Source organism: Longispora urticae (assembly GCF_053902585.1).
The window spans coordinates 1-41,553 of sequence record NZ_JAQZSH010000050.1 but is presented as its reverse complement, the minus strand read 5'-3'; the positions used below and the strand labels follow the sequence as shown (position 1 = coordinate 41,553).

The window sequence follows — 41,553 nt, the reverse complement described above, 5'->3', positions numbered from 1 at the left end:
CACCTGGGAACTGCGCGGCGACCCCGGCCGGGCGCGCGCCGCCCTCGAACGGGCCCTGGCCGCCGCACCCGACGCGGCCACGACCACGTTCGCGCTGTACCAGCTCGGGGAACTCGCGTTCGGCACCGGCGACCTCGACCAGGCCGGCCGGCGGTTCGACGAGGGCCTGGCCCGCGCCCCGCAGGACGTGACCCTGCGCATCGGTCGCGCCCGGGTCCTCGCCGCACGCGGCCAGACCGCCCGCGCCCTCGCCGACTACGCCGCCGTCGTCACCCGACTGCCGAACCCGACCTACCTCGCCGAGTACGGCGACCTGCTCGCCGCCAACGGCGACCCCGCGAAAGCCCGCGCCCAGTACGACCTCGTACGCGCCTCCCAGCGCCTGCTCGCCGCACAGGGCGTCAACACCGACCTGGAACTCGCTCTCTTCGACGCCGACCACGACGCGGCCCCCGCTGCCCTGGAAGCGGCCCGTGCGGCGTACGCCGCACGCAAGAGCGTGTTCGCCGCCGACGCGCTCGCCTGGGCCCTGCACGCCAACGGGAGATCCTCCGAGGCACTGCCGTACGCCCGCGAGGCCCAACGGCTCGGTACCCGCAGCGCTCTGCTCGCCTACCACCTCGGCGTGATCGAGGCCGCCACCGGCGACCGCGAACACGCCCGAACCCACCTGGAGACGGCCCTGACCATCAACCCGCACTTCTCCGTCGCACACGCACCCCGGGCCCGCGCGGCGCTCACGAACCTCGGCGGGGCCCGATGAGGACCGGGGCCGGACGACGAATCGGGGACCAGCGGCGGTCCGGGGGTCGGTCGCGGGCCGGGAGCCGGTGGCGGCCCGGGATCCGGTTCGGGATCCTCGGGGCGGTACTCGTCGGGTCGGTGCTACTGGGGGCGGCCCCGGCCGGCGCGCATCCGCTGGGGAACTTCACCACCAACCAGTACGCCGGGCTGACCGTCGACACCGCCGGCACGACCATCGACTACGTGGTCGACATGGCCGAGCTACCGGCCTACCAACTCCGCCAACAACTCTGGCGCGACGCGACCCCGTCCGCCGGCGAGTCCGACGCCTACGCGGCCGGCGAGTGCGCGCGGATCGGCGACGCGGTGCGACTGACCGTCGGGGGCCGACGGGTGCCCGTGGCCGTGACCGCGCGGACCATCACGTTTCCGGCCGGCACGGCGGGCCTTCCCACCCTGCGCCTGGAGTGCCGGCTACGTGCCGAGACACCCGTGGCCTCGACCACGGAACTCGGGTACTCCGGCGACGCCTACCCCGACCGGATCGGTTGGCGAGAGGTGACCGCCGTCGGCGACGCCGTCACGCTCACCGCCAGCGACGTGCCCGTGGCGAGCCCGAGCAACCGGCTGACCGCGTACCCGGAACAGCAGTTGACCTCGCCCCCCGACATCCGGGCCGCGCACCTGACCGCCGCCCCCGGAGGCGCCGCCGCCCCACCCGCCGCCAACGGGACCGCCGGCGCCCAGAACCGGGGCATCGACCGGTTGACGCTGGCGTTCACCGACTTCATCGGACGCCCGAAACTCACCCTCACCATCGGGGTACTCGCCGTCCTCATCGCCCTCGTCCTCGGCGCGGCCCACGCCCTGGCCCCCGGACACGGCAAGACCGTGATGGCCGCCTACCTCGTCGCCGAACGCGGATCCCTACGCCACGCGGGCGTCATCGCGGCCACCGTCACCCTCACCCACACCGGCGGGGTCATGATCCTCGGCCTTCTCCTGTCCACGACCCTGGCCTTCGCACCCCAACGGGTGTACGGCTGGCTCGGACTGGCCAGCGGAGTACTCCTCGCCGCCGTCGGCGCAGTACTGCTGTACCGGGCATGGCTCGGGCGGGGTTTCTCCCACGGTCACAGCCACGGACCCGGTGGGCACACCCACGGCCCGGGCGGGAACACCCATGCTTCGGACGGGCACACGCTCGGTCCGGGCGGGCACCTCCACAGTCACGGCGGGCACGATCACGGGCCGGGTGGGCACACCCACGGTCCGAAGGGCCACGGTCACGGTTCCGACGGTCACACGCACGAGACGGGCGGTCATCACCACGCGCCGCAGGACGACCACGGTCACCGGCCCGAACTGGTGGGGGCGCACGCGGCGGGTACTCCCACACTCGGCTCCACGAGTCATCACCACACGCACGACCACGTCCGCGTCCCACGCGACGAACCGGAGCACGTGGGCCACGCCGACACGGCCGCACACGACCACAGCCACAGCCACAGCCACGGAACGCCGACCGGGGCGGGAACGGGGCCACGATCCGCGCTGAGTCTGTTCACTGTCACCGCGATGGGCTTCGCCGGCGGCCTCGTGCCCAGCCCGTCCGCCGTCGTCGTCCTCCTCGGCGCGATCGCCCTGGGCCGTACCTGGTTCGGCGTCGTCCTCGTCCTCGGCTACGGCCTGGGCATGGCCGCCACCCTCGTCGGGATCGGGTTCCTCCTCGCCCGCTGGCGCCACCGCCTGGAACCCCGCCTCACCGGCCGTACCGGCACCCTCGTGCGCAGGATCGCCCCGCTGGCGACCTCCGGGCTGGTGGTGGTCGTCGGGCTGTGCGTCGCGGCCCAGGCCGCAGTGACCCTGTGAGCTCTGGCTACGTGCCCGCGCGCGGACATGGACACGGCAGCGTTCCGCGCCGCCGGGTCAGGTGAAGACCGGGTCGGCGGCCGCGAACACGACCAGGTTGTCGCGGTAGCTGTGCGCGGCCCGGTCGAATGGTCCGGCGCAGGTGATCAGACGCAGCTGGGGGTCGGTGGTGGGCCCGTACACGGCGGCGGTCGGGAATGCGTCCTTGTCGTACCGGCGCACCTGGGTCACCGTGAACCGCACGATCCCGCGCGGGCCGTGGACCTCGATCCGGTCGCCGGGCGCGAGGGTGCCCAGGCGCGCGAACACCGCCGGGCCGGTCCGCGAGTCGACGTGTCCGGCGATCACGGCCGGGCCGGTCTCCCCCGGTGCGGCGCCGCCGGCGTACCAGCCGGCGCGTTGGTAGTCCTTCGGCGGGGTCAGGGTCCGGTCGGGGGCCAGGTCCAGGGTCTCCAGCGGGCTGTCCACGGTGATCCGGGGGATCCTGATCGACGTGGGCGCGTCCGGGCGGGCCGCGACGATGTGCCGGCCGACGGAGACGCCGGCCGGTTCCGGTGCGGACCGGGGCAGCAGCGCGACGGCGGCCAGCAGCAGGCCGGCGGCGGCGAGCAGGGCGGCCACCGCCGGGATGGCGCGGCGCGGGGCCCGGTGCCGGCCGGGCCGGGCGCGGCGGGAGCCCCGGGCCGGGCGCTCAGTCACCGGCCGGACCGGTCATCGGGTCACGGCCACCGGACGCCGACGGGACCGCAGCCACACGAGCAGCCCGGCCGCGACGAGGACCGCGCCCCCGGCCAGCAGGGCGTACGTCGACCACGGGGTGCCGGCCGTCCCGCCGCCGCCGGCCTCGACCGCGCCGTTCGGGGTGGACTCGTCGCCGCGCGCGTCGAGCCGCAGCACGGTGGACAGCGCGTCGCCGGGTCCGTCGAGGACGACGAGGGAGTAGACGGAGCGGGCGTCGAGGTCGACGTCGACGGTGGTGGGGGCCGGGGTGCCGCCCTGCAGGCGCAGGGTCGCCCGGCCGGGCTTCGTCACCGCGTACGGGCTGGTGGACGCGAACGCCACCGCGTCGGCGACCCTCTGCCCGTCGGTGGTGGACACCGTCAGCTGCGGGGCGCGGACGGACGCGTGGATGACCCGGATCCGGGCGCCCGCGTCGGCGCGGCTGAGGTCGTCGGTGATGACCCGCAGTCCCAGGTCGGCGTACCGGCCGACGCCGGCGACCGTGTACGCGCCGCCGGAGCCCACCTCCACCGACGTGCTCAGGACGGGCGTGGACGAGGCCGGGGAGCCCGCGCCGCGCATCGCGACCGCGTACGTGCCGGCGGGCAGCGGCATGTACGTGGACAGCACCCCGTAGCCGACGGACGGGAACACCTTGGGGGCGGTGCCGCCGCCGACGGAGGACAGGTACACGTCGACCGCCGGGGTGTCCGGGGACAGGTGCGCGAGGCGGACGTAGCCGACCGACGCCGCCTGGGCGGGGGCCGCGCCGGTCAGGGCGGCCGCCGCGACCGCGAGGGTGGCGACGACCAGACGGGTGGCTCTCATGTTTCCTCCGGGAAGAGTGCGTAGCGCACCAGCAGCCCCTCGGCCGTGGTGGTGGTGCCCTGCGGTCGGTACGGTTCGCGTTGCAGGTCCAGCCACGCGCGCAGCAGGGCCGTGGACTCCGCCGTCGTCGCGGGGCGGCCGTCGACGGCGGTGACGAGGACCCGTCGGGCGGGAGTGCCCCGCTCCCCCGGTACCCCCGGAAAGTCCTGGATCTTCAGCGCGTGCTGGCCGGTGACCGTGCCGAGCAGCAGCACGAGCCGCAGTTCGACGTCCCCGGCGCGCAGCAGGTCGGCGGCGACGGGGGTCAGGGTGAGCCTGGGGTTGCCGGCCAGCGCCGCCCCCGCCCGAGCCCGGGTGCGCCGCTGCTCGCCGGTGGGCGCGGCACTGCCGTCCCGCCGGCTGACGGTCACGGGGCCGAAGGTGGCGACGACCCCGACGGTGCCGCCCCGGGAGAGCCGCCACACGCTGTTGGGGTCGATCCGCGCTGCGGGCAGTCCGGCCCGGACAAGGTCGGCCCGCAGCGCGTCCTCGACGGCGACGCGCTCCGTGGCAGGGAGTTCGGCGCCCACCCACGCGGCGGCGTCGCGCACGGGGTCCAGTGACGCGATCCCGGGGACGGCGAGCAGCTGGGTCACGCCGAGGCCCGCGAGGATTACGGCGGCCGTCGCCACCAGCGCGACGCGGACCGGCCACGCCGGGGTCCGGCGCGGGAGCGCCTGCTCGGCGGCCGACGCGGCGACGACCACCAGGGCGGGTACCGCCACCGCCCACAGGCCGGCGGGCGCGACGAACGCGGTGGCCGTCAGCACGAGGACGGCCACCGCCGGCGCGCGCGACCAGCGGCGGGTCAGCCCCAGCCCGGTCAGCGCCACCGCGACCGCGCCGAGCGCGAGCTCCCACCCGGCCACCGGCGGCGGGTGGGGCGCGGAGTCGGCCACCGCCCACAGGCCCGCCGCCGCGAGCGCTCCGACGAGGCCCGCGGCGGCGTACCGCCAGCGGGCCCCGAGCCGCGCGGACAGGTCGCCCTCGGCGAGCAGCACGGCGAGCCCGGCGAGGATCCCCGGCAGGGCGGCGGGCACCAGCAGTGCGCCGACGGCCACGCTCAGCAGCCCGAACAGCCCCGACCAGGTGCCCGGTCGCTGGGCGGCCAAGGGCAGGACCCCGAGGAGCAGCAACGCGGCGGCCAGCGGGCCGGGGGTGACGGTGCCCGCGAACACCACGGCGGGGCCGGGCATGGCGAGGGTCACCAGGACGGCGCCCCGGGCCGGCACGGACAGGCCCAGGTGCCGGGTCAGCAGCCATACCGCCGCGAGGGCCAGCAGCGTGGCGAGCAGGACGGCCTGCCGGACGGCCAGCACTGCGGGCAGGTCGCGCAGCAGGCCGCCCGTCGAGGACAACCAGCCGGCGAGGAGACCGTCGAGCAGGCGCGCCGACCAGCCGCCGCCGGTGACCGGGGCACCGGGGAGTCCCCACTCGACGAGGGCGGCGATGCGGGCCGCCTCGGCACCGGTGACCGGGGTGCTCCGGGTGGCCGCGTGGGCGGCGACGGCGGCCAGGGCGAAGGCGGGAATCTCGACGGCGAGGGCCGCCCAGCGTGGCAGAGATCGGGTGGGGACGGCCGGTTCGGGAGCTGGCGGGAGCGCGCTGATCGGTTCAGGCGCGGGTGGGGCCGTAGCCGGTTCGGGCGCGAACTGGTCGGCGCTGGCCGGTCCCGATGCGGGCGGCGCCGCCGTGGCCGGTTCGGCCGGGTGGGCCTCGAGGACGGCGGGAGCCGGAGGTCGCAGAAGCTGTCGGTCGACGGGGGCCGGTCCGGCTCCACTCTTGCCGAGCGGCGTGCGACGGCGTGACCCCGGCCCGGGCGGCTCCCGGTCGTGGCTCGCTTCCTCGTATCCGACGATCGGGCCCGGCGGGCTCATGCAAACTCCCCAGTGAACGGCCCCCAGGGCCGACTACGGGAAAGGCATAACAGAGATCGAGACGGGTACGCAAGGAGCTGTACCGTGCGCCGACAACGGCTCGACAATGCGTGGCGGATAACGCGGCTTTTCCAGTGGAACCATCCGCCGAAAATGGTATTCCGGCGCTAGGTCCGCTAACGTGCCCCATAGCGTGACTGGTATGCGATTGACGCGTCGCGCCGTATGCCGGAGACCTTTTCGAATTCTTTCGAGATCGTACCCATCCGCAGCCCGACCGGCAACGAATAATTGTGGGAAATCATATCCGCACCCATCCCCGGAAGGCGCCGGCTGTGCCCGTGACGCGAGGGCGCGACGTCGGGGTACCGCTCAACCCCCGGGCCGCGCCCACCTGACGAAGGTGCCGGACAGAGTAATTCCCACCTCTCATTTGGGACCTACCACCACGGGAACGGGAACCAGTTCCAGTGGAACCAGGGGCTCACGTTGATCCAGATCTGTATACCGTGATCCCACCACCACATTGCCATCACCTCCTCCGCCGTGGAACTAACTCCATGGTTCCCCTTCCATGGACCAGATGTGGGCGTTAGGGAATACCTCCCACGATGCGACCGGACAGCGGCACTGAAACTCGAATACCTCCGACGCACCGCTTCGCATCCCCTGAATGAGCAATTTCGCCGTCCACCGCGAACAATTGCCGGGCCGCCCATCCGATCACCGAACGTCAACGAATTCCCCACGGGAACCCTGTTCACCGCATCCCCCGCGCCGGCCGACCGGCGGGGCGGCATCACCGACGGCCGGGACGTGCGGGGCCGCGTGGTGAATCCCCGCTGTCAGCCAGGCTGATCGCTGACTGTGCTGGCGAAGTAGTCGGTCACGTCGCGGGCCGCCCGGTACAGGGTCGTGTTGGTGGTCGGCGCCGGGGACGGTCCGCTGGAGGCGGTGGCGAACAGGACCCAGTCGCCCACCTCCCTCGGTGCGAGGGTGACGGCGGTGCCGGTGGTGGACTCCGCCATGACCTGGTGTGGGACGGAGTCCGGCAACCGGCGGTGGTCGATGACCAGCCCCCGGACCCGCGGATCGAGGTCACGTAGCTGACCGGCGAGTGTTCGTGCTTCCGCCGGATCGGCGAGGCGCAGGGCCGCGAGCGTGACGACGATCGTGTCGCCGTCACGGACGAAGGCCGCGCGCAATGCCTGCCGGCAGTCGGTTCGGGTCAGCAGTGTCTCGACCCGGGCGGCGGCGCGGCTGTCAATGGCGACGCTCGCGCAGGTTGTGCCGTCGGCCTCCGCGACCCGGTGCAGGCGCTCACCACCGGTGGTGAGTGCCACCGGCAACAGTCGGGTGACACCGGGGCTGCGGGGCCACACCGACACGGCGGTGGCGAGTACCAGGTAGACCGCGACGCCGGTGAGAGCGGCGCGTGTTGCTGTCGGCACTGGGCCCCTTCGCTGGTGTTCGGCGGATCCGGCGCTACCGCACCGTGATGGTGGCGGTCATGTACTGGTGCAGTCCGCAGATGTAGGGGAACGTCCCGGCCTTCGTGAAGGTGAAGGTGTAGGTCGCGCCCGAGTTGAGATCCGCCGACGAGAAGGAGCCGTCGGCGGCTTTCACGTTGTGTTTGGCACCGTCTTCGAACTTCCAGGTGACCTTCGCGCCGACGGGTACTGACAGGTTCTGGGGTGTGAAGGTGAAGTTCTTGACCTCCACCGTGGTGTCCCCGTTGGCCATGACGGCCGCGCTCGACGAGGTGGGTGGCGTGGAGCCGGCCGGGTGGTCGGCCGCGGGGGGAGTATTCCCGCAGCCGGCCAGCGCGACGGCCACACACCCTCCGGCCGCGACGAGGCGCAGTCGGGCGAGTGTTGTGGACATCGGTCGTCTACTTCGTCAGGACGTCGGGTTTGACGGCCTTGTCGACCGGCACGAACGACAGCGGCACCGGGTACTCACCGAGCACGAAGTGCAGGATCGCCGCGTGCATCTGTTCGACCGGTTGGATGGTCGCGGCGGTCATGATGCCGCCCGGGTCGGTGACGTTGGCCGCTGCGAAGGTGTAGGTCTGGGCCGCTGACTCCTCCAGGCTCAGAGCCAGCTTCACCACCGAGGCCACCGAGTCGGTGGCTCCCAGTGCGTCGACGGCGCCCTGGGTGATCGTGAGCGGTGCGCCGTCGATGGCCGGGAGCTTGGCCTTGGTGAGGACCCCGTTCCAGGCGGCGGCGTGGTCGGCGTGCTGGGCGCGGGCGGTGGTGATGAAGGTGGCGATCGCCGGGGGGACGGTGCCGAGTTTGCCGTCGGTGGCGCGTTTGAGAGCTCCGTCGTAGGCGGTGACGGCCAGGTTCTCCAGCGCGGCGGCCAGGGCGACGACCCGCAGGTCCCCGGTGTACACCGACATGGTCGTCGATGCCTGGGGCTTGGCGGTGTCCTTCTTGTCGTCACTGCCGCAGGCGGCCAGCGCGCCGAGCGCGGCGACGCCGCCCACGCCCAGTAGGACACCGCGACGTGACGCGGCGGCCCGGGTGATGTTGTCGGTGAACTCCCCCAGGGTGCGGCGCACGTCCGGGAAGGTGGCCTGGTGCATGTCGTCGAGCTCGCGGGTCATCGAGGTCAGTTCGGCCTCGGTGATCGCCATGGGTTCCTTGCTGCGGCGGATCACTTCACTGCCCCTTCCTCGGGCGGGGACGCTTTGGCGGTGGGGAAGAACGCGTCGGGGAACCCGACACTGCCGGCCGCCGACGGCAGCTTCGCCCCGTCCGGCGGCAGCGCGATCAGGTCGGCGGCGTTGCCCGCCAGGAGTGCCTGCACGGCGAGCAGGACGGCCTTGTGCTGGGCCTCGACCCCGGCGACGCTGGCGAACAGTTGCCGCAGCTCCGGGGTGGTCACCATGCCGACGTTCTTCACGTAGGTCTGCGTGGCGACGTCCTCGAGGGTGATCGCCAGCCCGACGACGTCGCCGGGTCCCTTGATCGTGGGCACGGCGGCCTGGACGATCGGCGTGTACTTCGGATCGGTGGCGGTCTGCTCCTTGCCACCGAGTTTGACCACGGCCGCGTTGAACGCCTGACCGTGCTCGGTGTGCTGGGCCATCGTCTTCGTCGCGAACGCCTTCACCACCGCGTTGGCCGAATCCCCGCCGATGAACGGCAGAGTCAGCGCGGTCTTGTACGTGAAGACCGCCAGATTCTCCAACGACGCCGCCGTCTGCAGCATCATCATGTCCGTCTTCGCGTCCGCCCACGCGGGGCCACCCGTCGCCAGGGCGGCGATACCCACCGCGCCGGCAACGAGTGCGGCACCCGCCAGACCCCGGTTGCGGGGTGCGGATGCCCGGGCGTCGAGAGTCTGCTCGACGTAGTCGTCCAGTGCGCGCCGGCCATGTCGCATCGCGTCGGAGTGCAGGTCCTGAGACTGCACCGTCAGCTCGCGGAGCCGGCCGTCATCGATGGCTCGATTCACGGCTAATCCTCACAAACTAGATTGATTCAGGTCCGATCTGCTTCACATGGAACATTCGTCGCAGGTCGCGTTTCGGATGGGAGTACGCCGGAGATCGCTCTGTGCTCGCCTCAGACAGAGGCTGGGCGATGTGGTCGCCGCCGACGTCCCCGTACCAGCAGCGCTCCCGCCGCGACGGTCGCGGCGGCCTCCGCGAGCAGGCTGATGGTCTTCTGCGCGTACCAGACCGGCTCGTACATGTCCGGCAACGGACCGACCGCCCCGACATCGACGTAGCGGTAGACGACCACCGCCGCCACCGCGCTGCCCGCCACGCCCAGCGCGGCCAACAACGCGATCTGCCACCTCGTGAACAGCACCGCCGCCGCCACGGCCACGGCGACGGCGGCCTGGAACCGAAAGAGCGTGCCCTGGCTGATCGTCGCCCGGTTGGCGTCGAACCCGTCCGCCAGATTCAGGTGCACCACGGCGTCCACGGCCAAACCCGCCACCACCACGGCCCGCAGGACCCAGTCGACACCGTCACGGACCGGCGGCACCCGACGATCGGCTCCAGACATGAATCCCCCTCTATCGCCGCCATCACACCTGAGAGACCCTGGCTGGCCGCGTACCCGGCCGGGTACCGGGAGCTTCCCGCGGCACGATCCGCAAGACTCAGCCTGTCGCAACCTTGCCGCCGCCGACCGCGCCGCTCATCGGAAACCCCTACTTGCCGGACAACGGTAATTCGGAGACGACGAAGCAACGGATGGGCGCGGAGAGGGCAGGCGGGCCGTTCGAGTTCACTGGCTGCGGCGCTCGGCCTGTGGGACACCGGAGATCGGGTGGGGCGGGCGGTCCGCAGCTTTCCACGGACACGGGCCGCCCGCCCTTGCTCCGCTGGAGGTGGAGCTCCCCCATTCTGGCCCAGAACAAACCCCGGTGCGGGTCAGCCGACATGGTGGATCGGCGGAATCTCGGCCCCCGTCCCCGGCGTCGCGGTTGGCGGACGGTCGTGGGCGACCGTCAGGCCGGTGGCGGCCGGGTGCCCCATGCGGATCTGGTCACCGTGTGAGGTTGGCCGCGATGGCCAGGCCCAGGACGAGTACGGAGGAGGCGGCGGTGAAGGCCATCGCGTACTCCGCGAAGCCCCACCGGTTCTCGCGCATCCGCCCGCGCATCACCCGGGCGAACGCCTCCGGGTCGTCCTCGGCGCGCGCGAGTTCGTCCATGGCGACATGGTAACGTCCACAGTCATCAGGGTCGATCCTTGCCCGTGACGTGCGCCCGTGCCTCGCTGACCTGGGCCGGTTGGGGCCGACGGAGGCTCCAGCGTGGTCTGAGACGTTCGGCGCCCGGTGGAGACGGTCGCCGCATCCGCCGATGCACCGCGACAGCGATCACGGCCACCACCGCCAGCCCGTAGCCGAGGCGCTGTCCGGTGGCCGGGGTCAGGTGCAGGTCGGCGGCGTACAGCGCGAGATGTCCGGCGGCGGCGACGGCCAGCCACTCGGCCCGGCCGGACAGCGCGACGAGGAGGACGAGGAGCAGCGCGTACCAGGAGTAGCCGGGGGTGGCGACCAGCAGGGCCGTGCCGACCATCGTCACGGCCGCGTCCCAGGGCCGGTCGGGATCGGCCCGCACCGCGGTCCACCCGGCCGCCGCCACCAGGACCACCCCCGCATCCACGGGTGCCCAGGACGCCGGGAGCACCAGGGTGAGCAGGGCGAAGCGTTGGCCGGAGGCGTAGCCCTCCTCGGTGAGGTAGCCGGGGATGTAGCCCAAGACGTTGGCGCCGACGGCCCACACGTGCGGCAGGTAGCCGAGGGCGACCGTGCCGGCGGCGGCAAGGGCGACCAGGACCGGTCGGCGGCGCAGCAGTGCGGGGGCGAGCAGTCCCGGGGTGAGCTTGACCGCGACGGCCAGCCCCAGCAGCACGCCGCCCCAAACCGCCCGGCCCCTGCCGGCCCCGGCCGCCAGGGTGGCCCGACCGCTCCTTCCCGCGAGGGTGGTGAGCGCGGCGGCGGCGAGGAAGGTCGCCAGGACGTCGACGTGCGCGTTGTTGCCGGCCTCCAGGATGACCGTCGGGCACCACGCCCACAGCGCCGCCCACCGGGGATCCAGTCCGAACCGGGGCAGCGCGCGCACCAGGAGCAGGGCCGTCGCGGCGGCGATCAGCGCGGCGGCCACCTGGATCGGACGGGTGCGACTGCCGGCGGGCGACAGGACGTGCACCCCGAGGAAGTAGGCCTGCGCGACGGGCGGGTAGATGGTGGGCACGGTCGGCCGGTTGATCCGGGTGCACGTCCCGTCGGGCAGGCACCAGGGGGCGTCCGCCGGCCAGAGGAAGTCGTCGCGGAGCCCGCGCAGGGCGGGGTCGGCCGGCGGGTGGGCGTAGGGGTCGACGCCGGCGGCCTGTACCCGGCCGTCCCAGACGTAGCGGTACAGGTCGTCGCTGCTACGCGGGGGCGCGCACGCGGCGAGGACCGGCAGGACTAGGCCGCCGAGGAGGATCAGGGCGACGGCCGTCCGGCGCGGTGCCCATACGACCAGGCGGACCGCGACGGCGAACACCAGCCACGACGCGCCGACCAGGGGCACGGCCACCCGCTGGGGCAGCATTCCGGAGGTCACCAGCCAGGTGAGCAAGGCCAGGGCGGTGACGGCGACGGCCGCGCCGACCGCCCACCATCGGCTGGCGGGACGGTCAGTCATCGGCGTGGTCCGCCCCGGATCCGCCGGGCCCCGGTCCGCCGGCACCTCGGGGCGACGGGCGGTCGGTCCGTGGCGGTACCGGGAGGTCCGCCCCTCGCCGTGTCGAGCCGCCAGCGCCTCGCGGTGCCGGACGGTCGGACGTTCGCGGCACCGGACCGACGGCCGCCTGGGTCCGCGCCATCACGAGCCGACGCAGGACCAGCCCGCCCACCACCACCCACACGGCCGCCACGACGATGGCCAGTCCCCGGCAGTAGTCCAGCGGCAGGGCCGACGGGTTGTCCGGTGGGTGGCCGTTGCCGATCAGGAAGGGCAGGGCGATGGCGGTGAGCACGGCCGTCGCGAACAGCCCGGCCTGGACCGGCCCGCGCGCCCGGCCGGGCAGTAGTCGGCTGAGCAGCCAGCCGACGCCGATCGCGGCCGGCATGACGAGCAGGTCGTGGGCGCCGAGCACCGTGGCCAGGAACACGACCTGTCCCACGGGGCGGGCGGCCGGGTCGGTGAGGGCACCGAAGACCGTGTACCCCATGACGCCGACGCCGACGGCGAGCAGGACCCTGCGGATCACGGGGTCACCACCGTCATGGACGACACCCACTTGGTCTGCATGACGCCTGGCCTGTTGGGGGCGATGAGTCGGCACGGGTAGCCGTGGTCGGGGTGCAGCACCTCGCCGTTGAGCCGCAACGCCAACAGGGTCAGCGGGTCGCGGGCGTGGGGCGGGGCGAGGACGGAGGACCGGTAGGGGCTGTCCTGCTGCAACGACTCGACGAGTACCTCCTCGCCCGGCGCACCGACCAGGGCGAGCAGGTCGGCGACGCGCACGCCGGTCCAGTGCGCGTCGGCACTCCAACCCTCCACGCAGGTGATGGGCAGCGACACGGTGTGCTGGGGCAACGCGGCCAGGTCGGTCAGGCTCAGGGCGTGCCGGGCGCGCGGGCCGACGAGCAGGAACCGGAAGTCGGAGGGTACGACGATCCGCGCGGCGGCGGCCGAGGTGTTCACCGGCAGGCCCTGCGGCCCGATGTCGGGGCGGCGCGGGGCCAGCACGGACAGGTCCCGCACCGGGCGCACGGTCTGCCCGACGGTGGCCACGGTGACGGCCGCCGCTGTGGCAGCGACGGCGGTGAGCAGCCCGCGCCGGCTGAGCCCGTCGCCGGGCGTCGGCCGGGGCGTGGCCCCCAGCGCCCGGCGGACGATCGGCAGCTTCACGGCGATGTGCACCATCAGGGAGCCGATGGCCAGCCACGCGGTCCAGTAGTGCGCGGCGATGAACCCGAACGGCATCGGGTCGTACCAGCGGGCGATGTTGAGCACCCCGGTGACGAGCTGGAACAGGGCGGCCGAGGCGAGGACGAGCACCGACAGGCGTTCCAGGGCGTGGGCGGGGTCGCGGAACGGCGGCCAGGCGAACAGTTTCGGGAACACCGACCAGAGTTTGGCGGCCAGCAGCGGGACGGCGGCCAGTCCGGTGGCGACGTGCAGGCCCTGGGTGAGGCGGTACAGCCACACCGGACGTGACGGCCACCAGAACCAGGACGGCGGGTGCTGGATGAGGTGGCTGAGCAGCCCGGTCAGGAAGCACACCCCGAACGCGACGGCGAGCAGCAGGCCGAGTTGGCTGGTCAGGCGCGGTGACCGGAGTCGGGAGGTGAACGCCCCGCGCCGGAACGGGCCGACCCGCAGCCGTTCGGGCCACATGGCGCTCACCCGCGCAGCGGGGCGGAGGCGAACTCCCGCATCCCCGCCGTGACGTCCACCTGGGCGGTGAACCCGAGTTCCTCGGCCGCCCGGTGCGGGGAGGCGACCACGTGCCGGACGTCGCCGAGCCGGTACTGCCCGGTGATGACGGGGGCGGGGCCGCCGAACGCCGTCGCCAGCGCCGTCGCCGCGTCGCCGACCGTGCTGGGCACCCCGGAGCAGACGTTGTAGGCGCGCAGGCCCGGGTGCAGTCCGCGCAGCGCGGCCACGTTCGCCGCCGCCACGTCGGCGACGTGCACGAAGTCGCGGGTCTGGCCGCCGTCCTCGAACACCTTCGGCGCCTCCCCTCGCTCCAGCGCGGACCGGAAGATCGCCGCGACGCCGGAATAGGGGGTGTCGCGGGGCATGCCGGGGCCGTACACGTTGTGGTAGCGCAGGGCCGCCACCCGGCCGGCGCAGCCCCGGGCCCACGCGGAGGCGAGGTGCTCCTGGGCGAGCTTGGTGGCCGCGTACACGCTGCGCGGGTCGACCGGCGCGTCCTCGTCGACGAGCTCCCACGCCAGCACCGCCCCGCACCGGGGGCAGGTCGGCTCGAACCGGCCGGCGTCGAGGTCGGCCACCGCGCGCGGACCCGGACGGGCCGGGCCGTGCTCCGCGCAGGCGTACCGGCCCTCGCCATAGACCACCATGGAGCTCGCGAGGACCAGGTCGCGTACCCCGGCGGCGGCCATCCCCGCGAGCAGGACCGCCGTGCCCAGGTCGTTGCAGCCCACGTACTCGGGCAGGTCCGCCAGGTCCAGCCCGAGGCCCACCAGGGCCGCCTGGTGCACGACCGCGTCCACCCCGCGCAGCGCCGCCCGCACCGCGTCCGGGTCGCGCACGTCGCCGACGGTGACGCCGTCGGGGGCCGGGCCGGGTCCGTGCGCGGCCGGGTGCAGGCTGTCGAGGACGGACACGTCGCAGCCGTCGGAGCGGAGCGCGGACACGACCTGGGAGCCGATGAAACCGGCCCCGCCGGTCACGAGCACGTGCATGGTCACCACCTGTGGTCTACGGACGTCTCAGGTGACCGTAGGCCCCGGGACGGGCCGAGGGCGCGTGTGACGGGCGGGTGTCACGGCTTCGTAAGAAACGGTCGAACGGCACAAGTCACGCTGCGCGTCAAGTCCGGTAACCGCCTCGTAAGGTGGGCGTGGCGTTTCCGGTTCGTAAGGTCCCGGCGCAGCTCACGGCCGTACGGTCATGCCCATGGTGGATGTGATCCTGCCGTGTCTCGACGAGGTCGAGGCACTGCCCTGGGTGTTGACCCGGCTCCCGGCCGGCTACCGCGCGATCGTCGCGGACAACGGCTCGACCGACGGCTCCGCGCTGCTGGCCGCCGAGTACGGCGCCCGCGTCGTGCACGTGCCCCGACGCGGGTTCGGCGCCGCCGCGCACGCCGGACTGGAGGCGGCCACCTCGGACGTGGTGTGCTTCCTGGACGCCGACGCCACCCTCGACCCGCGCCAGTTGCCGCGCGTCGTGGACCCGGTGCTCGACGGGACGACGGACCTGGTGCTGGGCCGCCGCCGACCGGTCAGCGTCGCCGCGTGGCCGCCGCACGCCCGGTGGGGCAACGCCGTGCTGGCCCGCAGGCTGCGCCGCCGCACCGGTGTCCCCCTGCACGACCTGGGGCCGATGCGCGCCGCCCGCCGCGAACACCTCCTCGCCCTGGGCCTGGAGGACCGCCGGTTCGGGTACCCGCTGGAGATGGTCGTCAACGCGGCGGCGGCCGGCTGGCGGATCGACGAGGTCGACGTCGACTACCTGCCCCGCGCCGAGGGCAGCGTCTCCAAGGTGACCGGCACCTGGCTGGGCACCCTGCGGGCCGTGCGCGACATGAGCCGGGTGCTGGCCCGGTGAGGATCACGGTGGTGGCCAAGGAACCCGTGCCGGGCCGGGTCAAGACGCGGCTGTGTCCGCCGTGCACCCCCGAGCAGGCGGCGGAACTGGCCGGGGCCGCGCTGGCCGACACCCTCGACGCGGTGCGCGCCGTACCCGCCGCCCGGACGTTGCTGCTCGACGGCGCGTACCCCGCTGCGGATTTCGATCTTCTCGCCCAGCGCGGGGACGGTCTCGCCGAGCGCCTCGCGCACGGCTTCGCCGACCGGCCGGGGCCGACGCTGCTGATCGGCATGGACACCCCGCAGGCCGACCCGGAACTCCTCGGCGCGGCGCTGGCCTGGCTCGGGCAGGCCGACGCCGTGCTCGGTCTGGCCGAGGACGGCGGCTGGTGGGCGCTGGGCCTGCGCGACCCGGCACACGGCGAACTGCTGCGCGACGTGCCGATGTCCACCCCGGACACGGGTCGGCGCACGGCCCTCGCGCTGGCCGGGGCCGGGCTGCGGGTGCTGCCCCTGCCCGTGCTGCGCGACGTCGACACCCTCGCCGACGCCGCCGCCGTGGCCGCCGCGGCCCCGCACGGCCGGTTCGCCCGCGCCTACGCGACCCTGGGCCTGCCCGCGACCGGTCGTCCGGTGACGGCGTGACCACCGCCCTGGAGCTCTACGACACCGCCCTGACCGGTACGGGCCGCCTGGACTACGTGTGCTCCGGCGTCACCCGACCCGCCGGCCTGGCCCGGTGGGTCAGCGACCGGGCACCCGGCGACGGGGGCCTCCTCCACCGGTGCGCCGGGCCGACCCTGGACGTCGGCTGCGGCCCCGGCCGGCTCGTCGCGGCCCTCACGGCGCGCGGCACCCCGGCCCTGGGCGTGGACGTGTCCGCCGCCGCCGTGCGACTGACCCAGGCCCGGGGCGGGCGGGCGGTCCGCGCCGACGTGTTCGGCCGCCTGCCCCGCGAGGGGCACTGGGGCACCGTGCTGCTCGCCGACGGCAACATCGGCATCGGCGGCGACCCGGGCCGGCTCCTGTCCCGGTGCGCCGCCCTGCTGGCCCCCGGCGGCCGGCTGCTCGTCGAACTCGACCGCCCCCGGCACGCCACCGCAATCACCGAACTGCGGCTCCGGCTCGACACCCGGCTCAGCGCGCCGTTCCCGTGGGCGTTCGTGTCGTTCACCGACCTACCCGACACCGCCAGCCGGGCCGAGCTGGAGGTGGCGGAGACCTGGACACAGGCCGGGCGGTGGTTCGCCACCCTCACCTCCGCTCAGCCCCCCGACACCGCCAGATCATGACCGCGGCGAAACAACCTCGACGCTGGCGCAGCCCTCGACCGACCGCGGTCGCCGGGCCTACCCACCTCGCGGCGTAACCATCCAACGCCCAGACCGCGCTAGCGGCGCGACGGCCGTCGCGCCCTCGCACTGCCTTCGCTTGGTGTTCACCGCCAGCCTGGTCGCAGCCGTGGTCTTGCACCACGGGGTGGAAAGCCCCGCCTACCGGCTCCTGAAAGGCCGGCGGATCTGACCGGATCCGTTCAGTCCTGCGCCTCTCGCAAGCGCCGACGCTCGCGAGGGCGGTGGGCCGGAGCGATGGACGCGCAGCGGTCCAGGACGAATGCGGCTTCGATCGCGGTCGTCAAGTCGGGTGGACGACGAACACCGGCCCGATCCCGGTCACAGCTGGCAACCAGGTTGGCGGGAAGCGGACTCTCCGGATTCGGTGAGCGCCGACCCCGATCGCGCGGAAAATGCCTCGTCCAGCGCACGAACAATCGACCTCGTCGGTGACGGATGACCCCACAGCGCGGGGTTTTCGAATCACCGCAGGTGTTGCGCCGGCGACGTGGACTGCCGGCGTAGCCTGCCGGTTTCCTCCTTAGAATGGTGACCATGGCGGTGGGTGGATTCTCTTCGTCTCTGCGTCGGCGTTGGTCGGCCGGGCAGTTGGTGTGTGTAGGGCTCGACCCTGACCTGCAACGCCTGCCCAGCTGTCTGAGTGGGGACGACGCGGGCCGGGTGGTGGCGTTCTGCGTCGAGATCGCGGATGCGACCGCGGAGTTCGCGTGCGCGTTCAAACTCAACAGCGCCTTCTTCGAACGCCTTGGCGTCGCCGGGGCCGTGGCACTGGAGCGCGTGATCGCCCATCTCAAGATCCGCCACCCCGACCGCGTCGTCATCGTCGACGCCAAACGCGGCGATATCGACAACACCAACGCCTACTACGCCGCCGCCGTGTTCGACACCCTCGGCGCCGACGCCGTCACCGTGCACCCCTACCTGGGCCAGCAGTCGTTGGAGCCGTTCCTGGAACGCCCTGACCAGGGGGTCATCGTGATGGGAGCAAACTCCTGCCCAGGCGTGGGCGAGTTCCAGGACCTCAAGGTCGGACCCGACGGGATCGCCTTGTACGAGTACGTCTGCCGTCAGGTCGCCGACGAATGGAACACCCACGGCAACTGCGCGGTGACCGCAGGGGCGACCCAGCCGGAGAAACTGGCGCGGATCCGCCAGGCCGTCGGTGACATGCCGATCCTGCTGTTGGGCCTGGGCGCCCAGGGTGGCGACATCACAGAAAGCCTCCGCGTGGGCCGGGCAGCCGCATCGTTCGGGCTGATCGCCAATTCCTCCCGCGCGATTCTCTACGCCTCGACGGACACCGACTTCGCCGACGCCGCCCACCGCGCCGCAGGGAACTTCAACCGCCAGCTGGCCACCGCATAGGGCTCCGCCCGGCACCCGGCGAAGGACACGACCGGCCGAGCGGCATGAACAGCCTTCGCGGTGTACCGGGCCCGTCTCTCAGGGGTGGGGGGTGAACGCTGCGGCGGCGATGGCCGAGGACAGGTCGGGGTGGATGACGAACACCGGACCGATGCCGGTCACCTCGAACAGACGCACCAGGAGGGGACACAGGCCTGTCAGATGCACCAGCCCCCTGCCGTGCAGTGCCCGGGCCGCGCCGATGAGAACGCCGACACCCACCGAGTCGCAGAACGTCACCCCCGACAGATCCACGACCAGCCGCAGCCTGTCGTCGGCGTACAGCGCGGCGAGGCGTCGCTGCAGGATCGGGGCGGTGGCGACGTCGATCTCGCCGCTGACGGTTACCACCGACACCGGGCCGTGCTCGGTGACGTCGACGGGCAGCTGACCGACGGGCATCACGACCTCGCCGCGAAGTCGAGGGCGGGGAAGTGCCGGTGGTGCTGCACGGTGTGCTCCGTTTCACGGGTCGTCAAAGTCATCGCCGACCAGACTTCCCGGCACACCTACGCTGACCCTACAGGCCAAGCTCACCACACAGTGCCGGACGCCCATCTTGCGCGCCGCCAACGTGTCGCGGGTTTTCGGAGTCCAGCTGAGAGATCCGGGAACGGTACGTCGCGCCCCGCATGGCGGTTGGCTTTGTCGGTCACTGGTGTCATCGTCCGGAGATGAGGCTGGTGTAGTCGGCGGCGGTAAGCGGTCCCTGGGACAGGAAGGCGTCGCCGCGGGGGACGGCGATACGTTGCCGGTCGCGGGTGAACACGACGCCGTTGACATCCTCGCGGGCGGTCAGCGTGCACACGACCTGCCCGAAGGCGAGGATCTCGTCGTTGCGGCTGACGGCGTCGAGTGCGGCGGTGACTGTGACGACGGCTTGCCCGTCGGTCACCCGCACCCTGGTGATGACGCTGCCGCCCCACAGCGCGCGGGCCAGCCCGGCTTCGACTTCGGTGGTGGTAGGCCCGGCCACCAGATCGCGCAGCAGTGTCTCGGCGGTCGGCAGTTCCGGTGCCGGCCGCTGTACGGGGCGAGTTTGCCGGCACGGACCAGGTACAGCGTCTGGGTCCTGCTGTCGGTGGTGCTGGGATGGGGGCTGGGCGTGGACAGAGCCTGGTAGGGGCCCCGGGGCGGTTGGATGGGGCGGGCGGTGTCCTCGCCGCCGACGCCGCAGCCAGCCAGCGTGCCGACGATGAGCAGAACGATCGCGGGGATGATCGGGCGTTTCATGACAGGGCCTGGCCGAACTCGACGTGCAGCCGGGCGCCGCCGCCAGGGCGGTAGAGGACGCGGGCGCCTAGCGGCGGGTCCTCGGCGGCGTCGCGTGGGCGGGTGCCGGGCCGGCACCGCCGGAAGTCGCGACCCGGCGGTTCGTCAGCGGGTCGCAACTTTCGGCTCTCCCTCGGGGCGGACGGTGCCGGTACAGTGATCCGGGTGGATCCCCGCCGCTGGTCGCCGGCGACCCGCTCGTTCGTGTTTGATTCCGCGCTCGGTGTGTTCGCGGCGCTGGTCGCGGTGTACGAGCCCGTGTACGACACCGCCAGGGGTCTGGTGCCGTGGCAGCCATGGGGCCAGCTGCTCGGCTGCGTCGCCGGGCTCGCGCTGATCCCGCGCCGCCGGTTCCCGGCTGGCTCGGCGGTGGTGGTCTTCGCGCTGTCGGTGGGCTTCCCGTCCGTCGCGGTGTACTTCGCCGGCTACGCGGTCGTCGCCCACCTCACCGACCGGCGGCTGGCCTGGCCGCTGCTGGCGGCGCTGGCTCTGACCATCTCCAGCCCTTGGAACGGCCCCGGTCCGCTGGACGTGCTCGGCGGGGCGCTGTTCGTGCTGTTCTGGGGGGCGATCGGCCAGTACCAGCGCTCCCGGCGCGGCCTGATCCGGACGCACGCCGAACGGGCCGAGCGCGCCGAACGTGAGCAGCACCTGCACGCCGAGCGGGCCCGGCTGCTGGAACGGGCCCGGCTGGCCGGAGAGATGCATGACATGATCACCCACCGGGTGAGCCTGATGGTACTCCAGGCCGGCTCGCTGCGGACCCGGGCCCCCGACGAGGACGTCCGGGCTGCGGCCGAGGAGCTGCGCCGGGTCGGCTGTACCGCGCTGGCCGAGCTGCGTGACCTGGTCGAAGTACTGCGGTCGGAGCCCGGTGCCGAGCCGGCGATCAGCACCCGGCCGGTGGTCCTGGACCTGTCCGGGCTGGTCGCCGCGTCCCAGGCCGCAGGCGTCGCCGTCGTGCTGACCGTCGAGGGGCGGCCCTCTCCGACCGTGCCGGCGGTGAACCGCACCGGGTGCCGGGTCGTCCAGGAGGCCCTGACCAACGTGCACAAACACGCGCCCGGCGCGCGGGTCGACATCCGGGTGCATTACGGCGCCGGACAGGTCCGGCTCGTCGTGGCCAACACGGCGGACCCGGACGGTTCCGGGATCGCGCTCGGCCCCGGGGGAAGCGGCCTGCTCGGGCTACGGCAGCGGGTGCAGCTGGTGCGGGGGACGTTCGACGCCGGTCCGACCGCAGGGGGTGGCTTCCAGGTCGAGGCCGTTCTGCCCACCGTGGACGACGGCGGTCACGCCGACGGAGCCGGGGGCGTGCACCGGGCCGAGGTGGCCCCGTCCAACCCGGAGGTGGCGGCATGATCCGGGTCCTGGTGGTCGACGACGAGCCGCTGGTCTGCGCCCACCTGCGTCGGATCCTGGAGACCGCCGAGGACCTGGCCGTGGTCGGCGAGGCGTACGACGGCGCGGAGGCCGCCGAGGCGATCATCCGGCACCGGCCCGACGTCGTGCTGCTCGACCTGCGGATGCCCACCGTGGACGGCCTGGCCACCGTCGAGTGGACCCGCAGGCTGCGCGAGCCGCCGAGAGTCGTCGCGCTGACCACGTTCGGGCTGGACGAGTACGTGCTGCGGGTGCTGCGGGCCGGGGCGGCCGGGTTCCTGCTCAAGGACACCCCGCCTGAGGACCTGATCAGCCTGGTCCGGGTCGCCGCCGACGGGCATGTGGTGCTCTCCCCCGCAGTGACCCGGGCCCTGGTCAGCGGACAGACGGACAGGCAGTCGGCCCGGACCCGGGCGCTGGCTCTGGTCGCCGAGCTGACCGGGCGGGAGGTCGAGGTGCTGTCCTGCGTCGGTGAGGGGTTGTCCAACGCGCAGATCGCCAGCAGGTTGTACCTGAGCGAGGCGACGGTCAAGAGCTACGTGTCCCGGATCCTGACCCGACTCGGCTGCGCCAACCGGACCCAGGCAGGCCTGCTCGCCTACGACGCGGACCTGGTGCGCCGGTAGGTGTCGCCCGGCCGGACCGGGAGCCGGGACGGCAAGCCACCCGGCTGGCAGGCGCTGGACGGTGTGGCAGACGGCCGTCCGGGGCTGGGCCGGTGCCCACCGCCCCGGACGGCCGCGCTTCACGTCAGACAGATCTGCCGGGTGTAGTCGGCCACCCCGGTGTCCCAGGAGGCATCCAGGCCGCCCTCCTTCACCCACACCGTCTGGTTGGTGCGCAGCACCCCGATCCGGGTACCGGTCAGGGCCAGCTCGGACACGTCGGTGGCGATCCCGTAGTTCCACAGCGCGCTGACGGAACCCTCCTTGACCCACACCCTCCCGTCGGTGCGCACCACGCCGATCCGGTACCCGGACATCGCGAGCTGCCTCACCCCGGTGGCGACCCCGTAGTCCCACGACGCGCTGACGGAACCCTCCTTGACCCACACCCTTCCATCGGTGCGCACCACGCCGATCCGGTAGCCCGAGAGCACGACCTGAGCGACCTGGTCAGCCACCCCGGTGTCCCAGGATGCGTCCAGGCCGCCCTGCTTGACCCAGACGGTGCGGTCGCGGCGGAGCACCGCGATCCGGTCACCGGACAAGACCAGGTCGCTGACGTAGTCGGCCACGACGACCCAGGACGCGCCCAGACCGCCCTCCTTCACCAGGGCCAGGCCGTCGGGCGTGACGACCCCGATCCGGCCACGACCGGCATCGAGGCGCAGCTTCACCGCTCCCCGATACTCCTCGACCCAGGACGCGTCCGGCTGTCCTTCCTTGACGAGCGCCCGACCGTCGGTCAGAAGTACCCCGATCCGGTTTCCGGCGAGGCTCAGCGCCGACACCGCGTCGTGCTGGATCCCACCCCACGGCGCGCTCACCGCGCCCTCCTTGACGATCGCGGTGCCGTCGAGGCGCAGGGCGCCGATCCGGGGGCCGGCGTACAGGCCCAGGTCACGGGTCACGGTCAGGGCCGGCGCGACCGGACGGGCGGAGCTCGGCGGGGCAGCCGCCGCGGGGCCGGTGGCGACCGCCGTGAGGGACAGGAGCGCCGCGATCAGCACGGCACCCAGGGATGTTGCTCTCCGTCGCATAGGTGATCTCCTCGCACAGGGGGTACCGCACCGCGCTGGCGGTACCCGGAAGGTTTGATGTGATGGGAGTATCTCCATGCCGCGACGGCGCAAACAATCCTCAAAGGACAGTAGCGCTGACATGGACCGCGATGCTATGGCACTGGCTGGCGGCGGCCGGCGCCCCACGTCCCGACTCCGGTGACGAGATGTACTGGGACCTCGCCGACACCACGAGCCAGGCCATCCGGCACTCCCCCGCGATCGCCGGCCGGCCATCGCCCTGGTGGCCCGTAGGGACCCTGCTCAGCACCCTGGCCCTGCTCACCCACGGCCGCACCCTCGCGGAACGTGTCGCCGCCGCAAACGAACATGACGCAGCCGAACGCCGCCTCACCGAGCTGTACATCAAGTCCGTCGAGCAACTCGGCTCCGCCAAGGCTCCGGTCAGGCTCGTTGGCATGCATTCCTTGGAACGCGTCGCCCAAGACAACCCCGCCCATCGCCAGACCGTCACCGACGTGATCTGCGCCTACTTGCGAATGCCCTACGCCCCGCCAATCGAACCCGCAGGCCGGGATTTGGCCTCCAACAGCGAGAGCGCGCCACACCTCGACGTCCCCAAGGACTTGGGAACCACAGAGGGCACAGACAGCTCAGCACACGAAAAACTGCAGGTTCGCCGAGCCGCCCAACGCATCCTCACGAACCATCTGCTCATCAGCGATCCCGATCACCGCAAGGCCGCTGAACCGCCCGATGCCGGCCTCTACCCCAAGTACTGGAATGTCACACTCGACCTCACCGGCGCACACCTGGTCGATTTCGAGTTGAACGACTGCCGCCTCAACACCACCCTGTTCAGCAGAGCAACGTTCGCCGGAGACGCCTCATTCATGGGTACGTCCTTTACCGGCGGCGTTTGGTTCACAGGTGGATCCTTCACGGGCGAAGCCTGGTTCAGCAATACCTGCTTCAGCAGCGAGGCCCTCTTCGTCAAGGTGGCCTTCGCGGGCAGCGTCACGTTCATGGACGCGTCCTTCGCAGAGGACCCGAAGTTCACAAAGGCCCGGACCTCAGACAATGAAGGACAGTGGAACTGGCCTACCGGGTGGAACACCGGCGTACTGAAGGACGGATGGCGTCCGATCGAGCGGGCGCCCTCCCCTTAAGAGCCGACGCGTTGGCCTCCAGGCGGGATTCGCCAACAGGATCTGGGACAGCTACAAGTGGACGGCACTGATCCCCCGGTGCCAAGCAGGCGAGCAAGCCGGGTCGGGGGTCAGCGGGCCAGGTTCGGCGCGAGCGCGTCGGCGAAGTCCTCGGCGAACACGCACGGGTCGTTTCCCGGGGCAGGCTGGTTCGGTCCGGCGGCGGTCACCAGGATCCGGCCGAACGTGGTGTTCCAGCGCACGTGACAGCCGCCCTGACTGTTGGCGTTCTTGGTCGCGCCGGACACGCCCCGGACCGAGGCCGGGGTCGAGGACTGGTCGCCACCCCCGGTGCTGGTGAGGTAGGTGACACTGACACTGGTCAGCTCGCCGTTCCAGCCGGGAGGGTAGACGATCCACCTGCAGACCACTGTGGTCGAATCGTCGAACTGCCGGCCCGCCTGCATGCGGAACCGGGCGACCGTCGCCGCATCGGGGGCCCGGCACGGGTGTGCGAGGCTGGTCAACGGCACCGCGGACGGCTTCGGCGGGTCAGACCGTTTCGACGGCTCGGCCGCCGGGTTGGCTTGCTCGGGGGCCGCGACGGGCGCGTCCACGCGCCGGGTCGCCGGGGCCGTGGGCTGGCTGGCCGTCAGGCTGCGGTGCTGGTCCCGGTAAGCGAAGAACGCGATGACCACGGCGGCGACGGCGGCCACCGATCCGACCGCCGTCCAGTTGATCTCCGATTCCCGCTCCGCCACCACGCCCCCCGCCCGAAAACATCGCGACAGGTAAATATACCGGGCGGACGTCGCGGAGACGCCCCTGGAGCACACCGAGGACGTCCTGGGGCGTTCACCCTTCGAGCGCGCCACCTGCGTTCGGCTTGCCGAGTCGCCGTCCGGGACGTCCTAGGTCACGTCGTCCTCACGTCCCAGGCCTCCTGGCTGACCTCCGGATGGGAGGACTGGCGCAGGGCATCGAGGAGTTCGCGCACTGTGGGTACCCATGACGTGTGGTTGCCGACGATGCTGGTGAGGGCCACGGCGAACAACCCCGAGGCCAGGTCCTGGCGGTGCGCGAGCTGGCGGGCGGCCGGAAGGAGGACGTCGTCGAAGTACCGCATGTCGTCCACCCGGGTGCCGAACTGGTGGTAGACCTCGCTCGCGGCGTGCACGGCGAGGACCGGGCGGCCGGGGAGCAGGTCAGCGACGGAGGCCAGTTGGTCGGCCAACACCTCGGAGGTGACCTCGGTGTCCGGACCGGGCAGGGTGGCGATGGCGAGCCGGACCGCGGACGACAAGCCTGAAGGGCTGGCTGCCAGCAGGGTGACCGCGTCCCGGGCGAGGCACGTGCGCCAGAATCCGGTCGTGCTGTGTTGTCCCCGGCGGTGCGGGCGGCCCAGCGCGTTGACGATCTGCTCCCGTCGGTCCCGGGCGGCGGCCGTCCCGCTGGCGGTCAGTCGGCGGAGGAGGTCGAGCACGTCGTCACGGATCGCACCGGTCCGGATCAGAGCGACGACAGCGGGCAGCGCGTTGTCGCCGGAGGAATCGGTGTCGTCGGCCACCACGGCCAGCAGCTCGTCGAAGCCGCCCTGGTACCAGGGCGCCCAGGTGGCGAAGGCTCCAGATCCTCGGAACCGCACACCGGGGCCGACGGACGCGGCGAGTACCCGGTGGACCAGCTCCGCGTAACCGGGTCTCGACTCCGGCGCGACGTCCTGCGGTTGGGTTTCGAACACTGTGCGCTGCAGCCGTTCGCTGGCGTGTTCGCCGGCCATCGAGGCGAGTGCCGCAAGAGTGCGGGGATCGGCGAATTGCGTCCGGAGCGCCCGTACGAGCGCGATCCGCACGTCGGCGTGCAGATCCGGCAGGGACCAGGCGCGCAACAGTACGTCGACGGCGCCGGGGACCCGCTGACGGACCAGCTGACCGATGACAGCCTTACGCAGGGTGATCTTGGAGCCGTCGGCGAAGAGGCTCTCCTCCAGGAGGGCGCCCAACCGGGACGGGGGCACGAGCTGACAGCATCGGGCCAGGGCTGCGACCGCGACGGCGGATCGCGGCCCGCTCCCGTGCCGCAGAAGCGCGGGGAGCCCCGCCCCGTCGTCGCCGAGGGCGTCGAGCGCCGCCTCGGCGATGACCGGCTCTTCGTGGGCTGACAGGTCGGGAGACAACTGGACCAGGCCTCTGGAGCGCACGGCTGCGAGCCGCACATCGAGAGACAGCGCCCGGTCGGAGATCCGGGTGTCCAGTACTCCGAGGATCCGTTGGGTCTGGGCAGGCGTCCACCGGCCGCTGTCGCGGCCCTGGACGCGGGGAACCCGCAAGGCGTCCGCCAGCACGAGGTCGAGGAGTTCGGTGCGGCGGGTCAGCGTGATTCGTTCGATGACGGACAGGCGTGCTGCGGGCGGATGCTGGTGGATCATGTCCGCGGCACGTTGTTCCCGGGTCGCGGGATCGTGGAGCCACAGGGTCGCGGCTCTGTCCGCCACCGTGTCGGGCGCGTGCCGCACCGCCGTGTGCAGGTCGGCCTGGAGCTCGGCCAGCCGCCAGGCGCGGCGGCCGAGGGCCCGGGCGAGGGCCACCGCGAGCCGGTGGTCGTCGCGGGACCTGGCTGCCTCCAGGTGCGGGCGGAGCACCGCTACCAGGTCATGTTCCTGACCACGACGGAGGACTAGGTCCAGGCGGTGGGTGGTCGGCGCCGGCTCACTGTTCTGCCCGTACCTGGGCCGTCTGCGTGTGCTCGCCGCCGGGATCAGCGGTTCGTCGGGCACGCCCAGACCTTCGGCACCGAATCTGCCCACCAGCTGCTCGAACACCTCCAGCGCCCACCGCGTGACCGCGTGGTCGGGGTGATGGCGCAGCACCCGGCCCGCCAACCGCCGGAGGCTGTCGCGGGTATGGGACGAACAGTCGCGGGCCGCGACGGCATGGGTGGCGAGCTGGCGCAACGCCGGGAGGCAGCGGGCGGCGAGCAGTCGCACCGGAACGGCGGCCAGCGCGCCGAGGAGTTGAACCCGGACGGGGTCCTGTTCGTTGCCCGTCCGTCGGGCCAGCTCGTCCAGGAGTGCGGCGACCAGGTCTGGGTCCCCGCTTCGCGCGGTGCACTCGACGAGCAGTGCCCGGGCCACGCCCCGCAGGCGCGGCTCGCCGGACGTGGCGGCGTGGGTGAGCGGATCGACCGCTTCCTGGAAGGGGAGATGCGCCGTCAGCCGGAGGGGGATTTCGGGATCGTCGGCCCGGCTGCGGGAGGGGTGCCAGGTGGAGGCCTGCCAGTCCAGCATCCGGCGGGCCTCGACCTCCGCCATGTCCGCCGGCAGCCAGGCGAGCAGCGGGAGTGCCCACAGGTCGTCGTGGTCACCGCGGGCGGCGGCGCACGCCGCGAAGACCGTGGCGCGCCGTCCGGGCGGTAGCGCTTTCAGTACGGCGAGCAGCCGTGTCGGGTTGCCACGGACGATCGAGACGATCTCGGTGTCGGTCCAGGTGGCCAGCCTGCGGGTCACCAAGGACGGGAGCAGGGAGGTGTTCCACCCGAAGTGGTACCCCTTGGCGGCGAGGCGCGTGGCGCGGACCGGGTCGGCGTCGAGCAACCTGGCGAACGCGTGGCCCGACGGACGTGCGACGCGCGCTTCCCGCGCATGGCGTTCCCACAGGTCCAGCACGCGCACCGGATCTGCGGCGGCGGTGGCCAGCACCACGGGGCCGAGACGCCGCCACCCGCTCACGCCGAGGCCGGCGAGGGCGGCCAGTTCCCGCTCGACGGTGTCCAGCACCGTCGAGGGGTGCTGTTTGACCAGGGCGTTCCAGGACGTGACCGCGTGCACCAGGCCGGGAAGCCTGGCCGCGACGGTGGCCGTCGTGCAGGCCGGCAGCAGCGCCGCGGCCTCCTGATCTCCGTATCGGGTCGACACCCCCGGCAGGAGGAGGTCCGCGACGTTCCTGCGGCCGGAGTGTCGCAGTGCCCGGTACAGGGCCAGCCGCAGGTCAGTCGGCGCGTCCTGGAGCGCGCGGGTACAGGCCTCGTCGGAGACGGGGAGGGTCCGGACGGCACGCAGGGCGGTCCGCCGCAGGTCGAGGTCGGGCCCGGCGAGCATGTCCTCCACAAAGGACAGGTCCCTGGCGGCCATCGCCAGATGAAGAGCTGTCCGACGCAGGTACCGATCGCCTCGGGCGAGGTCGGCGAGCAGATCGGTGAACGCCGGGGTACCGGCCGCGTGCCGGGCGTACAACGCCAGATGCCGCATCCGCTGCGGGTACGGCAGGTGATGGACGGCGTCCAGGAGGGTTTCGGGAGAGAGCGCACCGCGCTCGTCACGCGCGCTCAACGGCGGGCGGAGGACTCGATTCTGTCGATCATGCGCGCAACCCTGCCATGACCAGAACCAGGTCCGCAAGTCCAATCCGGTTCGTCAGGACTGGGCCCGTCAACGGATTTGCGGGAGGTAAAAGACGGCACTCTCGACAAATCGAGGCCGCCGAACACTACGCCACCATATACGCCGGCACGTTACAGCAAACGACCTGGAGTGACTTCACTATATCCCGGCCCGCCCGAGGAAATAGTCTGAAGAATCGAACGTGGAGCCCCATCCTGGCTGAGTCCCGCCCTCAGTTCACAATAGCGAATCGGGAATATCACATTGACTGCCCACTCGCGTATATACTCACGACCATCAGATTCGCCGATGACACGGCGAGCCCCCAACCAGGACTCCAAGGCAACGATATGCCCAGGTCAAGACCCTGAGATGGTCATCACCACCGATGTGCAGTAGGCCCTCAAATCGTTCCCCGACAGTCGGGAATTGGCTGCGACCATCACGCGGCAAGTTATACTTCCCCCGGGAGATTGAGGCACCAGAGTGGGTGCTACTGTAATTCACATGAGCACTGTATCGTTGCATTTATGCGTCGAACATGTGTTCGAATTCCCCCTCGGACACAGATTTACCGCATCCCTGCGTCTTCTGACGTATGAGTGCTTAAGCGCACTTGAACACTCAGCGATGAGTGGATCAAGTCCGCAGGATGGCCCCGGGCCGGGGTGGTCGCGATGACCGCCTTCACGGTCCGGGCTCTTATCCCTCCCAGGGCAGCGCCTACTGAAACTGCTCAGCCGGTCGAAGCTGAGCAGCAGCCGCGCAATCCCAGACACCACGTTTCGGTGCCGGTACTCCCCCCGCTTCGCGAGAGCGAAGACGTCTACGTCTTGGTCGCCGTGGACTCCTCCGGCAGGATCGTTGCCTCCGAAGCCGCCCAGGCACTCGGGTGGGACGTCGGCACGAGACTGGACCTCCACCGGCAAGGCTGGCTCGCGGTGTTCACCCATGATCCAGATGGGGCACATCGCGTGTCGCGTAACGGTCACTTCAGGCTGCCCGCAACGGTCCGCCACTGGTGCCGACTATCCGCGGGAAGTCGCGCCCTGATCGTGGCCGAGGTTCAGCACCGACGCCTCGTTGTGGTTCCACCTGCCGCGCTGGAGTCGATGGTGATGGAGTCGCTTCGGCGTGCGTTCGGCGGTGACGTTGATGGCTGAGGACACTACTGGCCGGCTTGAGGTCGATGCCGCGCTGCTTCTCCTGGCAAAGCTCGGGTTGACTCCGGCGGATCTCATTGCAGGGGCCGCTGAAATGCGGCCGACTGTTCCCACGTTCGCCGAGTTTGTTCCACAGGTCGTTGGCGCGGTCACCAAGGGCTCTCTGAAGGCGTACGGGTCCTATTGGAACCGGGTGGTCGAGTACTGGGGCGATCGGCGCCTCGATGAGCCCACGCCGCTGGAGATCGAAGCGTTGGGCGAGAGGATCCGGTCCAACCGTGTCCAGCGGCGCAACGGCCGGGATGGCAGCAGCGCGGTGGAGCACTTCATCGGTGCGATGCGGTGCCTGTACAAGCGGGCGGTAGCCAACGGGTTGATCTCTGAGTCTGACAATCCAGCGAGCAAGGTCGCGAAGCCACGGAGGCTGCAAACGACACGAAGGGCCTTGCCCGATGACCGGCTCACGGAGATCAACCGGGTCGCGTCGACAACTGGAACCGACCCCCAGCTGGATGCTTTGATCTTGCGCCTGCACACGGAGACGGCATGCAGGCGAGGTGGAGCACTAGCTCTGCGGCCCATGGATCTGGATTCCGAGCAATGCCTGATCCGGTTGCGGGAGAAGGGCGGCACCGAGCGCTGGCAGCCGGTTTCGCCGACGCTGATGAGGCACCTGGTGGCGCATGCGTCCGAACGGAAAGCCCCGGCGGCAGGTCAACTGCTCCGCTACATGGACGGTCGCCCAATCACTCATCGGCGCTATGACCATCTGTGGCTGCGGATCGGCGAGCACCTCCCATGGGTGACGGTCCAGGGAATCAGTACCCACTGGATCCGTCACACGATCCTCACCTGGGTCGAGCGGACGTTCGGATACGCCGTGGCCAAGGCGTTCGCAGGCCACGGCGATACCAGCGGCGACATGGGCAGCACCATGACCTATGTCAAAGCGGGCCTTGAGGAGATCGCCGCCGCGTTGGCCGCCTTGACCGGCGAGCCGCACCCCTTGGCACCGTGGGCGTCGTGCGGGCCACCTACCACCCCGCAACTGCCGTAGGTAGCGTTCTGGCGCTTGGGGTTCGCCAAGCGCCAGAACGAACGGCCCGAGTGGTTGGGCATTGATCGGCTACTCAGACCAGTGCCGCACCACGACGGTAGAGCCGGTTGGCCATAACCGAACTTCGATGCCGAATGCGCCCAGCGGGTCCAGCCAGGCCTCGGACCACTGTTACGGCTGTGCCTGCACGTCGGTGAACAGCGCCAATGCTCGCAGAAGCTCAGGCCCGTCAATCACGCGGAGCCCGGTTACAGATGCCGCCAGTGCCTCTGCCCCTCGAGTCAGCGTCGTGTTGGTGATGAGCACGGCCGCGTCGGCGTTGGAAACATGCATCGCGCCTACGAGCTGTTGAAGGGCAGCTGGAGGTAGCGGGAAGCTGCCCTTCTTGACCTCGAAGATGATGCGGCGAGCACCCGCAGGGTCCTTCTCGGCGCCCAGAAAGTCATAGCCCCTGTCATCTGGCATCAGGTCAGGGACATCAACTTCGTAGCCCATCCGATCTGCAAGGTGGTAGCCGAGATGTTCGAATTCTCGGTGGGACAACTCCATGAGGCTGATCGGTGCGGAAGGGTCACACCAGCTGGCAGGCAATGGGCCCGCCGGGCCCTGCCGCACAGCGCGGGCAGTCTCGACGGCAACCTCAGACACTGTTACCTGCAGGAAGTGCCGGGCATCGTCTAGGAATTCATCCAGGGTGCGCAGCAGAAGTTTTGCACGGGCCTGTTCATGCGCCTCCTGAATGAGCTCGTGCCTAGCCCCGCGGCGCTCCTTCTTCTTGCCGTGCTCCCACCAGTCCTCCTTTTGATCATTGGTGACCAGGAGAACCATCCGGTCGTCCTCCCGGGCGGAGCTGACATGATCGAGGATCTGCCGCCAAACGAGATAGTCCCCAGCCCGCCGAAGGTTGGTGGATTTGTCGTCGTCTTTGTAGCCTGGGGGAATCTTGTTGGGGTAGCGAAAGGCTGTGGCCTCTTCAACCAGCTCCCGCAGGCGGGCCGGCGGGTACGGCTCGCCGAAGCGGCCTGTCAGTAGCTCATCCAGCGTTTCGTCGACAGCAGTCAAGTTGTCGGGCTGAAGTCCGTAGTCCACCTTCAATCGGTTGAGTTCTTCCGAAGCCGCGCTGAGCCATTCCCGCACATTTGTCTTGATCTCATCCGGATCAACGCATGGGGTCGGCTCTTTCGTTGCGACGCCTCGCAGCTTGTCGATGGCGTAGACGACAGTCTGTATTGTTTCCGCCACCGCCTTGGGAGCCTCAGACAACGCTCGTTTTGCTTCGGTGAGGTCCGCTAGATTGTCCAGCACAGCCTTTTGGCGATTCCGGCGATATTCCAGAATCGCCTGGTGTGGCACCCACAACCGGTCCCTACAGACTTCGAGGACAGCTATCACCTCGGCTCTGACTTCAGGCGGCATCTTGTAGAGGGCGAGCAGCACATTTGCGTCAAGTACCAGGTAGCCGCGCTGGAGGAACTCTCGGGCGTCATGAGTGCCAGCGCTCTGCCAGCCCGGGAACTCGGCCATCACACGCCTCGGCGGTAGCGGTTGCATGAAGCAAGCCTATCGATGACCCCTGTCCCCACACTCGTGTGCCCGTTGCCCACCAGCGCGCAGACCCGGCACCAAAGGGTCGCCTCAGCGCCCGACGCCTGAAGTGCCATGAGGGTACCGCCGGTGTCAGGCCTGAGGCGCACAATGACACCTTCAGATGAGGAGGCCGCTGGTGGCTAGCCCGGTACAGATCGCAAAGTTGATCAGCTATGCCCTGGCAAATCTCGGCGCCGAAAACGGGCACCATCAGTTCGAGCATCTGTGCAGGCATCTGGCGAAACGGCGCATCGCCAGCAACGTCCTGCCAGCAACCGGTCCGGTTTCGGCTGGTGGTGACCAGAGCCGTGACTTCGAGACCTTCCACACCTACCTACAGAACGAGCTGCGGTTCTCGATCGGGTACGTAGGACTCGCCGCCGAAGACACGGTGGTGTTCGCCTGCACGATCCAGAAGGACCGGCTGCGTGCGAAGTTCGAAGCCGACATCCAAGGCATCTGCACGCAGGGAACACCGGTCGACAGGATCTACATCTTCTCGACCGAGAACCTGCCCACGGGCCTGCGCCACGACATCATCACCTGGGGCGAGCAGAACCACCACGTCGCCGTGGAGATCCTAGACCGGGCCGCGATCGCAGAACTGCTGGCAGATTCCGACCTGTACTGGATCGCCGAGGAGTACCTGAGCCTGCCGTCAGAGCTGGCTCCCCCTCCGCCGAGCCCCGATCCGGAGACTCCCGGCTGGTACGCCGAGCTACGCGCCTTCTGGCACGAACCTCACCGTCAGCCGTCCAACCTTGGCGACTTCGTGGAACTCAGGCGCGGCCTTCGGCACGCCAAGCGGCCGGGCCCCGCCCGCGAAGACCTCGACAGCTGGCTGAGCTTGACGCGCGTGTTCATCGACGGAGTGCACCCTGGCAGCGATTTCTGGTTGATGTCGGTCTACGAGTCCGCGACCGCCCACGCGCACGCCAAAGCCGACCTCCGACCCATCGACGACCTCGTCCGCAGGTTCGCCGCCACCGTGAGCACGACGCGGGACCCAACGATCCTGTTCAACGCCAGCATCCTGTTCCAGGTCACCGCCACCGCGGCGCTGTTCGGACACACCGACATCCCTCTCAGCGAGATCTCGACCTGGCTTCCGCCGATTCGACGCCACCTGGACACACTCCTGGAAGAACCATCCGGCCCCAACAACCACGCCGGCCTACTCCAAGTGGCGGCTCACCTGGCTTTCCACGTCGACTTCTCCGACATCACCACCAACGGTCGCACGGTCACTCTCGACGACCTCGACGAACGCCACACCCAGCTGATCTCCGCGCTGGAAAGCGGTGAACTCCAAGGACACACCGGCAAGGTTCCCCTCGTCGACGTCGACGGCGGGATGCGCAGGCTCACGCAACTCGCCGACCTACTCCCGCAGGCACCCGCCTACCCCATAGACACCTTCGCGACCATCATCGACCTGCTCGCCCCGAGTCTGCGCGGACATCCGCTGTACCGGCAGGTGTGCCACGGCCTCGACGCGGCAGTGCAACGCCAGGAAGGCGAAGCCGCCGTCGCCGTCAAGTGTCGCCGACGCGCCACCGCCCTCGTCAAGGACGGCCTGCCACTCGAAGCGCTACGAGAGTTCCACAACGCCAAGGTCAACTGGTTCCACGGCGACACCCTGCCCGGCACCTTGCGAGTGCTCGCCGGCATCGCCGACATCTATGCCGACCTGGGCATGTACCTGGCAGCGAAGAAGTACGCGCTCGCGCTGGCCTCCCTTGCCAGAACAAGCGCGGATGCCGACGACAGAAACCTGGTGCCCATCGGGTTGTTCGCCGCCTCCGGCTACGACCACAACTGCGGCGCTTGGATCGCCTCTGCGGACCTGGCCTCCATCGCGTGCCTTGCCCATCATGCCTACGCCCCCAACAGTGGGGACCTAACCGAACACCCTCTGCTGCTCGACGCCGCGACGCAGCAGGCGACGACGATCCTGATCGCCCGCCAAACCCGGCCACAGTTCGAAGACACGCTTTGGCAACTGCTCGGCCGCGGACACCTCGACGGCCTGGTTCGCCAGTTCGTGGACACCACCGAAAGCGCGGCCGTCCGCACCACAGACCAGTGGTTGGACTGGCTGCCCGAACGCACTGGACTCCCGTTCGCAGACGCAGGCCCCCGACGCTGGCTGACCTTCCACGCATTGGGTACCTACTGGAAGATCCACTGCGACAATAGCCAACCCACGGTGCTGGCCTTGGAGGACTTCGCCTCGACCCTGCAGATCCTGCTGGTCGAGTTCGCCACCCTCGACAGCGTTCATCTCCCCCACGACGTCAACATCGAGATCCGCACCTACCCGGCCGCAGCCCAGCCGGCGCGCACCGCCCAGACGCTCGTCAAAGACGGCTGCCGCTTCTGGCTCCTGCACATGGCTGCCGAGCCGCACGCAGACGACCTCGAATCCGGCCGTGAGCACGTGCTCGGACTCGCTTTCCAGGTCCTGGCCGCAAACTCCCTGCGCTCGAGGGAGTCCTTCGCCGAGCTCATGGAACAGGCCGCCCGCAACGGCGTGTTCCACAAGGTCGAAATCGGCCGGCCCTACCACGAACTCGCCAACTTCCGACCCAGCCAAGAACCGCCGCTGGCAGGTCACCAACACAAGCCCCTGTTCGCAGTGGGGCTGCCCCAGCCCCACTGGTGCTCCCCGCACCTCACCCCGCCCACCGGCCCCGGCCCCGGCTACGAGCCGAACAAGGCCCAGCAGATCATCGCCGAAAGGTATGAGCTGCTGCCCATCCCCATCCGGTACACGCTGCCCGCCCTCCTGGCCGAGGAAGGCACGCGAAACCTGTTCCAGCAGCTACGCGACAAGGGCTGGAAAGACTGGCACCTACTGGTCTCCATCATGAACATCACCGTCAACCACCGGCTGACCACCCGCCACGGTGCCTTGACCGCCGAAATGGCTTCGTTCCTCAAAGAGGAAATCCTTCAGGAGCTACATCGCGAAGAGCAGCCCGAGGACCCCCGCATCGTCCCTTCACAACTCACCCCAGACGCCATGCATCAGGCCATCATTCGAGCAGCTCTCAGTAGCCTCCGGCACTGGGATCTCCAACTTCACCACGGTGACACGCCTACCGACGCCGTCATGGCAATCCTCGCCGAGCGGTACGGATTTTGGACTGACGACTCCCCCCATCAGTGGCCCCGCCAACGGAATTGACCAGTGAATGCAGTCGCCCCACGTCTCCAGCGCCTCGGACTACCCATCGCTAGTCCGAGATTGGCGGACGGTGGCAGTGGTGCGCGCGAGAGGGTGTGGTTCGGCAGTGAGCGTGGCCAGCGCGAGGGCGACTTCATAGATGTCTGCACGGACGTAGGTTGCAGTGGCTCCGATTTCTCGGCGGCCGTTGTGCCCGGCGTAGGGCCGGGCGACGGCATACCCGAAAACGCGTTCGACCCAGGTGAGCGTGGTGTATCGCAGCCAGTGGGTGCTGATCTGTTGCGCGGCCACCCAGGGCAGGTGCTTGCCGATTCTGACCCACAGGTGGTCATAGCGGCGATGAGTGATGGGGCTGCCGTTGTTGTAGCGCAGGAGCGGGCCGAAGGGGTCCCCGTCTCCTCGTTCGTCTCGGTGGACGGTGAGGTGGTGCATGAGTGTGGGTGAGACGGGTTGCCAGCGTTCGGTTCCGCCTTTCTCTCGGAGTCGGATGAGGCAGTTCTCTTCGTCGAGGTCGAATGGACGCAGGGCTAGTGCTCCGCCGCGGCGGCAGGCGGTCTCGGTGTGTGTTCGGATGAGGAGGGTGTCGAGGTGTGGGTCGTTGCCCGTGGTTGCGACGGTGGTGTTGATCTCGTGGAGTTGGGCGTCTAGGAGCGCTCGGCGGTTGCTGGCCAGGCGGCGGGGTTTCGGGACTCGTCGTGCGGGGTTGTTGTGTTCGTGGATGAGGCCGTCGTCCTCGGCGAAGCGATAGACGCAGCGCAGGGCGCCGATGAGGTGTTCTGCGGCCGATCGGCCGCCCCGGGTGTTGCGGCGCACGATGACGTCGGTCTTGACGTGCTCGACGAGCTGGGTGATCTCCAGCGGTGTGGGTTCATCAAGGCGGCGGTCGCCCCAGACCTCGATCACTTTTCGCCAGTAGGTGTCGTACACGCCGGCGGTTGCGTCGGAGACGGCCAGTGCGACCTTGCCGATGTATTCGGCGAGGGTGGGCATGGGCCGGGTGGTGCTGGCGTCGCCGATTAGCGGTTGTGGGTCGATGCCCATCCGGGCGAGGATCACCCGGGCCGCTTCCAGTTCCGCGGGCGAGGTCATGGGGCGTCACTGTCAAAGCGGGTGTGGAAGTCTCGGATCATGGACTCCAGCGCGTGGCCTGTGTATGCGAGCAGCAGGTCATGCTGTGGTGCTGCGGCGATCAAGAGGCGATCGCCTCCCTGGAGCCGGCAGTCGTGGCGAACTCGTGCTGGGAGCCGTAGATGACCTTGCTTGGTGACCTGGAGTGGGCCTTCCCTGCGGACCAGGAGCACACCGTTGGCTGGCCGGGCAATGATCTGTATTGCGGTTCCCGACGTCCAACCCAGCGTTTTGATGGGCGTACTGTCGGCAAGTCGGCCGTGTCGGTCCATCACTGTCACCGTGTAGTGCAGATCGAGCCAGTGGGTCTTCCCTGTCAGACACGCGATCGAGAACTGGTCGTGTGCTCCGGACTCCCCGGGCGGGTCCCCGGTCAGGGGTGCACGATAAGTGGGGGGCACTAGGCCTGCAACCAAGGCGCTGGTGCTCAGTTCCCCACGAGAGTGCGTTGCATGCCTGAGGCCCGTTCCGGGAGGGCGTCCCGGCGAGACGCGCTCCCATCGGCCGGTCTTGCGCGCGAATTCGATCTGCCCGCTTTCGGGTTGATCCTCGATTGGTCTGGGATCTGCAGCATGGGTGCTGTTCATGATCGCTACGCTTCCGCGCTGGGGCGTCCGCTGACAGGGAGCAAGTGTGAGCATCCGGGTGCATGCGCGCGTGGTCGCAGGTCGGCCAAGTCGGCTGAGGAGCCGCCGCTGGATTGGACGGCGGGCTGGCTCGGATCGTGTGGTCGAAGTCCACCCGGGCAGGGAGCAGCAACTCGCTGTACGACAGCCCCGCAAGCCCCGACACTTTGAAGGTGTTCATCAACTCGCGGGGCCCAGGCCTCACCGCCGATCAGGTTCACGAGTTGAACGACGACTTCTACACAGCGCGTCCGTTCGAGTTCTTCGCGTCCCGGATCGCTTCGCTGCTCGCTTCATCAAGGGTGCCTGCGGCCTGCGCCGATGAAGACCTGGGTTCGGACTTCGCTGCGGTGCTCGGGTTCGCTGACGCATCTGAGGTCTTGCGCATCGGCGACTCAGCCCGGGCGGAGCAGCTTGCCATCGACTCCCTCGCGGTTCGTCATCATGCGGCCGAGGCTCTGGTTCGGCTGTACCACGCGCTGACCATCGGCGTGCGAAGCGGCGGTGCCGCGCCGCCCTGCTTGTGGGCCTCCATCGCCGATGGCCCACGGATGACATCCCACTTGGTCGAGGCGGCGATGGCGCGCCTTGCCTCCGATGCGGGTAGGGAGGAGTTTCCTGGGCTTGTTCTGCGGCCCGGCTGGCAGGATAGCGACTCCCCGCCCGCTGAGTTGATGACTCAGGCGCAGCTCATGGTGGAGTGGCTGTGCCATGGCCTGCAGTTGCTGGATCGTGACGACATCGACGTCAACGCCGCGCACAACAAGCTCAAGCACGGGCTCGCGGTGAGGTCGCGTGACGATCTTCGGGTCACGTTCGTCGAGGGGCCACTCAACCCGGACGGCACGGTACCGCTCAGCGCGCTGAACGCCGAGGGGGCCATTGATCTGATCGACTCGATCAGTCTGGACTGCCTGTCTAGGCCACGCACCGTCAACGGCAGGAAGCAGGGCCTGGAGGTCACCACACTGCGGTTGAAGCCTGCGACCGTGTTGGCGGAGGCGTGGATGTTAGCGCTGACCTACGGGGCAATGTTCCACGTTGCCGCAGCGACGCACTTCCACAGCCGCGAAGTACAGATTTCCCCCTATCCGGCGGTACCGCTGGAGCCGACGCCCGACCAAATGCTGAGAAACTCAGTCATCGGGTTCAGGCATCCCCTGACCACGCCTCCCAGCGGCGGGCAGATTGACAGAGGATCAGGGTTCGCGTTTCACGAGGGCTTCGTACCGATGAACATCGACCATGCCGCGCGACGCACCACCCTGGTCGCCGACAACTAAGCCTGGAACTCGGCCTACGAGTGCGTCGTACGAGCCGCGAAGTCTGCCACCGCCATCGTCGCCGAGCACGCTAGCCGCACGCCGATAGACTGATCGTCCCTGCCCGGGGGGATGCCTGTGTCACGCCGACGTCGCGTCGCCGTACTCGACGGCGCTCATCCCCACGGGGCCCAGCTCAGACGGAAGCCGCGTCATTGACACCTCTGCAGACCACGCTCCTGGCCGCCGGCGTCGGAACCGGTGTCGCGCTTGTGGTGGACTTCCTCCTCAAGCCCCGGTTGGAGGCCCGCAAGGCCCGAATCCAGGCCACTTTCACCACCCGCGAGACGTTGCGCTCGACGATCACCGCGATCGGCATCGCCGCGCAGCACGCCGTCGTCGAGCTACCACGCGATCTGGATCCTGAACTCCGTGATCGACTCCGCGAGGAGCAGACCCGCGTGTACTTACGGCTGCGCGATGACCTGACGCGCACACTCGTCGATGACATCGGCCGATTCGCTGGCTCCTACCTCGGGGGACCGGTTCAGCAGACGGTGATCGACTACACCAGCGCTGTCCGTGGCATCGTGCTTTCCCGCCGGCCCCGAACCGAGCAGGGACGGGAGATCGCCCAGCTCAGCGTCGCGGTGCTCGGCGTGCTGTACCCAGGACGGCGGCTGTGGCAGTACCCGACCAGGGTCACCGACACCCGAAAGCGGCTTCGGGACGCCCTTGCCGGCGACGACGCGGCACCTTGAAGTACCGCGTGCGGCACCGGGACTTGCGCGTTCCTCGGACCCCAACGTTGGTGGATGCAGCCGGCGCGGGCAAGGCAATGAACCGCGTCGTCGGTGCGCACTGCCTGACCTGCAGCACAGGCGCTGCCGTCGAGTTGGCCATACTCGTTAGCACGCGACCCGGTATCGACATTACTACCGTTGAACCGCGTGGACACGGAGGTCGACTCAGGTCGAACGACTAGTAGAACTCCCTCGGCAATTTCCAAGAAATCCCTGGCTAGTCGAGCCAGGACGGCGGTCCATCGAAAGGCGCAGTTTCATAGACTTGCGCAAAAACTTGGGCCGCCGCCCTAGCGGCTTCCACTAGCTGGGCCCGGGACATTTCGAGGTCACCAACTATATTGATTCGGACTACACCCTGTCGAAGTTCGTTTACGACGATGTCACATCCACTCAGAGCGTCCAGCGCGGCTGCCTTTGCTTCACAGTGCTTCTCAAGCGATTCGATACAGGTGACCACGAGATACAAGCGGCGGTTGTTGTCGAAGACTGAGACCGACGCGGTGCCTCTCCAAGAATTTTCGCCCTCTTGGATCCAGTAGAAGGTCGGCTCTTGACTCCAAGTATCAAACCATCTCTCCTCCTGACACTCCGGCAAAAGTTTGTGCTCCGCCAGACACCGGTAGATTGGCTCCACGCCAACCACGGCCATATATCCCAATTCTGCCGGCTGCCCAGCTTGCCCGAGACTGCTCGTAATGATCCCCAGTGCGGTCCCGGCTTCAGATAACGCTAGCCCTCCACTAAAACCACCCCTTGCCATTGCGGACAGTATGTAATGCAGATTGGGAGTGTCGCGGCGGCTGATGACGGCATTAATTTCAGCCCTCGCCGCAATTAGTACTGGCGTTACCGTGAACGGAATCGGAGGATACCCCATAACGATGGCTTCTGACAGTAGAAGATATTCTTCGTCGATCGGATCGTCATCCATCTGATCTCCCAGAATCACAGATGGGCACCTATCTCCAGGTTCAGCGACTTTAAACGCTGCGACATCCACTCGCTCGTCGGAGTGATAAAACGGACCGGAGATCAACTTTAGTTCCACATCGTCACCGAAGGCGTCGGCGGCCGGGAACCCTACAGCGGTAACAGCCTTTCCCTCAACAACATGTCGCGCGGTGACAAAGACGCCTTCGCCGACATGTACTGCCGAGCCAATCCCATCGATACCATTGCAGTCTTTTACAGCAACATAGGCTATTGCGGCAGAATACTCCACACATAGAAGCCGAGCCGTTTCCGTGTCCATCGCACCATCCGATCAGGATGCGGGAAGCTACGCAACACAGCCCGCGTTCTCGTCGACCTTCCCGCCCACCTTCGCCTGGATGACTGAACCCCAAATTCGACCAGGTCGACTGTGGCTTCTACTGTCGTCGGCGTCGCGGTATGTCGAGGGGAGAACACGAACCACCCTCACCGGCCGGAGAAGCTGGTTGCGGCTACTGCGCAGTCAGCCGTTTCACACCAGACTGCTACCACCCTCGCCAGCGGATCAAGCATCGCATGGTCGACCACTGGCGCAAGTGAGCGGCATGTTCCTGGAACTGCGGTACCAACCTCGGCTCGCGCCGCCGCTTCTCAGTAGCGTCTGCGCTGGCAGTACGCCCTTACAGCGCGGCGCCAACCTCGACGCGACGTGTCGCGCTTGTGCCAGTCAGCGGGTCAGATGCGCACATTTCGGGACTGTTATCGGACACTGAAACACCCTGATAATTCACACTCGCCTATATCTACCCTGGGTTAGACCGGGGTCACCCACGGCCCTGGGCTCGATGGGGAGGTGAGTGATGAAGGTGGCATCCCGCATGGTGGTGGGCTTGTTGGCCACCCTCGCGATGTTCTTCACGGCCGCGCCGGTGGCGGTGGCGGCGGAACCCGGGACCGATGCCTCGGGTGGTGGTTGCTGGACGAACTCCGGGGCCAGGCCGTGCCTGTCCTACCGGGGCTCGACCCGCACTCTGGTGACCGACTTCTACGTCCAGTCCTGGAACGGGGTGGCCCCGTCGGGGACGGCCACGGTCTGGGTGGTCATCAACGGCTGGGACTACCGCCGCATGGGCACCGTGTGCACCGCCTCGCTCGGCCGGTACGGGGCCTGGTCGACGGGGGCGAATGGTTCGGGTTCGGCGTGGGTGGAAGTCGACTTCCGCACCCCGTCGGGCGCCTGGCTGATGACCGCCTACAGCCCGGATCAGTACTACCCCTGACCCGCGACTGCGGCGAAGAGGGAACCGTGGGGTGCCTCCCGATTGGAGCTCGGGAGGCACCCCACGGCCGT

General features: G+C 69.8%; 35 protein-coding genes. 14 read left to right on the top strand and 21 right to left on the bottom strand.

Features of this window, described 5'->3' with window-relative positions:
• Together PT931_RS33800 and PT931_RS33795 are read left to right on the top strand one after the other, a co-directional pair.
• A partial coding sequence (locus tag PT931_RS33800; RefSeq protein WP_456249783.1) for a tetratricopeptide repeat protein occupies nucleotides 1–763 on the top strand: 763 nt, incomplete at its 5' end.
• Nucleotides 760–2,616 (top strand): hypothetical protein, encoded by a 1,857-nt coding sequence (locus PT931_RS33795; protein ID WP_456249782.1) that lies wholly within the window; start codon nucleotides 760–762, stop codon nucleotides 2,614–2,616. The genes PT931_RS33800 and PT931_RS33795, both read left to right, overlap by 4 nt.
• 57 nt (nucleotides 2,617–2,673) lie before the next feature.
• Here PT931_RS33795 and PT931_RS33790 read toward each other — a convergent pair whose 3' ends face one another.
• The 13 genes from PT931_RS33790 to PT931_RS33730 form a co-directional block, all read right to left on the bottom strand.
• Complete coding sequence (locus PT931_RS33790; RefSeq protein WP_456249781.1) at nucleotides 2,674–3,315, bottom strand: class F sortase; 642 nt, start codon at nucleotides 3,313–3,315, stop codon at nucleotides 2,674–2,676.
• A gap of 12 nt (nucleotides 3,316–3,327) precedes the next feature.
• Nucleotides 3,328–4,164, bottom strand: a complete 837-nt coding sequence (locus PT931_RS33785; RefSeq protein WP_456249780.1) for a DUF4397 domain-containing protein — start codon at nucleotides 4,162–4,164, stop codon at nucleotides 3,328–3,330.
• Nucleotides 4,161–6,080, bottom strand: a complete 1,920-nt coding sequence (locus PT931_RS33780; protein WP_456249779.1) for a hypothetical protein — start codon at nucleotides 6,078–6,080, stop codon at nucleotides 4,161–4,163. The genes PT931_RS33785 and PT931_RS33780 overlap by 4 nt, the downstream gene beginning before the upstream one ends.
• A gap of 845 nt (nucleotides 6,081–6,925) precedes the next feature.
• Nucleotides 6,926–7,531: a hypothetical protein gene (locus PT931_RS33775; protein WP_456249778.1), complete on the bottom strand. Its 606-nt coding sequence runs from the start codon at nucleotides 7,529–7,531 to the stop codon at nucleotides 6,926–6,928.
• 34 nt (nucleotides 7,532–7,565) lie between these two features.
• Nucleotides 7,566–7,964, bottom strand: coding sequence for a cupredoxin domain-containing protein (locus PT931_RS33770; RefSeq protein WP_456249777.1), 399 nt, complete (start codon nucleotides 7,962–7,964; stop codon nucleotides 7,566–7,568).
• Between the two features lie 7 nt (nucleotides 7,965–7,971).
• Nucleotides 7,972–8,745, bottom strand: a complete 774-nt coding sequence (locus PT931_RS33765) for a ferritin-like domain-containing protein (protein WP_456249776.1) — start codon at nucleotides 8,743–8,745, stop codon at nucleotides 7,972–7,974.
• The gene (locus PT931_RS33760) at nucleotides 8,742–9,545 is read right to left on the bottom strand and encodes a ferritin-like domain-containing protein (RefSeq protein ID WP_456249775.1); all 804 of its coding nucleotides are present in this window, start codon (nucleotides 9,543–9,545) and stop codon (nucleotides 8,742–8,744) included. Before PT931_RS33760 ends, PT931_RS33765 begins: the two co-directional genes overlap by 4 nt.
• A 110-nt stretch (nucleotides 9,546–9,655) precedes the next feature.
• The gene (locus tag PT931_RS33755; RefSeq protein WP_456249774.1) at nucleotides 9,656–10,105 is read right to left on the bottom strand and encodes a hypothetical protein; all 450 of its coding nucleotides are present in this window, start codon (nucleotides 10,103–10,105) and stop codon (nucleotides 9,656–9,658) included.
• Nucleotides 10,106–10,591: 486 nt separating this feature from the next.
• Nucleotides 10,592–10,759, bottom strand: coding sequence for a hypothetical protein (locus tag PT931_RS33750; RefSeq protein ID WP_456249773.1), 168 nt, complete (start codon nucleotides 10,757–10,759; stop codon nucleotides 10,592–10,594).
• 25 nt (nucleotides 10,760–10,784) lie between these two features.
• The gene (locus PT931_RS33745) at nucleotides 10,785–12,242 is read right to left on the bottom strand and encodes a glycosyltransferase family 87 protein (RefSeq protein ID WP_456249772.1); all 1,458 of its coding nucleotides are present in this window, start codon (nucleotides 12,240–12,242) and stop codon (nucleotides 10,785–10,787) included.
• Nucleotides 12,235–12,810: a hypothetical protein gene (locus tag PT931_RS33740; RefSeq protein ID WP_456249771.1), complete on the bottom strand. Its 576-nt coding sequence runs from the start codon at nucleotides 12,808–12,810 to the stop codon at nucleotides 12,235–12,237. Before PT931_RS33740 ends, PT931_RS33745 begins: the two co-directional genes overlap by 8 nt.
• Nucleotides 12,807–13,943: a molybdopterin-dependent oxidoreductase gene (locus PT931_RS33735; protein ID WP_456249770.1), complete on the bottom strand. Its 1,137-nt coding sequence runs from the start codon at nucleotides 13,941–13,943 to the stop codon at nucleotides 12,807–12,809. Before PT931_RS33735 ends, PT931_RS33740 begins: the two co-directional genes overlap by 4 nt.
• A 5-nt stretch (nucleotides 13,944–13,948) precedes the next feature.
• Complete coding sequence (locus PT931_RS33730; protein WP_456249769.1) at nucleotides 13,949–14,977, bottom strand: NAD-dependent epimerase/dehydratase family protein; 1,029 nt, start codon at nucleotides 14,975–14,977, stop codon at nucleotides 13,949–13,951.
• 214 nt (nucleotides 14,978–15,191) lie between these two features.
• On the opposite strand from PT931_RS33730, the gene PT931_RS33725 reads away from it, so the two are divergent.
• From PT931_RS33725 to pyrF, 4 genes are all read left to right on the top strand, one after another.
• Complete coding sequence (locus tag PT931_RS33725) at nucleotides 15,192–15,845, top strand: glycosyltransferase family 2 protein (protein WP_456249768.1); 654 nt, start codon at nucleotides 15,192–15,194, stop codon at nucleotides 15,843–15,845.
• The gene (locus PT931_RS33720) at nucleotides 15,842–16,471 is read left to right on the top strand and encodes a TIGR04282 family arsenosugar biosynthesis glycosyltransferase (protein ID WP_456249767.1); all 630 of its coding nucleotides are present in this window, start codon (nucleotides 15,842–15,844) and stop codon (nucleotides 16,469–16,471) included. The genes PT931_RS33725 and PT931_RS33720 overlap by 4 nt, the downstream gene beginning before the upstream one ends.
• Complete coding sequence (locus tag PT931_RS33715; protein WP_456249766.1) at nucleotides 16,468–17,118, top strand: methyltransferase; 651 nt, start codon at nucleotides 16,468–16,470, stop codon at nucleotides 17,116–17,118. Before PT931_RS33720 ends, PT931_RS33715 begins: the two co-directional genes overlap by 4 nt.
• 597 nt (nucleotides 17,119–17,715) lie before the next feature.
• Nucleotides 17,716–18,546 carry an orotidine-5'-phosphate decarboxylase gene (gene pyrF / locus PT931_RS33710; RefSeq protein ID WP_456249765.1) on the top strand — a complete coding sequence of 277 codons (831 nt, stop codon included), beginning with the start codon at nucleotides 17,716–17,718 and terminating at the stop codon, nucleotides 18,544–18,546.
• 78 nt (nucleotides 18,547–18,624) lie between these two features.
• On the opposite strand, the gene PT931_RS33705 is transcribed toward pyrF, so the two are convergent.
• Both PT931_RS33705 and PT931_RS33700 read right to left on the bottom strand, forming a co-directional pair.
• The gene (locus tag PT931_RS33705; RefSeq protein ID WP_456249764.1) at nucleotides 18,625–18,987 is read right to left on the bottom strand and encodes an STAS domain-containing protein; all 363 of its coding nucleotides are present in this window, start codon (nucleotides 18,985–18,987) and stop codon (nucleotides 18,625–18,627) included.
• 259 nt (nucleotides 18,988–19,246) lie between these two features.
• Nucleotides 19,247–19,762 (bottom strand): GerMN domain-containing protein, encoded by a 516-nt coding sequence (locus PT931_RS33700; RefSeq protein WP_456249784.1) that lies wholly within the window; start codon nucleotides 19,760–19,762, stop codon nucleotides 19,247–19,249.
• A 260-nt stretch (nucleotides 19,763–20,022) separates the two neighbouring features.
• Between PT931_RS33700 and PT931_RS33695 the strand changes: the two genes are divergently transcribed.
• Nucleotides 20,023–21,219, top strand: a complete 1,197-nt coding sequence (locus PT931_RS33695; RefSeq protein WP_456249763.1) for a sensor histidine kinase — start codon at nucleotides 20,023–20,025, stop codon at nucleotides 21,217–21,219.
• Entirely contained in the window at nucleotides 21,216–21,866 is a 651-nt protein-coding gene (locus PT931_RS33690; RefSeq protein WP_456249762.1) for a response regulator, read from the top strand. Before PT931_RS33695 ends, PT931_RS33690 begins: the two co-directional genes overlap by 4 nt.
• A 119-nt stretch (nucleotides 21,867–21,985) precedes the next feature.
• On the opposite strand, the gene PT931_RS33685 is transcribed toward PT931_RS33690, so the two are convergent.
• Nucleotides 21,986–22,942, bottom strand: coding sequence for a hypothetical protein (locus tag PT931_RS33685; protein ID WP_456249761.1), 957 nt, complete (start codon nucleotides 22,940–22,942; stop codon nucleotides 21,986–21,988).
• A gap of 188 nt (nucleotides 22,943–23,130) precedes the next feature.
• On the opposite strand from PT931_RS33685, the gene PT931_RS33680 reads away from it, so the two are divergent.
• Entirely contained in the window at nucleotides 23,131–24,093 is a 963-nt protein-coding gene (locus PT931_RS33680) for a pentapeptide repeat-containing protein (protein ID WP_456249760.1), read from the top strand.
• Nucleotides 24,094–24,203: 110 nt separating this feature from the next.
• On the opposite strand, the gene PT931_RS33675 is transcribed toward PT931_RS33680, so the two are convergent.
• Both PT931_RS33675 and PT931_RS33670 read right to left on the bottom strand, forming a co-directional pair.
• On the bottom strand, nucleotides 24,204–24,833 hold the full coding sequence (locus PT931_RS33675; protein ID WP_456249759.1) for a DUF3558 family protein: 630 nt from the start codon (nucleotides 24,831–24,833) through the stop codon (nucleotides 24,204–24,206).
• A gap of 155 nt (nucleotides 24,834–24,988) precedes the next feature.
• Nucleotides 24,989–28,318 carry a hypothetical protein gene (locus tag PT931_RS33670; RefSeq protein WP_456249758.1) on the bottom strand — a complete coding sequence of 1,110 codons (3,330 nt, stop codon included), beginning with the start codon at nucleotides 28,316–28,318 and terminating at the stop codon, nucleotides 24,989–24,991.
• Nucleotides 28,319–29,605: 1,287 nt separating this feature from the next.
• On the opposite strand from PT931_RS33670, the gene PT931_RS33665 reads away from it, so the two are divergent.
• Nucleotides 29,606–30,670 (top strand): tyrosine-type recombinase/integrase, encoded by a 1,065-nt coding sequence (locus PT931_RS33665; protein WP_456249757.1) that lies wholly within the window; start codon nucleotides 29,606–29,608, stop codon nucleotides 30,668–30,670.
• 171 nt (nucleotides 30,671–30,841) lie between these two features.
• Here PT931_RS33665 and PT931_RS33660 read toward each other — a convergent pair whose 3' ends face one another.
• Complete coding sequence (locus tag PT931_RS33660) at nucleotides 30,842–32,221, bottom strand: PIN-like domain-containing protein (protein ID WP_456249756.1); 1,380 nt, start codon at nucleotides 32,219–32,221, stop codon at nucleotides 30,842–30,844.
• A gap of 172 nt (nucleotides 32,222–32,393) precedes the next feature.
• Here PT931_RS33660 and PT931_RS33655 point away from each other — a divergent pair, with 172 nt between their 5' ends.
• Nucleotides 32,394–35,447 carry a hypothetical protein gene (locus tag PT931_RS33655; RefSeq protein ID WP_456249755.1) on the top strand — a complete coding sequence of 1,018 codons (3,054 nt, stop codon included), beginning with the start codon at nucleotides 32,394–32,396 and terminating at the stop codon, nucleotides 35,445–35,447.
• A 39-nt stretch (nucleotides 35,448–35,486) separates the two neighbouring features.
• Here the strand turns inward: PT931_RS33655 and PT931_RS33650 are convergent, their stop codons facing one another.
• A complete protein-coding gene (locus PT931_RS33650) occupies nucleotides 35,487–36,536 on the bottom strand; it encodes a tyrosine-type recombinase/integrase (protein ID WP_456249754.1) in 1,050 nt (349 codons plus the stop codon).
• An 889-nt stretch (nucleotides 36,537–37,425) separates the two neighbouring features.
• On the opposite strand from PT931_RS33650, the gene PT931_RS33645 reads away from it, so the two are divergent.
• A complete protein-coding gene (locus PT931_RS33645; protein WP_456249753.1) occupies nucleotides 37,426–38,484 on the top strand; it encodes a hypothetical protein in 1,059 nt (352 codons plus the stop codon).
• Between the two features lie 194 nt (nucleotides 38,485–38,678).
• Complete coding sequence (locus tag PT931_RS33640) at nucleotides 38,679–39,224, top strand: hypothetical protein (RefSeq protein WP_456249752.1); 546 nt, start codon at nucleotides 38,679–38,681, stop codon at nucleotides 39,222–39,224.
• A 259-nt stretch (nucleotides 39,225–39,483) separates the two neighbouring features.
• Here the strand turns inward: PT931_RS33640 and PT931_RS33635 are convergent, their stop codons facing one another.
• Nucleotides 39,484–40,491 carry a S1 family peptidase gene (locus tag PT931_RS33635; RefSeq protein WP_456249751.1) on the bottom strand — a complete coding sequence of 336 codons (1,008 nt, stop codon included), beginning with the start codon at nucleotides 40,489–40,491 and terminating at the stop codon, nucleotides 39,484–39,486.
• A 571-nt stretch (nucleotides 40,492–41,062) separates the two neighbouring features.
• On the opposite strand from PT931_RS33635, the gene PT931_RS33630 reads away from it, so the two are divergent.
• Nucleotides 41,063–41,482, top strand: a complete 420-nt coding sequence (locus tag PT931_RS33630; RefSeq protein ID WP_456249750.1) for a hypothetical protein — start codon at nucleotides 41,063–41,065, stop codon at nucleotides 41,480–41,482.
• Nucleotides 41,483–41,553 lie beyond the last annotated feature (71 nt).

Bases quoted from the DNA above. Each gene is read 5' to 3' on its own strand.
- PT931_RS33795 (WP_456249782.1), top strand. From the start codon at position 760: ATGAGGACCGGGGCCGGACGACGAATCGGGGACCAGCGGCGGTCCGGG.
- PT931_RS33785 (WP_456249780.1), bottom strand. From the start codon at position 4,164: ATGAGAGCCACCCGTCTGGTCGTCGCCACCCTCGCGGTCGCGGCGGCC.
- PT931_RS33780 (WP_456249779.1), bottom strand. From the start codon at position 6,080: ATGAGCCCGCCGGGCCCGATCGTCGGATACGAGGAAGCGAGCCACGAC.
- PT931_RS33770 (WP_456249777.1), bottom strand. From the start codon at position 7,964: ATGTCCACAACACTCGCCCGACTGCGCCTCGTCGCGGCCGGAGGGTGT.
- PT931_RS33755 (WP_456249774.1), bottom strand. From the start codon at position 10,105: ATGTCTGGAGCCGATCGTCGGGTGCCGCCGGTCCGTGACGGTGTCGAC.
- PT931_RS33750 (WP_456249773.1), bottom strand. From the start codon at position 10,759: ATGGACGAACTCGCGCGCGCCGAGGACGACCCGGAGGCGTTCGCCCGG.
- PT931_RS33745 (WP_456249772.1), bottom strand. From the start codon at position 12,242: ATGACTGACCGTCCCGCCAGCCGATGGTGGGCGGTCGGCGCGGCCGTC.
- PT931_RS33735 (WP_456249770.1), bottom strand. From the start codon at position 13,943: ATGTGGCCCGAACGGCTGCGGGTCGGCCCGTTCCGGCGCGGGGCGTTC.
- PT931_RS33730 (WP_456249769.1), bottom strand. From the start codon at position 14,977: ATGCACGTGCTCGTGACCGGCGGGGCCGGTTTCATCGGCTCCCAGGTC.
- PT931_RS33725 (WP_456249768.1), top strand. From the start codon at position 15,192: ATGGTGGATGTGATCCTGCCGTGTCTCGACGAGGTCGAGGCACTGCCC.
- pyrF (WP_456249765.1), top strand. From the start codon at position 17,716: ATGGCGGTGGGTGGATTCTCTTCGTCTCTGCGTCGGCGTTGGTCGGCC.
- PT931_RS33705 (WP_456249764.1), bottom strand. From the start codon at position 18,987: ATGCCCGTCGGTCAGCTGCCCGTCGACGTCACCGAGCACGGCCCGGTG.
- PT931_RS33690 (WP_456249762.1), top strand. From the start codon at position 21,216: ATGATCCGGGTCCTGGTGGTCGACGACGAGCCGCTGGTCTGCGCCCAC.
- PT931_RS33685 (WP_456249761.1), bottom strand. From the start codon at position 22,942: ATGCGACGGAGAGCAACATCCCTGGGTGCCGTGCTGATCGCGGCGCTC.
- PT931_RS33680 (WP_456249760.1), top strand. From the start codon at position 23,131: ATGTACTGGGACCTCGCCGACACCACGAGCCAGGCCATCCGGCACTCC.
- PT931_RS33670 (WP_456249758.1), bottom strand. From the start codon at position 28,318: ATGCGGCATCTGGCGTTGTACGCCCGGCACGCGGCCGGTACCCCGGCG.
- PT931_RS33665 (WP_456249757.1), top strand. From the start codon at position 29,606: ATGGCTGAGGACACTACTGGCCGGCTTGAGGTCGATGCCGCGCTGCTT.
- PT931_RS33660 (WP_456249756.1), bottom strand. From the start codon at position 32,221: ATGCAACCGCTACCGCCGAGGCGTGTGATGGCCGAGTTCCCGGGCTGG.
- PT931_RS33650 (WP_456249754.1), bottom strand. From the start codon at position 36,536: ATGACCTCGCCCGCGGAACTGGAAGCGGCCCGGGTGATCCTCGCCCGG.
- PT931_RS33630 (WP_456249750.1), top strand. From the start codon at position 41,063: ATGAAGGTGGCATCCCGCATGGTGGTGGGCTTGTTGGCCACCCTCGCG.